The 55,402-nt window shown below is 72.4% G+C and carries 55 protein-coding genes (2 of these 55 only partly in view); 28 read left to right on the top strand and 27 right to left on the bottom strand.

The annotated features are described in order from the left end of the window. The 5 genes in view from ABEB12_RS26635 to ABEB12_RS26615 are tightly spaced (at most 39 nt apart) and all read right to left on the bottom strand, a layout consistent with a single transcriptional unit that may run on beyond the window. On the bottom strand, positions 1-714 hold the 5' portion of the coding sequence (locus ABEB12_RS26635) for a substrate-binding domain-containing protein (RefSeq protein WP_185062499.1). Its footprint begins 240 nt before the window's first position; only the first 714 of its 954 coding nucleotides appear in the window; it begins with the start codon at positions 712-714; its stop codon lies beyond the left edge, outside the window. A 39-nt stretch (positions 715-753) separates the two neighbouring features. After that, positions 754-1,707 (bottom strand): ABC transporter permease subunit, encoded by a 954-nt coding sequence (locus tag ABEB12_RS26630; protein ID WP_185062498.1) that lies wholly within the window; start codon positions 1,705-1,707, stop codon positions 754-756. Next, positions 1,704-3,341, bottom strand: coding sequence for a sugar ABC transporter ATP-binding protein (locus ABEB12_RS26625; RefSeq protein ID WP_345703164.1), 1,638 nt, complete (start codon positions 3,339-3,341; stop codon positions 1,704-1,706). The genes ABEB12_RS26630 and ABEB12_RS26625 overlap by 4 nt, the downstream gene beginning before the upstream one ends. After that, the gene (locus ABEB12_RS26620; protein WP_185062497.1) at positions 3,338-4,177 is read right to left on the bottom strand and encodes an amidohydrolase family protein; all 840 of its coding nucleotides are present in this window, start codon (positions 4,175-4,177) and stop codon (positions 3,338-3,340) included. The genes ABEB12_RS26625 and ABEB12_RS26620 overlap by 4 nt, the downstream gene beginning before the upstream one ends. Next, positions 4,174-5,127 carry an aldo/keto reductase gene (locus ABEB12_RS26615; protein WP_345703163.1) on the bottom strand — a complete coding sequence of 318 codons (954 nt, stop codon included), beginning with the start codon at positions 5,125-5,127 and terminating at the stop codon, positions 4,174-4,176. Before ABEB12_RS26615 ends, ABEB12_RS26620 begins: the two co-directional genes overlap by 4 nt. 130 nt (positions 5,128-5,257) lie before the next feature. Here ABEB12_RS26615 and ABEB12_RS26610 point away from each other — a divergent pair, with 130 nt between their 5' ends. Next, entirely contained in the window at positions 5,258-6,016 is a 759-nt protein-coding gene (locus tag ABEB12_RS26610; RefSeq protein ID WP_185062496.1) for an SDR family oxidoreductase, read from the top strand. Positions 6,017-6,020: 4 nt separating this feature from the next. On the opposite strand, the gene ABEB12_RS26605 is transcribed toward ABEB12_RS26610, so the two are convergent. Genes ABEB12_RS26605 through ABEB12_RS26590 form a run of 4 tightly spaced genes read right to left on the bottom strand, consistent with a single transcriptional unit; the run spans position 6,021 to position 9,924 of the window. Next, entirely contained in the window at positions 6,021-7,010 is a 990-nt protein-coding gene (locus ABEB12_RS26605; RefSeq protein WP_185062495.1) for a patatin-like phospholipase family protein, read from the bottom strand. A gap of 16 nt (positions 7,011-7,026) precedes the next feature. Beyond that, positions 7,027-7,797 carry a hypothetical protein gene (locus ABEB12_RS26600; protein WP_185062494.1) on the bottom strand — a complete coding sequence of 257 codons (771 nt, stop codon included), beginning with the start codon at positions 7,795-7,797 and terminating at the stop codon, positions 7,027-7,029. Beyond that, positions 7,794-8,855 (bottom strand): spirocyclase AveC family protein, encoded by a 1,062-nt coding sequence (locus ABEB12_RS26595; protein ID WP_185062493.1) that lies wholly within the window; start codon positions 8,853-8,855, stop codon positions 7,794-7,796. The genes ABEB12_RS26600 and ABEB12_RS26595 overlap by 4 nt, the downstream gene beginning before the upstream one ends. 28 nt (positions 8,856-8,883) lie before the next feature. Next, positions 8,884-9,924, bottom strand: a complete 1,041-nt coding sequence (locus ABEB12_RS26590) for a spirocyclase AveC family protein (RefSeq protein WP_185062492.1) — start codon at positions 9,922-9,924, stop codon at positions 8,884-8,886. A 112-nt stretch (positions 9,925-10,036) separates the two neighbouring features. Between ABEB12_RS26590 and ABEB12_RS26585 the strand changes: the two genes are divergently transcribed. Genes ABEB12_RS26585 through ABEB12_RS26575 form a run of 3 tightly spaced genes read left to right on the top strand, consistent with a single transcriptional unit; the run spans position 10,037 to position 13,241 of the window. Further along, positions 10,037-10,771 (top strand): TetR family transcriptional regulator, encoded by a 735-nt coding sequence (locus ABEB12_RS26585; protein ID WP_185062491.1) that lies wholly within the window; start codon positions 10,037-10,039, stop codon positions 10,769-10,771. Beyond that, positions 10,771-11,577 (top strand): AAA family ATPase, encoded by an 807-nt coding sequence (locus ABEB12_RS26580; protein ID WP_185062490.1) that lies wholly within the window; start codon positions 10,771-10,773, stop codon positions 11,575-11,577. The genes ABEB12_RS26585 and ABEB12_RS26580 overlap by 1 nt, the downstream gene beginning before the upstream one ends. A 2-nt stretch (positions 11,578-11,579) precedes the next feature. Then, the gene (locus ABEB12_RS26575; protein WP_185062489.1) at positions 11,580-13,241 is read left to right on the top strand and encodes a VWA domain-containing protein; all 1,662 of its coding nucleotides are present in this window, start codon (positions 11,580-11,582) and stop codon (positions 13,239-13,241) included. 27 nt (positions 13,242-13,268) lie between these two features. Here ABEB12_RS26575 and ABEB12_RS26570 read toward each other — a convergent pair whose 3' ends face one another. Then, positions 13,269-13,631, bottom strand: coding sequence for a nuclear transport factor 2 family protein (locus ABEB12_RS26570; RefSeq protein WP_185062488.1), 363 nt, complete (start codon positions 13,629-13,631; stop codon positions 13,269-13,271). A gap of 120 nt (positions 13,632-13,751) precedes the next feature. On the opposite strand from ABEB12_RS26570, the gene ABEB12_RS26565 reads away from it, so the two are divergent. The 4 genes from ABEB12_RS26565 to ABEB12_RS26550 all read left to right on the top strand — a co-directional run bounded on the left by ABEB12_RS26565 (position 13,752) and on the right by ABEB12_RS26550 (position 17,158). Further along, complete coding sequence (locus ABEB12_RS26565; RefSeq protein WP_185062487.1) at positions 13,752-14,564, top strand: MerR family transcriptional regulator; 813 nt, start codon at positions 13,752-13,754, stop codon at positions 14,562-14,564. 145 nt (positions 14,565-14,709) lie between these two features. After that, complete coding sequence (locus ABEB12_RS26560; RefSeq protein WP_345703162.1) at positions 14,710-14,844, top strand: hypothetical protein; 135 nt, start codon at positions 14,710-14,712, stop codon at positions 14,842-14,844. Positions 14,845-14,891: 47 nt separating this feature from the next. Continuing rightward, the gene (locus ABEB12_RS26555; protein ID WP_345703180.1) at positions 14,892-15,896 is read left to right on the top strand and encodes a terpene synthase family protein; all 1,005 of its coding nucleotides are present in this window, start codon (positions 14,892-14,894) and stop codon (positions 15,894-15,896) included. Beyond that, positions 15,893-17,158, top strand: coding sequence for a cytochrome P450 (locus ABEB12_RS26550; protein ID WP_185062485.1), 1,266 nt, complete (start codon positions 15,893-15,895; stop codon positions 17,156-17,158). Before ABEB12_RS26555 ends, ABEB12_RS26550 begins: the two co-directional genes overlap by 4 nt. A 14-nt stretch (positions 17,159-17,172) precedes the next feature. Here the strand turns inward: ABEB12_RS26550 and ABEB12_RS26545 are convergent, their stop codons facing one another. Together ABEB12_RS26545 and ABEB12_RS26540 are read right to left on the bottom strand one after the other, a co-directional pair. Beyond that, positions 17,173-17,985 carry an MOSC domain-containing protein gene (locus ABEB12_RS26545; protein WP_345703161.1) on the bottom strand — a complete coding sequence of 271 codons (813 nt, stop codon included), beginning with the start codon at positions 17,983-17,985 and terminating at the stop codon, positions 17,173-17,175. A 31-nt stretch (positions 17,986-18,016) separates the two neighbouring features. After that, a complete protein-coding gene (locus ABEB12_RS26540) occupies positions 18,017-20,257 on the bottom strand; it encodes an ATP-binding cassette domain-containing protein (protein WP_185062484.1) in 2,241 nt (746 codons plus the stop codon). A 62-nt stretch (positions 20,258-20,319) separates the two neighbouring features. Here ABEB12_RS26540 and ABEB12_RS26535 point away from each other — a divergent pair, with 62 nt between their 5' ends. From ABEB12_RS26535 to ABEB12_RS26515, 5 genes are all read left to right on the top strand, one after another. Then, entirely contained in the window at positions 20,320-21,342 is a 1,023-nt protein-coding gene (locus ABEB12_RS26535; protein WP_185062483.1) for a WYL domain-containing protein, read from the top strand. A 141-nt stretch (positions 21,343-21,483) separates the two neighbouring features. Further along, positions 21,484-27,036 carry an ATP-binding protein gene (locus ABEB12_RS26530; protein WP_185062482.1) on the top strand — a complete coding sequence of 1,851 codons (5,553 nt, stop codon included), beginning with the start codon at positions 21,484-21,486 and terminating at the stop codon, positions 27,034-27,036. Between the two features lie 439 nt (positions 27,037-27,475). Next, entirely contained in the window at positions 27,476-28,888 is a 1,413-nt protein-coding gene (locus ABEB12_RS26525; protein ID WP_185062481.1) for a fatty acid desaturase, read from the top strand. A 5-nt stretch (positions 28,889-28,893) separates the two neighbouring features. Next, the gene (locus ABEB12_RS26520) at positions 28,894-29,085 is read left to right on the top strand and encodes a ferredoxin (RefSeq protein WP_185063085.1); all 192 of its coding nucleotides are present in this window, start codon (positions 28,894-28,896) and stop codon (positions 29,083-29,085) included. 85 nt (positions 29,086-29,170) lie between these two features. Then, positions 29,171-30,424, top strand: a complete 1,254-nt coding sequence (locus ABEB12_RS26515; RefSeq protein WP_185062480.1) for a helix-turn-helix domain-containing protein — start codon at positions 29,171-29,173, stop codon at positions 30,422-30,424. A 1-nt stretch (position 30,425) separates the two neighbouring features. Here the strand turns inward: ABEB12_RS26515 and ABEB12_RS26510 are convergent, their stop codons facing one another. Then, complete coding sequence (locus ABEB12_RS26510) at positions 30,426-31,214, bottom strand: IclR family transcriptional regulator domain-containing protein (RefSeq protein WP_185062479.1); 789 nt, start codon at positions 31,212-31,214, stop codon at positions 30,426-30,428. Positions 31,215-31,321: 107 nt separating this feature from the next. Between ABEB12_RS26510 and ABEB12_RS26505 the strand changes: the two genes are divergently transcribed. Beyond that, positions 31,322-32,755, top strand: coding sequence for a Rieske 2Fe-2S domain-containing protein (locus ABEB12_RS26505; protein ID WP_185062478.1), 1,434 nt, complete (start codon positions 31,322-31,324; stop codon positions 32,753-32,755). A 10-nt stretch (positions 32,756-32,765) separates the two neighbouring features. Further along, positions 32,766-34,208, top strand: coding sequence for a type I glutamate--ammonia ligase (locus tag ABEB12_RS26500; protein ID WP_185062477.1), 1,443 nt, complete (start codon positions 32,766-32,768; stop codon positions 34,206-34,208). Between the two features lie 13 nt (positions 34,209-34,221). Here the strand turns inward: ABEB12_RS26500 and ABEB12_RS26495 are convergent, their stop codons facing one another. Further along, positions 34,222-34,878 carry a nitroreductase family protein gene (locus ABEB12_RS26495; protein ID WP_185062476.1) on the bottom strand — a complete coding sequence of 219 codons (657 nt, stop codon included), beginning with the start codon at positions 34,876-34,878 and terminating at the stop codon, positions 34,222-34,224. A 44-nt stretch (positions 34,879-34,922) separates the two neighbouring features. Beyond that, entirely contained in the window at positions 34,923-35,546 is a 624-nt protein-coding gene (locus ABEB12_RS26490) for a TetR family transcriptional regulator (protein WP_185062475.1), read from the bottom strand. A 72-nt stretch (positions 35,547-35,618) separates the two neighbouring features. Here ABEB12_RS26490 and ABEB12_RS26485 point away from each other — a divergent pair, with 72 nt between their 5' ends. Together ABEB12_RS26485 and ABEB12_RS26480 are read left to right on the top strand one after the other, a co-directional pair. After that, positions 35,619-36,128 carry a 4-hydroxylaminobenzoate lyase gene (locus tag ABEB12_RS26485; protein ID WP_185062474.1) on the top strand — a complete coding sequence of 170 codons (510 nt, stop codon included), beginning with the start codon at positions 35,619-35,621 and terminating at the stop codon, positions 36,126-36,128. After that, positions 36,125-36,823, top strand: a complete 699-nt coding sequence (locus ABEB12_RS26480; RefSeq protein WP_185062473.1) for a nitroreductase family protein — start codon at positions 36,125-36,127, stop codon at positions 36,821-36,823. The genes ABEB12_RS26485 and ABEB12_RS26480 overlap by 4 nt, the downstream gene beginning before the upstream one ends. A gap of 19 nt (positions 36,824-36,842) precedes the next feature. Here the strand turns inward: ABEB12_RS26480 and ABEB12_RS26475 are convergent, their stop codons facing one another. Further along, complete coding sequence (locus ABEB12_RS26475) at positions 36,843-37,193, bottom strand: EthD domain-containing protein (protein WP_185062472.1); 351 nt, start codon at positions 37,191-37,193, stop codon at positions 36,843-36,845. A gap of 90 nt (positions 37,194-37,283) precedes the next feature. Here ABEB12_RS26475 and ABEB12_RS26470 point away from each other — a divergent pair, with 90 nt between their 5' ends. Then, positions 37,284-37,895, top strand: a complete 612-nt coding sequence (locus ABEB12_RS26470) for an SbtR family transcriptional regulator (protein WP_185062471.1) — start codon at positions 37,284-37,286, stop codon at positions 37,893-37,895. On the opposite strand, the gene ABEB12_RS26465 is transcribed toward ABEB12_RS26470, so the two are convergent. Genes ABEB12_RS26465 through ABEB12_RS26450 form a run of 4 tightly spaced genes read right to left on the bottom strand, consistent with a single transcriptional unit; the run spans position 37,886 to position 40,832 of the window. Continuing rightward, on the bottom strand, positions 37,886-39,124 hold the full coding sequence (locus tag ABEB12_RS26465) for a cytochrome P450 (protein WP_185062470.1): 1,239 nt from the start codon (positions 39,122-39,124) through the stop codon (positions 37,886-37,888). The genes ABEB12_RS26470 and ABEB12_RS26465 overlap by 10 nt on opposite strands. Next, entirely contained in the window at positions 39,124-39,546 is a 423-nt protein-coding gene (locus tag ABEB12_RS26460) for a TIGR03618 family F420-dependent PPOX class oxidoreductase (protein ID WP_185062469.1), read from the bottom strand. The genes ABEB12_RS26465 and ABEB12_RS26460 overlap by 1 nt, the downstream gene beginning before the upstream one ends. A 28-nt stretch (positions 39,547-39,574) precedes the next feature. Then, complete coding sequence (locus ABEB12_RS26455; protein ID WP_185062468.1) at positions 39,575-40,234, bottom strand: FCD domain-containing protein; 660 nt, start codon at positions 40,232-40,234, stop codon at positions 39,575-39,577. Between the two features lie 37 nt (positions 40,235-40,271). Further along, positions 40,272-40,832 carry a carboxymuconolactone decarboxylase family protein gene (locus tag ABEB12_RS26450; RefSeq protein ID WP_185062467.1) on the bottom strand — a complete coding sequence of 187 codons (561 nt, stop codon included), beginning with the start codon at positions 40,830-40,832 and terminating at the stop codon, positions 40,272-40,274. Between the two features lie 91 nt (positions 40,833-40,923). Here ABEB12_RS26450 and ABEB12_RS26445 point away from each other — a divergent pair, with 91 nt between their 5' ends. Together ABEB12_RS26445 and ABEB12_RS26440 are read left to right on the top strand one after the other, a co-directional pair. Beyond that, positions 40,924-41,298 (top strand): winged helix-turn-helix transcriptional regulator, encoded by a 375-nt coding sequence (locus ABEB12_RS26445; protein ID WP_185062466.1) that lies wholly within the window; start codon positions 40,924-40,926, stop codon positions 41,296-41,298. Positions 41,299-41,355: 57 nt separating this feature from the next. Beyond that, a complete protein-coding gene (locus ABEB12_RS26440) occupies positions 41,356-42,012 on the top strand; it encodes a TetR family transcriptional regulator (protein ID WP_221498202.1) in 657 nt (218 codons plus the stop codon). A 712-nt stretch (positions 42,013-42,724) separates the two neighbouring features. Here ABEB12_RS26440 and ABEB12_RS26435 read toward each other — a convergent pair. Next, positions 42,725-43,606 (bottom strand): LysR substrate-binding domain-containing protein, encoded by an 882-nt coding sequence (locus ABEB12_RS26435; protein ID WP_185062465.1) that lies wholly within the window; start codon positions 43,604-43,606, stop codon positions 42,725-42,727. Between the two features lie 69 nt (positions 43,607-43,675). Between ABEB12_RS26435 and ABEB12_RS26430 the strand changes: the two genes are divergently transcribed. From ABEB12_RS26430 to ABEB12_RS26420, 3 genes are read left to right on the top strand one after another with little or no spacing between them, the layout of a single operon-like run. Beyond that, entirely contained in the window at positions 43,676-44,362 is a 687-nt protein-coding gene (locus ABEB12_RS26430; protein WP_185062464.1) for a 3-oxoacid CoA-transferase subunit A, read from the top strand. Continuing rightward, positions 44,359-45,006 carry a 3-oxoacid CoA-transferase subunit B gene (locus ABEB12_RS26425; protein ID WP_185062463.1) on the top strand — a complete coding sequence of 216 codons (648 nt, stop codon included), beginning with the start codon at positions 44,359-44,361 and terminating at the stop codon, positions 45,004-45,006. The genes ABEB12_RS26430 and ABEB12_RS26425 overlap by 4 nt, the downstream gene beginning before the upstream one ends. 15 nt (positions 45,007-45,021) lie before the next feature. Beyond that, entirely contained in the window at positions 45,022-45,495 is a 474-nt protein-coding gene (locus ABEB12_RS26420) for an MEKHLA domain-containing protein (RefSeq protein WP_185062462.1), read from the top strand. Here ABEB12_RS26420 and ABEB12_RS26415 read toward each other — a convergent pair. The 3 genes from ABEB12_RS26415 to ABEB12_RS26405 are packed head-to-tail and all read right to left on the bottom strand — an operon-like array spanning position 45,482 to position 48,785. Next, entirely contained in the window at positions 45,482-47,152 is a 1,671-nt protein-coding gene (locus tag ABEB12_RS26415) for an AMP-binding protein (protein ID WP_185062461.1), read from the bottom strand. The genes ABEB12_RS26420 and ABEB12_RS26415 overlap by 14 nt on opposite strands. Further along, positions 47,149-47,952: an alpha/beta fold hydrolase gene (locus ABEB12_RS26410; RefSeq protein WP_185062460.1), complete on the bottom strand. Its 804-nt coding sequence runs from the start codon at positions 47,950-47,952 to the stop codon at positions 47,149-47,151. The genes ABEB12_RS26415 and ABEB12_RS26410 overlap by 4 nt, the downstream gene beginning before the upstream one ends. After that, the gene (locus tag ABEB12_RS26405) at positions 47,949-48,785 is read right to left on the bottom strand and encodes a hotdog family protein (protein WP_185062459.1); all 837 of its coding nucleotides are present in this window, start codon (positions 48,783-48,785) and stop codon (positions 47,949-47,951) included. Before ABEB12_RS26405 ends, ABEB12_RS26410 begins: the two co-directional genes overlap by 4 nt. A gap of 107 nt (positions 48,786-48,892) precedes the next feature. Between ABEB12_RS26405 and ABEB12_RS26400 the strand changes: the two genes are divergently transcribed. From ABEB12_RS26400 to ABEB12_RS26390, 3 genes are all read left to right on the top strand, one after another. After that, positions 48,893-49,516: a TetR family transcriptional regulator gene (locus tag ABEB12_RS26400; RefSeq protein ID WP_185062458.1), complete on the top strand. Its 624-nt coding sequence runs from the start codon at positions 48,893-48,895 to the stop codon at positions 49,514-49,516. A 95-nt stretch (positions 49,517-49,611) separates the two neighbouring features. Continuing rightward, the gene (locus tag ABEB12_RS26395; RefSeq protein WP_185062457.1) at positions 49,612-50,979 is read left to right on the top strand and encodes an MFS transporter; all 1,368 of its coding nucleotides are present in this window, start codon (positions 49,612-49,614) and stop codon (positions 50,977-50,979) included. 238 nt (positions 50,980-51,217) lie between these two features. Beyond that, positions 51,218-52,030: an SAM-dependent methyltransferase gene (locus ABEB12_RS26390; protein WP_221498201.1), complete on the top strand. Its 813-nt coding sequence runs from the start codon at positions 51,218-51,220 to the stop codon at positions 52,028-52,030. Between the two features lie 25 nt (positions 52,031-52,055). On the opposite strand, the gene ABEB12_RS26385 is transcribed toward ABEB12_RS26390, so the two are convergent. Further along, positions 52,056-52,430, bottom strand: coding sequence for an HNH endonuclease (locus ABEB12_RS26385; RefSeq protein ID WP_185062456.1), 375 nt, complete (start codon positions 52,428-52,430; stop codon positions 52,056-52,058). A 6-nt stretch (positions 52,431-52,436) separates the two neighbouring features. Next, entirely contained in the window at positions 52,437-53,819 is a 1,383-nt protein-coding gene (locus tag ABEB12_RS26380) for a 13E12 repeat family protein (protein WP_185062455.1), read from the bottom strand. Between the two features lie 66 nt (positions 53,820-53,885). On the opposite strand from ABEB12_RS26380, the gene ABEB12_RS26375 reads away from it, so the two are divergent. Both ABEB12_RS26375 and ABEB12_RS26370 read left to right on the top strand, forming a co-directional pair. Then, a complete protein-coding gene (locus ABEB12_RS26375; RefSeq protein WP_185062454.1) occupies positions 53,886-54,449 on the top strand; it encodes an HD family phosphohydrolase in 564 nt (187 codons plus the stop codon). Then, complete coding sequence (locus ABEB12_RS26370; RefSeq protein WP_185062453.1) at positions 54,446-55,084, top strand: helix-turn-helix transcriptional regulator; 639 nt, start codon at positions 54,446-54,448, stop codon at positions 55,082-55,084. Before ABEB12_RS26375 ends, ABEB12_RS26370 begins: the two co-directional genes overlap by 4 nt. Before the next feature lie 157 nt (positions 55,085-55,241). Here the strand turns inward: ABEB12_RS26370 and ABEB12_RS26365 are convergent, their stop codons facing one another. Next, positions 55,242-55,402, bottom strand: the end of a protein-coding gene (locus ABEB12_RS26365; protein WP_185062452.1) for an oxidoreductase. 1,771 nt of this gene lie beyond the right edge of the window; 161 of the gene's 1,932 nt are visible here — the last part of the coding sequence; its start codon lies beyond the right edge, outside the window; its stop codon occupies positions 55,242-55,244.

The following is a 55,402-nucleotide window of genomic DNA, read 5'->3' as shown; positions in this document are numbered from 1 at the left end:
GCCGCTCTCCTGGACGCCCTTCAGCACGCCGATCGCGGAGCCCTCGTTGGCGCCGTAGATGCCCTTGATGTCCGGGTTCGCCGCGATCATCGCCTTGGTGATGTCCGCCGACTTGGCCTGGTCGCCGCCGCCGTACTGCGGTTGCAGCAGCTGGATGCCGGGGGCGTTGGTGCGCATCCACTCGACGAAGCCGTCGCGGCGGTCGGTACCGGACTTGCTGGTCTGGTCGTGCACCACCAGCCCGACCTTGCCGGTGCCGCCGAGCGACTCGGCCAGGTGCTTGGCCGCCTCGGCGGCCGCCGCCTTGTTGTTGGTGGAGGCGGTGGTGACCGGGATGTCACTGTCCACCCCGGAGTCGAACGCGACCACCGGGATCTTGTTGGTCTGCGCCTGGCGCAGGATCGGGGCGACCGCGCGGGAGTCCAGTGCGGCGATGGCGATCGCGGTGGGGCTCTTGCCGATCGCGTTGGTCAGCATGGTGACCTGGGCTTCCACGTCGGCCTCGGTGGCCGGGCCCTCGAAGCTGATCCGCACGCCCTGCTTGGCCGCCTCCTGCTCCGCGCCGCGTTTCACCGCCTGCCAGAACTGGTGCTGGAAGCCCTTGGACACGATGGCGATGTACGGCTGGCCGTTGTTTCCGCCGCCGGAGCCGCAGCCGGCGAGTACCAGGGTCAGCGCCGCCGCCGCGGCGGCGAGGACGTGTCGGGTGCGCAAGGTGACCTCCGTTGGTCTTCGGACGCGGGTGGGTTTGGGTCAAGCTGTGCGCTTGCGCGCCTGGTCGGCGTACACGGCCAGCAGAATTACCACACCGAGGATGACGTTCTGCCACTCCTGCGGGATGGACATGATCTGCAGGCCGTTGTTCAGCACCGAGATGATCAGCGCGCCGATCAGGGTGCCGATGATGGAGCCCTTGCCGCCGGACAGGGAGGTTCCCCCGATCACCACCGCCGCGATGGCCTGCAGCTCGTAGCCCAGCCCGGTGGCCGGCTGGGCGGAACCCAGCCGGGCGGAGATCATCACGCCGGCCAGCCCGGTGAACAGCCCACCGATCACGTAGATGACGATCTTCCACCGGCGCACGGCGATGCCGGAAAGCGCGGTGGCATCCTCGTTGCTGCCGATCGCGTAGGTGTAGCGGCCGAGCACCGTGGTGTTCAGCAGCACCCCGGCCACCACCGCGACCAGGGCCAGCACCAGCACCGCGTTGGGGAAGCCGGAGCCGGGGATCAGGCTGCCGATGGAGATGTCCGAGTAGCCGGGGTGGTCGCTGAAGTAGATCGGCGCGCTGTGCGAGAGCACCAGGGCGAGGCCCTGGGCCACCATCATCATGGCCAGCGTGGCGATGAACGGCGGCAGCTTCAGCACGGCCACGTTTAACCCGTTGACCAGACCGATCAGCCCGCCGAACAGGATCGCGCCGAGCACGCCCAGCGGCACCGGCAGCCCGCTGTTCACGATCAGCACGCCGGAGACCACCGCGCACAGCGCCATCCCGGTGCCGATGGACAGGTCGATGCCGCCGGCGATGATCACTGCGGTGGTGCCCAGCGCGAGGGTGCCGATGACCACCGTGGAGAACAGGATGTTGGTGACGTTGCCGTAGTTGAGGAAGTTCGAGTCGGCGATCGCGAAGAACGCGAAGATCACCACGAGCCCGGCGCTGGCGAGCAGCTGCTGCAACCGGCCGCGCACTGTGGGCGTCATGGGCTACCTGCTTCCGGGGAGCGTCGAAGAGTGGCCAGATGCATGATCGATTCCTGGGTGGCGTCCTCCGCCTCGAGCCGGCCGGTCACCCGGCCCTCGCTCATCACCACCACGCGGTGGGACAGCCGCAGCACCTCGGGCAGCTCGGAGGAGATCACGATGATCGCCTTGCCTCGGGCGGCCAGCTCGCGGACCAGGCGGTAGATCTCCTCCTTGGCGCCCACGTCGATGCCCCGGGTCGGCTCGTCGAAGATGAGGACCTCGCAGTCCCGGACCAGCCACTTGGCGATGACCACCTTCTGCTGGTTGCCGCCGGACAGGTTGCGCACCAGCGCGCCCAGCGACGGCGTCTTGATCCGCAGGTCCTGGATGGCGGAGGCGGCGCGGGACGCGATGCTCCGGCGCCGGACGAACCCGGCGGTCTGGAACGAGCGGGCCAGGGAGCTGAGCGCGATGTTCTCCGCGACCGTCTGCTCCACGATCAGCCCCAGCTGCTTGCGGTCCTCGGACAGGTAGCCGATGCCCAGCCGGGCCGCCGTGGCCGGATCGGGGATGCGCACCGTCCGCCCGTGCAGCTCGATCGTGCCGGAGGTGGTGGGGTCGGCGCCCACGACCGCCCGCGCGACCTCGGTCCGGCCGGCGCCCATCAGCCCGGCGAAGCCGAGGATCTCGCCCTCGTGCAGGTCGAAGCCGACGTCCCGGAGCAGCGCCTTGGTGGAAAGGCCGCGCACCGAGAGCACCGGCCGGCCGGTGGCCGGGACCTCGGGCGTTGCCGCCGCGCCGGCTGGCGGCAGCTCACGGCCGACCATGCGGGTGATCACATCGGCCAGGCTCGCCTCGGCGGTGGTCAGCGTGTCCACGAACCGGCCGTCCCGGATCACCGTGATCCGGTCGCTGATCGCCTTCAGCTCCTCCAGCCGGTGGGAGATGTAGATGACGCCGGTGCCAGAGTCGGTGTTTCCGTCGGGCGCTGAACTGGGTGCCCGACCCAGCGCGCCGGCTCCGCCGGCGGTGTTTCCGTCGGGCGCTGAACTGGGCGCCCGACCTAGCGCGCCGGCTCCGCCGGCGCGGAACCGGCGGATCAGCCCGTGCAGCACCTCCACCTCGGCGTCGTTCAGCGCCGCCGTCGGCTCGTCCATGATCAGCACCCGGGCGTCCTGGGACAGCGCCTTGACGATCTCCACCATCTGCTGCTGGGCCACGGTGAGCCGGCCGACCTGCGCGTTCGGGTCCAGCGGCAGGTGCAGGCGGTCCAGCAGCTCGCGGGTCATGGCGACCAGTGCGCCGTGGTCCAGGAACAGGCCCGCGCGCCGGGGCTCCCGCCCGACGAAGACGTTCTGCGCCACGGTCAGGTCGGGGATCAGGTTGAACTCCTGATGGATGATGCTGATGCCCAGCTCCAGCGCGTGCTTGGGGTCCCCGACCCGGACCTCCTCGCCGTCGATCCGCACTTCGCCCGCGTCCGGCTGGTAGATGCCGCTGAGGATCTTCATCAGGGTGGACTTGCCGGCGCCGTTCTCCCCGACCACGGCCAGCACCTCGCCGGCGTTCAGGTCCAGGTGCATCTCGTCCAGCGCCACCACGCCGGGGAACTCCTTGCGCACGCCGCGCACCTCGAGCAGCGGAGGGGTCACCCGCGCACCTCCTCGAGGCGGTAGATCCGCCCGGCCGTGCCGCCCAGCACCGCCGCCCGCTCGTCGCCGGTCAGCTCGTCGACCAGCGGCATGGTCACGGCGAGCGTGCCGGGGTAGCCGTCCCCGCCCAGCGTCATGGGCCAGTCGCTGCCCCAGGCCAGCCGGTCCGGCCCGAACAGCTCCAGCGCGGCGTCCCACACCGGGCGCAGCGAGCCGGCCGGCAGGTGCTGCAGGCCGGAAACCTTGGCCACCGTGTTCGGCCGGGCGGCGATCGCGGCGAACCTCCGCCGCCACTCGGGAAGGTCGGCGGGGTCGGCCGGGGGCTTGCCGAGATGGTCGAGCACCACGGTCAGTTCGGGCAGGTCGGCGGCCAGGCCGGCCACGTCGGCCAGGTGCCGGGGCCAGGCGTCCGGCACGTCGAAGGCCAGTCCGCGCTCGGCGAGCAGGCGCAACGAGGTGCGCACCTCCGGCAGCCGCAGGAAGTCGTCGCGCGGGTCGTCGTGCACCAGGTGGCGGATGCCGCGCAGCGCCGGCTCGCCGGCCAGCTCGTCCAGCCGGGTTCTGGCGGCGTCCGGGGCGTCCAGTTGGACCCAGCCGACCACGCCGGCCACCCACGGTTCGCGGTGCGCGACCTCCAGCAGGAAGTCGGTGTCCGCGTCGGTGTCGTCGGCCTGTACCAGCACCGCCTTCGCCACCCCGGCCCGTTGCAGCTCGGCGGCCGTGCGGCCGGGTCCGATGGTGGTGTGGAGGGGTCCGTGCGCCGGGGTGATCCAGGCGTACGGGCTCCGGTCCAGGTCCCACAGGTGCACGTGGGTGTCGACCAGCGGGGCGGTCACCGGGCGCTCGCCAGGCGGGCCCAGAGCCCCTCCGGAACCGGCTGCGTCAACCGGGCGAGGTTCGAGCGGACCTGCTCAGGACTCGACGCTCCGAGCACCACGCTGCGCACCCGCTCGTCGCGGAACGGGAACTGGAGCGCCGCCGTGGGCAGCTCGACGCCGTGCGCGGTGCAGGTGTCGGCCAGCTCGCGCGCCCTATTCAGCACTTCCGGCGGCGTCGCGCCGTACTCGTAGTGCGCGTCCGCCGGCGGGTAGGGCCGGGCGAGCAGGCCGGAGTTGTACACCCCGGCGACCACGATCCCGGTGCCGTGCCGGGCGCACTCCTTGACCAGCCCGTCGTCCCACTCCAGCAGGGTGAGCCGGCCGGCCACCATGAGCAGGTCGTACACCCCGGTGTCGGCGGCCGCGCGCAGCGTCTCGGCCGACTTGGAGCCGACCCCGACCGCACGGACCGTGCCCTCCTCGCGCAGCTTCACCAGCGCCTCGGTGGCGGAGCGCAGCCCGCCGGCCGGGTCCTCGGACTCGTCGGGGTCGTGCAGGTAGAGCACGTCCACCCGGTCGATGCCCAGGCGCTCCAGCGACTCGTCCAGGCTGCGCCGCACGCCGTCCAGGCTGAAGTCCCAGACCCGCGTGAGGTCGGCCGGTACGGCGAACCCGTTGTCCTCGTCGGAACGGTGCGCGGTGTCGGAGGAGGGGCGCAGCAGCCGGCCGACCTTGGTGGAGACGACCACCTGGTCCCGGGGGCGGTCCCGCAGGAACGCGCCGAGCCGCCGTTCGGACAGGCCAAGGCCGTAGTGCGGCGCGGTGTCGAAGTACCGGATGCCGCCTTCCCAGGCAGCGGCGAGAATGTCGGCGGCGCACTGGTCGGACATGGGGGCGTACAGGTTGCCGAGGTTGGCGCCGCCCATCCCCAGCGGCCCGAGCGCCGGCGCCTCCGCCCCATCAGTCACAGGGACCTTCCCCTTTCCGCGACACTGCTGAGCCGTACGGTAGAGATCTGATGTATCTGCGTCAACACTGGACTTTCACCGGCGTGCTGGTCACGATGACCCGAACAAACGTCAGATCTCTGGAGGCTTTGTGAGTGGGGACTTCGCCGGACTGGTCGCGGTGGTGACCGGCGGCGCCTCCGGGCTGGGCGCGGCCATCGCGCGGCGGCTGGTGGAGGATGGCGCCCGGTGCGCGGTGCTCGACCTGGCGGTGGACGACGTGCCGGAGGGCACGGTGGGGATTCGCGCCGACGTCACCGACGACGCCTCGGTGACCACCGCCGTCGCCGACGTGCTCGACCGCTGGGGGAGGCTGGACGTACTGGTGAACAACGCCGGCATCGGCGCACAGGGCACCGTCGCGGACAACTCGGACGCCGAGTGGCACCGGGTGCTGGACGTCAACCTGCTGGGCATGGTGCGGGCCACCCGGGCCGCGCTCCCCGCGCTGCGCGAGTCGCCCTCGGCGGCGATCGTGAACACCGCCTCCATCGCGGCCACCGCCGGGCTGCCTCAGCGCGCGCTGTACAGCGCCAGCAAGGGCGCCGTACTCGCGCTCACCCGGGCGATGGCCGCCGACCACCTTCCCGAGGGCATCCGGGTCAACGCGGTGTGCCCGGGCACGGCCGACACCCCGTGGATCGACCGGCTGCTCTCGGTGGCCGACGACCCGGCGGCCGAGCGGGCCGCGCTGGAGGCCCGCCAGCCCCACGGCCGGCTGGTCAGCGCGGACGAGGTGGCCGGTGCGGTCGCCTACCTGGCCAGCCCTCGCTCGGGCTCCACCACCGGGACCGCGGTCGCGGTCGACGGCGGCATGCAGGACCTGCGGCCGCGCCCCCGGCGGGGGTAAGCCCTCAGGCGGCGTCGACGGTCTCCGCCTCGGCGGCCCGTCGGGCGGAGGTGCGCAGCGAGGTCTCCAGCACGCGAAGCCGCCGGCGGGGGTTCATCACGTTGAACCCGAACGCGGCCAGGTCCTCCGGGCCGGGCGTGATCACCTTTACCTCGACGCCGGTCTCCCGGAGCGCGCGGACCTCCCGGTCCACCTGGCCGGTGAGCAGCACCCGCACCCCGCGCTCGATCCGGGTGAACGGGGCGAACGGGCGGTCGTAGTCGTGGCTGGCCAGTGGCGCCAGCACGTACACCTGGTCCAGCTCGAGGCCCCGCCGGACGTCCCGGGCCAGCAGGTCGACCGAGGTCACCGAGGCCACCCCGCCGTCCACGTAGCGCCGCCCGCCGATCACCTGCGGGGCCATCCAGCCGGGGATCGCGCAGGACGCCTGGACCGCCTCGGCCAGGGTGGACGGCGGCGCCCCGGCGCGGCCGAACACCACCCGGCGGCCGGTGTCGTAGTCGACGGTGGGGATCCACACCGGCGGCCCGGGCACCCAGCGGTCCTCGGTGATCCCGATCCGGCGCTGCACGCTGCCCAGGAAGTGCACCAGCGAGGGCATCCGGGCCCGGCCGACCGGGAACACCGAGGTCGCGGCCACCAGCGGGCGGACCTTCCACGGCGAGGTCGCGGTGCGGGCCAGCAGCCGGGGCGAGCCGATCCAGGGGTACGGCAGCGGGGGCAGCCCGTCACCGGTCTCCCGTTCCAGCCGGCGGGGCTCCGGGACGCCGTCGACGGGCTCACCGCGCTGGTGGGCGACCAGCTCGTCCACGGTCATGCCGCAGCGCAGCGCGGCGGCGAGCACGCTGCCCGCGCTGGTGCCGACCAGCAGCTCCAGGTCGCCGAGGGGCCGGCCGATCCGCTCGGCCAGCGACGGCAGTGCACCGATCATCCAGGCCGAGCCGAGCAAGCCGCCCGCGCCCAGTACCAACCCGACACGGGACGAAGCAGCCACGGCGAACCCCCTCTGGTTACCTGACGGTAGCAAACGGGGTGGCCAGGCGCGTGGTGTGCGCGGAGAGCAGGCGCAGCAGCAGCCCGGCGACCGCGAACGTGAGCAGCCCGGCCAGCTGGCGGGCCGGGTCGCCCAGGCCGGAGTTGACCGCGGTCCAGGACGGCCAGCCGGCCATCGTGTTGACCGATGCGGTCACCGCCATGGCCAGAGGGATGATCAGTAGCTGTCGCACCCCGGCCAGCGCGGCCTCGTAGCGGATGATCAGGGCCGCCACCGCCACGTCCACCAGCGAGTTCACCGGCGCCCACCACAGCGGGAAGTTCCACAGCACCAGTGGCTGGTCGCCGTAGTAGACGTAGGTGTCCCAGTGCAGCAACGTCACCTCGAGCACCAGGTCGCCGGCCATACCGGCGGCGAACAGTGTCCACATGGCGCGCGGGGTGTTCCGCCGACGCAGCGCCAGCCAGGTCAGCCCGGCGCCGATGCCGAAGTAGACGAAGTAGGCCAGGCACAGCCACAGCGGCATCGGCCGGCCCCACAGCTCGAAGCCGCGGGTGGCGTTGGCCGGGTGCCAACAGCCGCCCACGGTGTCCACGAACGGCTCGAGCAGCATCATCGCGCCGCCGGCCGCGAACAGCACCAGGAAGGTGGGCCGGCCGGTGCGGCGCCAGTGGTACAGCGAGAACAGCAGGGCGACGGCGGCGAGCGTGGCCATCACGGTGGTGACGTTGCGGTCGACGGCGTGGCTGATGACCGCGTCGACGGGCGGTTGGGGGACCAGGTTCATCGGTCGATCCGGTTCGTCGGGCTGCCGATCCGGGCGATCGGCAGGTTCGGGGCCGGGCAGTCGTAGGCGGTCTTCGGCCCGCACACGCCGGCGGTGCGCCACTCCCGGGCCACGAAGGGCTCGGCCATCACGGCGTGCATGCCCCAGTAGGCGTACGGGATGTTGTAGGTGAACAGCATCCCGGCCTGGCAGGCGCCCATGATCGCCAGGAACTGGGCGAACGTGCGCAGCCGGCCACTGGTGATGCGCAGCTTGTCGATGCCGCGTTCGGGCAGCGAGCGCCCCCGGTCGTCCCGGAAGAAGTGCAGGCTGGCCAGCACGGTGTAGGTGCCGGCCCAGCTGATCGTCTCGTAGATCGGGAACTGGTGGTCGGTGCCGGCCCACAGGGTCAACGCCGGCACGGTGCTGCCGTAGCTGAACAGCTGGGTCCGGGTTATGAAGCTCTCCAGCAGCACGTCGAAAACGCAGAACGCCAGGTACGTGTAGCCGACCAGGCGCAGGTTGGACAGGCCCGCGTTGCGCGTGCGCAGCCGTCGCATGAACCGGGAGCCGGCGTAGGCGGGGATGCCGACCAGCCAGAAGTAGGCGGACAGCGCCCACAGCGACAGCGGCACCAACTCGCTGTTAGGGCTGGTCCAACCCGGGATGTGCGCGGTCCAGCTGCCGAAGTTGATCGACGTCGTGCTGTACAGGAACTGCGGGGCGGTCCAGTTGATCCACGGTTCCTGGAAGCACAGCGCCATGCAACCGAGGAAGAACAGCGCGTCGAAGCCGAACCGGCCGGTGCGCAGCTTCGGCCGGACCACGAACCACCAGAGGATCACCAACGACACCACCAGGGCGAACACCTCCCAGCCCCGGATCAGCGCCACGTACCAGTCCGGTTCCGAGCCGCGCCCGGTGGTGTTCGTGCGGAAGTCCCCGCTGACCACCCAGGCGGTCCAGACGTAGATCATCAGGGCCAGCCAGGCGGCGCCGTGCAGGATCCAGAGCTTCGCGTGGTCGGCGGCGTTCGGCCGGGGTTGGTTCCGCATCGGAACCGGCTGGGGCATGGTCATCTGCGCTCCCTACGCGGGTGGGTGGCTCTCAGGGCCGGGGGAAGGGCACGCCGGGTGCCGGGCAGGGCGGCAGGTCCGGCTGGTCGCCCCGGTAGTCGCACATGTCGTTGATCAGGTAGGACGGGTAGCCGGCCGGGAACGCGTCGCCGTGGGTGGCCAGCCACTGGCTGGGCACGAAGTACAGGACGGCGAACGCGGTGTGCACGGCGCCGAAGACGGCCAGGAACCGGACCCACCGGCGGCCGGCCCGGCCCATGCGCAGCGTGTTGGCGCCCAGCTCGGCCACCGTCTGGCCCCGGTCGTTGCGGAAGTAGCTGAGCGCGGCGATGGTGCCCAGGCCGCAGCCGGCGAAGAAGATGGGTTCGGTCATCGGCAGCTGGTAGGTCTCGCCGGCGTACAGGGACAGCCAGCGGATGCCGTGCGGGTAGGCGTAGATGCCGATGCGCAGCAGGATGGACTCGATGATCGTGTCGATCACGACCAGGCCCACCACCATGATCGCCACGGCCTGGGCCGGGGGCAGCGCCGGCCGCCGGGCCTTGATCTTGCGCATGATCCAGAGGATCAGCATGACCTGGGAGAACACCAGGCTGGTGTAGCCGGGCTGGCAGATGAAGATCGGTTCGGGCAGGCGGTTCCCGTTCGGGCTGATCCAGCTGGGCCAGGCCCCGTTCGCCCAGGCGCCGAAGTTGACGAAGTGCGAGTTGTAGAGCAGGGCCGTCGCCGAGTAGTTGAGGCTCATGTCCCAGAAGAACAGCATCGCGCCGGCCAGCACCAGCATCCCGTCGGTGGTCAGCTCGCCGGTGCGCCGCCACGGCCGGATCACCCAGAACCACATGGCGACCGCCGCCCCCAGCGGGATGGCCACCTGGAGCACCAGGAAGAACGCCCGGGTGGCCGGGCTGATCTCGTCCGGCCCGGGGTCGGTCGGGGTGAAGTTGGCGCTGGTCACCCAGCGGGCCAGCACGAACACCTGGAAGCCGAGCACGGCCGCGCCGACGGTGGCCCAGGCGAGCACCGGCCGGAACCGGGTCGGAGTGCTCACCGCGTACTGGTTCGGCAGAGCCATGCCGGTACCTCCGTCCGCACGGGACGCTCTTACCAAACAACGTTAAGTGAAGTGAGTGTATGCTCACAAGAGGTGAGTGAACATTCTCTTCGGGTTTCGATGGTGGAGCGTGATGACGGTTGTGGGTGAGCCCCGCGCGCGGCTGACCGGAGCGCAGCGGCGGGGGCAGATCATCGCCGCCGCGCAGGAGGTGTTCGCCACCAGCGGCCTGGGCGGCGCGCGCACCTCGCAGATCGCCGAGGCGGCCGGCGTGGCGGAGAGCATGCTGTACAAGCACTTCGCGTCCAAGCGGGACCTGTTCGAGGCCGCCGTCACCCAGCCCGTGGCCGAGTTCGTGCAGGGCGTCGCCGACGGCGCGGACGGCCTGCTGGACCGCGACGGCCCGGGCAGCGAGCGGTTCTACCGGTCCTTCCTGGCAACCATGACCGAGGTGCTGCCGCTGCTCGGGGTGGCGTTGTTCTCCGACTCGGAGCAGGGCCGGCGCTTCTACAACACCAGCATCGTGCCGCTGTTCGACCGGTACGAGGACAAGCTGCGCCGGTCCCTGGCCGCCGTGCCCGGCGCCCGGGTGGACGCCGGCTTCCTGGCCCGGGCGGTCATCGGGATCATGTTCATCCTGGCGCTGGACGCCAGTTACCGGTCGGAGCCGGCGCCGGGGGAGGTGACCGCCGACGAGGTCCGGTCCTTCGTGGCCGGCGCGCTGACCGGTACCGGTGCCTGGGCGGCGCGGCGGAAAAGGGAGGCCGACGGCGACGCGCGGGTCGCCGAGCTCGAGCGGGAGAACGCGGTGCTACGACGTATCGTGGCTGATCAGGCCATCGAGTTGCGTCTGCTCAAGGAGCAGTGATGGACGGTCCGTTCTACCTGGCCAGCGGGAACGAGGAGCGGGTGTTTCTCGCGGCGGCCGCCCAACGGCTGCCAGTGATGATCAAAGGCCCCACCGGCTGCGGGAAGACCAGGTTCGTCGAGGCGATGGCCCACCGGCTGGGCCGGCCGCTGGTCACCGTGGCCTGCCACGACGACCTCACCGCCGCCGACCTGGTCGGCCGGCACCTGCTCAAGGGGGGCGAGACGGTCTGGGTGGACGGCCCGCTGACCCGGGCGGTGCGGGACGGGGCGATCTGCTACCTGGACGAGGTGGTGGAGGCCCGCCAGGACACCACCGTGGTGCTGCACCCGCTGGCCGACCACCGGCGCGAGCTGTTCATCGAGCGGCTCGGGCTGTCACTGCTCGCCGCCGACGGGTTCCAGCTGGTGGTCTCCTACAACCCCGGCTACCAGTCGGTGCTCAAGGACCTGAAGGACTCCACCCGGCAGCGCATGGTCGGCATCGACCTGAGCTACCTGCCGGCCCCGGTGGAGGAGCGGGTGATCTCCCACGAGAGCGGGGTTCCGGGGGCGGTGGCGCAGGCCCTGGTGGCGCTGGGGGCCGCCGTCCGGCGGCTGGACACCGACACCGTGCGCGAGGTGGCGTCCACCCGGACGCTGGTCTCGGCGGGCAAGCTCGTCGCCGCCGGGGTGCCGCCCAGGGAGGCGGCGCGGGCCGCGGTGGCGGTGCCGCTCTCGGACGACCTGTCCACCGTCGCCGGCCTGGGTGAGCTGATCGACGCCCTGCTCCCGGAGAGCGCGCTGTCCGAGCCGCTGATGAGCTGACGGTGTCTCCGTCTCGGTACTCGGTCCTGGCCACCGCCCTCGGCGGCCGCCCGCTCACCGTCGCCCCGGCGCCGGGCGGCGAGGTGGCGTACACCGACGGCCAGACGATCTTTGTGCGCCCCGGCGGGCCGGTGCGGGCACAGGTGGTCGTGCACGCGCTGCTGGTCGGCAACGGCAGCCTGAACCGGCGGGTGCTGGGCGAGCTGCGCGGACGGCCCGAGCGGGCCGGCCGGTACCTGCTGCTGGAGATGTCCCGGCTGTGTCACCCCGGCGGGCCGTGGCCCCAACTGGCGCCGCTGATCGGGCTGCCGCGAGACGTGCCGGTGCCGGCCGGCCCCTCGGAGTCGCTGCGGCTGGCCGGCGGAGGGTTGCCGCCGGTGCCGGCGGACTGGGGGCGGATCCGGCCGGCCCGGCTGCTGCGCCGGCCCGCCGAGGAACTCGACCCGGCGGCGCCGTCGCGGGCCCGGACCGCCGGTGCGCCGCCGGAGCTGGATGACGACGACGCCGAGGAACCCGGGCGGATCCTGCGCGCGCTGGCCTCGCCGCTGGGCAGCTCGGCGCTCGGCCGGATGCTGCGTGACCTGCTGGGCATGGGCCGCTCGCGGGGCAAGCGCTCCGGCAGCGCCGACGCCGAGCTGGCCGAGAGCGGCACCGACCGGCCGGGTGCCGGGGCGCGACCGGTGCCCGGAACGAGCTGGCGGGCGGCCGGCGGGCCGGCACTGGCCGGGCCCGTCGCGCTCGGCTACCGGTATCCCGAGTGGGACGGTGCCGCGGGCCGCTACCGGCCGGGCTGGTGCACCGTGGTCGAGCGTCAACCCGAGCCGCCGGACGACGACGAACCCCGGGCCGAGGTGCAGGGCCGGGACATCGCCATGCGCCGGCGGCTGGCCCGGATCGGGCTGAGCCCCCAGGCGTTGCCGCGCCAGCCGGTCGGCGACGAGCTGGACACTGACGCCATGGTCCGGGCGAGGGTGGCGCTGGCGGCCGGGTCCAGCGCCGAGGAGAACGTGTACCTCGACGCCCGGCCGCGCCGCCGCGAGCTGTCCGTGCTGGTGCTGGTGGACGTGTCCGGCTCGACCAAGGACCCCAGCCCGGCTGGCGGCAGCGTGTTCGACCGGCAACGCGAGGCCGCCGCCTGCCTGGTCGACAGCCTCACCGCGCTGGGCGCGCGCACTGCCGGCTACGGCTTCTACTCACAGGGCCGGCACGCCGTGCACCTGCTGAGGGTGAAGACCTTCGACGAGCCGTGGAGCGGGTCCGCGCACGAGCGCCTGGCCAGGCTCCGCCCGGGCGGCTACACCCGCCTGGGCGCGGCTGTCCGGCACGGCACGATGCTGCTCACCCGGGAGACCTCCACGGCCCGGCGGCGGCTCCTGGTGGTGCTCTCCGACGGGTTCCCCTACGACACCGAGTACCAGGACGCCTACGCGGAGCGGGACTGCGTGCGCGCACTGGCCGAAGCCCGCCACCGGGCGATCGGCTGCCTGTGCGTCTCCATCGGCGCCCCTACCGACGACGAGGCCCTGACCAGGGTGTTCGGCAGCGCGGCGCACGCCGGGGTGCCCGACCTGGACAGCCTGCGCGCGGTCGCGCCGGTGCTCTTCCGGCACGGCCTGCGCACCAGCGACCCCCGCCGCCGCTCCACCCAACTACCCGCCCTCTGAACTCGCCCGCGGCATCCGCCGCGGTGATCAGGGCTCGATGACCAGTGCGCCGATGGCGCCGTCGCGGAGGGCAAACTTGAACTGGAGGTCGGCGACACCACCGGGGAAGTCGCCCTCCAGGTGGTGCACGACCACGTGGTGGTCGGGGTCGATGGTGCGGGCGCCGACCGCCTCGATGGTGTAGGTGTACTCGGTCCCGGCGGTGGCCAGCCAGGCCCGGATCTCCTCGCGGCCGTGGTGGGTCCGGCCCTCGTCGGTGGCGGTGGCGTCAGGGGCGAACGCGGCGACGGCGGTGTCGATGTCCCGGGCGAGGTGCGCGGCGAGGTAGGTGTTGATCCGTGCGGGCAGCTCCGCCCGGTCGACCGGCGTGCCCTGGTCCCAGTTGGTCATGGTGCGCTCCTTCGGTGTCCGGCCCGTTCAGGTCGGGCTCGGGGCGCACGCTCCACCCTCTCCCCGGGAGAGGGTCAAGCCGGCTGACCCTCTCCCGGGGAGAGGGTGCAGAGTGCCGGGATGCCCCGGGGCCTGACCATCGGCGAGTTCGCCCAGCTCACCCATCTGAGCGTGCGCACCCTGCGCCGCTACCACGAGTCGGGGCTACTGGCGCCGGCGGCGGTCGACCCGGCGAGCGGCTACCGGTACTACTCCAGCGCGCAGATACCCACCGCGCAGGTGATCCACCAGCTGCGCCGGCTCGACGTGCCGTTGGCCGAGGTGGGGGAGATCCTCCAGGCCGAGGACCCCGGGGAGCGGGCGGACCTGATCACCGGTCACCTGCGCAACCTGGAGGCCCAGCTGGACCGCACCCGCGCCGCCGTCACCTCGCTGCGCCGGCTGCTCCGCCCGGACCCCGGTGAGCTGCCGGTGCGGCGGCGCACCGATCCCGCCCGGACCGTGGCCGCCGTCGCCGACACGGTCGGTATCGACGACGTCATGGCCTGGTACGCGGACGCGATGGCCGCGATCGACGCCGCCGTCGCCGGCCACCGGCCGCTGGGACCGCCGGGCGGGCTGTACGAGAACGAGCTGTTCACCGGGGGACGCGGGCATCTCGTGGTGTTCCGGCCGGTCGAGGACCCGCCCGAGCGGGGTCGGGTCAGGCCCACCGAGCTGCCCGCCGCCGAGCTGGTGACCACCGTTCACCACGGTCCGCACGACGACCTGGCGATCACCTACGGCAGACTGGGCGAGTGGGTGGTCGGGCACGCGCTGGCCGTCGCGGGGCCGGTCCGTGAGACCTACCTCGTCGGGCCCCGGGACGATCCGGACCAGGGAAGATGGCGCACCGAGATCGGCTGGCCGGTGTTCGCCGTCGGGGCCGTCTAAACCGTCCCGACCGTGGCGACCGGCATCACGATGAGTCATCGAATCGTCACGGCATGTGCCTGATGTGATGGTTGGGGTGGCTGAGTCGGGTATCTGACGTCCGTCGCGCTAGCCACGCGGGGGCTGGCGGGTCCAAGATCCCCTCGTGATATTGGATCCACTGCGCTCCGTCGTACAGACGATCTTCCCCGAAGACGTGGAAGCGTTGATCCGCGACGAGGTCCTCAGCTTGTATGCGCAGCTCGAGGACGAGGAAGAGGACGACGAAACCCCCGTCTGACCGGCGCAGCGCCGATCGTCCCCGCGCGTCCGGAGGGCATCGTGCCGATGATCGACAGCTCGGCCCTGGTCGAGGGCTTCTACCCGGACCCGCCGCCGGCCAATCCGCAGGCCCGCCGCGCCGAGGAAGCTGTGATCACCTGGCTCTGGCGGATCGGCTTTCTCACCACACCCGAGCAGGAAGCCCACCTGCGGTCGTTCGAGTTCGGCACCTACCACGGGCTGGCCACACCGGACGCCGGCCTGGATGCCCTGGTGCTCGGCCTGAAGTGGTTCTGCTGGGGCTCGCTGGCCGATGACCAGTACGACAACTACGACTGGGGCGAACGGGAGCACCGGCTGGCCCGGATGATCGACGACGTCCGCGCGGCGGTGGCCGGTCGGCCGGTCGCTGTGTCGAACCCGGTGCTCGCCGGGTTCGTCGAGTACTGGCCCGACCTGACCAAGGGCCTGGCCGAGGCTTCGCTGCGCCGGATCACCGGGCACTTCGTGGACTACCTGCAGGCGATCCTGCTGCAGAACCGCTACCACGCGCGCGGCGAGGTGCCGGACGCGGCGACCTTCCTGATGCTGCGGCGCAACACCATCGCGATGGTCTTCCAGGCGGACGTGCTGGAGATCATCGGCGAGCGGCGGGTGCCCGAGCCGCTGTGGGAGAGCCTGCCGTTGCGCGAGCTGGTGTGGTGCTTCGCGGACATCACGGCGTGGCACAACGACGTCTACGGCCTGGAGAAGGACCTCGCGGACCGGCAGACCTGCAACGCGGTGCGGGTGGTCGCGGCGGGCGAGGAATGCGACCTGGACACCGCCGTCGCCCGGGTGCTGGAGCGCGCGCGGCACCGGCAGCGGCTGATGCTCGAGCTGGAACGGGGCCTGCCCGAGCTCACCCGGAGGCTGGGGCTCCCGGCGAGCGCGGCCGCGCGGGCGGCCCGGCTGGTCGAGGACTTGCGCGCGTATGTCCACGCCAACCTGGTGTGGATCGGCCAAACCGCGCGCTACGACCTGAACCGGCCCCGGATCCGGGGCACCTTCGACGACGTGCTCAGCCGTTGAGCGGTCCGCCGGTGGCGCCCGGCCGCGTTCCGGTGCTGGGGCATCTGCCGGCGCTGGCGGCGCGGCCGATGCGCTTCCTGGAACGGCTGCGGCCGGCCGGCGGCCTGGCCCGGGTGGACCTCGGGCGGCGCCCGATGGTGTTCCTGACCGCGCCGGCCCTGGTGCACGAGCTGCTCACCGAGCACTCCGACAGGTGCGAACGCGGGCTGATCTACGACCGGGCGCGCACCGTGTTCGGCAATGGGCTGGCCACCTCCGACGGGGCCTTCCACCGCGCGCAGCGGCGGGTCGTGCAGCCGGCGTTCGGCCGCCAACGCGTGGCCGGGTACACCGAGGTCATGCGCCGCCGGACGTCGGCGCTGGTGGAGTCGTGGCGGCCGGGCCAGGTCGTCGCGCTGGACGTCGCGCTGGACCGGCTGACCCTGGACATCGCCGCCGACGCGCTGTTCGACCGGGAGCTCTCGCCCGAGGCCGCCGATCAGGTCCGCCGGCTGATTCCGGTGATCGTGCACGGGCTGCTGTGGCGGATGCTGGTTCCCGCCCGACTGGACGGCCGGCTGCCGCCGCCGGCGGTCCGCCGGTTCGACACCGCCGCCGCGCGGCTGCGTGCGGTCCTGGACCGGGCCATCGGCGCCCGGCGGGACGCGCCGGGAACCGACCTGCTCGGCGTGCTGCTCGCCGGCATGTCCGAGGAGGCGGCGCGAGACGAGGTCGTGTCCCTGCTGATGGCCGGGACCGAGACCCTGGCCAGCACCCTGACCTGGATGTTCTACGAGATCGCCGGCCGCCCGGAGATCGAGCGGCGGCTGCGGGAGGAGCCCGGCGGGGACTACGCCCGGCGGGTGGTCGACGAGACGCTGAGGCTGCATGCCCCGCTGCTGTTCACCCGCCGGCTGCGCGAACCCGTGACGCTCGCCGGCGTCCGACTGCCCGAGGGCACGGAGCTGGCCTACAGCCCACATGCCCTGCACCGGGATCCGTCGGTGTTCGACCGGGCGGGCGAGTTCGACCCGGACCGGTGGCTGTCCGCCCCGGCCGACTCGCTGCCCCGAGGCGCGTTCACGCCGTTCAGCGTGGGGGTCCACCGGTGCATCGGTGAGTCGTACGCGCGCGCCGCCCTGGCCACCATAACGGCCGCCATCACCGCGCGCTGGCGCTTCCACCCCGTGCCCGGTTACCGCCCCCGGATCGTCCCCGCCGAAATCCCCCGCTTGCGTTCCCTCCCGGTGATCCTCCGCGAGTCGGCACCCTCAGCGCACTGAGTTCGCCGAGACGATCACGCCACCACCATCGCCGGCTGGCCGACGTGGATGGTGCCCGGGCGCAACACCTCCAGGTAGACCCCGGCGCACGGCAGCTGGCCGAACCCGGGCACGTCGACGCGGTTCTCCCGCATCGGCACCCGCACCGCGTGCGGGGCCCGGGGCAGCTCGCCGTGCTCCAGGGTCGGCACCGAACACCTCGGAGTCGGCAGCGTGGCCCGCAGCCGAACCTCGCCGATCACCAGCTCGCGGCCCAGCCAGGAGTTCTCCAGCCACGCCCGGTCCGCCGGTTCGGTGGCCAGCACCAGATTCGGCCGATACCGGAGCGCCTCGGCGCCGATGTGCTCGAGGGTGGCCGTGGTGATCCCGTGCAGCGGCGAGTGGTCGACGAACGTGGTGCCCGGCGTGCCCTGGGAGATCTCCAGGGTGGCGTACTCGACCTCCGCCGTCACGCCGTGCTCCAGCACGTCCTCCGGGGCGGGCCGCTCGACCTGCGCTCCGGCGACCCGCTCGTCGGACAGGTGCACCGGCCGGCCGAGCAGCTCGGACAGGCGTTCGTCGACGGCCGGGTCGTCGGCGGCGATGTCGGCACCGTCGGCCAGCCGGATGCGCACCCGGCCGGGGGCTCCGGTGGCGGACAGGGTGAGCAGGCGGCGCCACAACCGGGGGTGCTTGGCCGTGGCCACCCGCCCGGTCTCGAGGTCGACCAGGGCCAGCCGGCGGTCGCCCTCGGCGCCCTGGGCGTCCACGGTGAGGCTGGGCACGGCCTCGCCGAGCATCGACTTCACCGGGTACCGGCGCAGTGACTGCACCAACATGTCGGTCATTGCTCCAATATCGGGAACCACGGTGACCGGGTCAACAAGGGTCGTCGCGGAGCGCGCGGGAGGTCGGGGTCGCCCGGTGCATGTAGTCGGCGACCGGTCCCTGGTAGAGCAGTGACCCGCCGTGCCGCCCGGGGCCCGGGCCGAGGTCGAGCAGCCAGTCGGCGCGCCGGATGACGTCCAGGTTGTGCTCGATGACGACCACGGTGTGGCCCTGCTCGACCAGGCCGTCCAGCACCCGCAACAGCGTGTCGATGTCACTTCGGTGCAGGCCGGTTGTCGGCTCGTCGAGCAGGTAGGTCGTGGGCTCCTCGGCGGTGTGCAGCTGGCGGGCGATCTTGACCCGTTGGCACTCGCCGCCGGACAGCGTGCTCAGCGGCTGGCCCAGGTGCAGGTAGCCCAGGCCGACCTCGGCCAGCTGGGCCAGCGCCCCGGAGATGGCGGCGCTGGGCAGCCGCTCGATCGCCTCGTCCACCGACAGCTCGTCGATGTCGGCGATGGACAGGCCGCCGACGGTGTGGCCGAGTACCTCCGGGGTGAAGCGCCGGCCGTGGCAGGTCTCGCACACGGTCTCCTGGCCGTCCAGGAAGGCCAGGTCGGTGTAGATCACGCCCAGGCCCTTGCAGTCCGGGCAGGCGCCCTTGGAGTTCGCGCTGAACAGTGCGGCCGGCACGCCGTTGTGGCGGGCGAACAGCTTGCGGATGGCCGGCGCGATACCGGTGTAGGTGATCGGGCTGGACCGGCGGTTGGTGCTCACCGGCCTCTGGTCGATCACCGTGGCCGCGTGCTGCGCGACCAGCTCGGTGGCCAGGCTGGACTTGCCGGAGCCGGCCACGCCGGTGAACACGGTGAGCACCCCGGTGGGGATGTCCACGGTGAGGTTGCGCAGGTTGTTGCGGGTGGCGCCGGTGACCGTGAGCCGGCCGGTGGCGGGGCGCGGGGTGTCCTTCACCGGCCGTTGCCCGGCCAGCGCCCGGCCGGTGGGCGTGTCTGCCCGGCGCAGCTCGGCGTAGCTGCCCTGGAAGACCAGCCGGCCACCGCCCGCACCGGCGGCCGGGCCGATCTCGATCACCTGGTCGGCCCGCGCCATCACGTCGGGGTCGTGCTCCACCACCAGGATGCTGTTCCCGGCGTCGCGCAGCTGGGTGAGCAGCCGGGTCACCGAGGCGACGTCGGTGGGGTGCAGCCCCACGGTGGGCTCGTCGACCACGTAGAGCATCTCGGTGAGGCTGGACCCGAGGTGTTTCACCGTCTTGATCCGCTGCGACTCCCCGCCGGACAGCGTGGTGGTCGCCCGGGAGAGGCTCAGGTAGCCCAGCCCGATAGTGATCATCGCCTCCAGCCGGTCGGTGAGCGCCGTGACGACCGGAGCCACCCGGGGCGCCTCGATCCCGCGCACGACCTCGGCCAGCTCGGTGATCTCCATGCGGGCCAGCCGGCCGATGGTGTGGCCGGCGACCGTGGTCTGCCGGGCGGCCTGGTTCAGCCGCTCGCCGTCGCAGTCGGGGCAGGTCTGGGCCCGGGTGAACCGGCGGATGGTCTCCTGCTTGCGCTCGGACAGGTGGTCGGAGGTGTGCAGGTAGATCCGCTCGAAGCGTTGCACCACGCCCTCGTAGCCCTTGGGCGGGCGGTTCCTCAGCTCCGCGGTGGCGGCCCCGCCGTACAGCAGCGCCTCCCGTTCCCCGGGGCTCCAGTCGCGCAGCGGGGTGTCCGCGTCGAACGAGCCGATGTCCGCGTACTGCCCGTACCAGTACTGCCCGTTGCCGAACCCGGGCAGCCGGATCGCGCCGCCGGCCAGTGACCTGTCCAGGTCCAGGAACCGGTCGACCGCGCTCACCACCACCTCGCCCAGGCCGGAGCAGCGCGGGCACATGCCGGCCGGGTCGTTGAACGAGAAGTGGTTCGACTCGCCGACGAACGGCTCGCCCAGCCGGGAGAACAGCAGCCGCAGGTACGTCCACGCGTCGGTCACCGTGCCGACCGTGGACCGGGCGTTGCCGCCGATCCGGCGCTGGTCGATCACCACCACCGGGGACAGGCCCCCGATGTGCGCCACCTCGGGGCGGGTCCACCGGGGCAGCCGGTTGCGCAGGAACGGGGGGAACGTCTCGTTCAGCTGGTGACCCGCCTCGGCGGCGATGGTGTCGAACACCAGTGACGACTTGCCCGAGCCGGAAACGCCGGCCAGTACCACCAGCTGGTTGCGCGGGATGTCCAGGTCCAGCCCGGCCAGGTTGTGCGTGCGGGCTCCTCGGATGGTGATGCAGCGGTTCATGCGCTCGACGTTATGAGTAGATGTGGCCGGATCCTGACCGCGATTTGCCGCATGATGGCGGTGTGGCCGATGTAACCGAGCGGATGTTGAACCTGCTGTCCAACCTGCAGACCGGGCGCGCCTTCGCCGGCGAGGAGCTGGCCGGGCGACTCGGGGTCAGCCCGCGCACCCTGCGCCGGGACGTCGAGCGGCTGCGCGGCTACGGCTACCCGGTGAACACCCAGCCCGGCCCCGGCGGCTACTACCGGCTGGCCGCCGGCCGCACCATGCCGCCACTGGTGCTGGACGACGACGAGGCGCTGGCCGCGCTGCTCGGGCTGGCCGCGTTGGCGGCTTCCGGCGGAGCCGGCTGGGGGCGGGCGCCCAGTTCGGCGCCCGACGGAGGCGCGAGCCCGGCCGCCGAGGGTGGCCTGGACGAGGCCGCGACCCGGGCCTACGGCAAGCTGGACCTGTTCCTGCCGGTGCGCCTGCGACCCAGGGCGACGGCCATCCGTGCCGGCCTGGAGACCGGCCGGCAGGCCGCTCCCCGGGTCGCCACCGACCACCTGGCCACCCTGGCCGACGCCATCGCGGCCCGGGACGTCGTGACTTTCGACTACGCCGACGCGCGCGGGAAGTCCAGCCGGCGGCGGGTGGAGCCGTACCGGCAGATCCACCAGATGCTGCGCTGGTACCTGCTGGCCTGGGACACCGACCGCGCCGACTGGCGGGTGTTCCGGGTGGACCGGCTCACCGGGCCCCGCCGGACCGGCCGGCGCTTCGACCCCCGGCCGCTGCCGGCGGGCTCCGCCGTCGAGTACCTGCGGCGCGGCATGAACCTCGGCAAGCAGCGCGTGGAGCTGGAGATACGGGCGGCCGTCGGCCCGGTGGTGGATGCGCTGAAGCACCAGGAGGCCGAGATCACAGCGGTGGACGACCGGCTCACCCGGGTCGTGCTGTGGCTCGACTCGTGGGAGTGGCTGGTGCTCAACCTGGCTTTCCTGGACGCGGACTTCGCCCTGGTGGGGCCGCCCGAGTTCATCCGGTCCTGCCGCGCGTTCGCCGAGCGGGTTCTCACCGCGACGGCCGAGATGCCCCTATCGTGAGGCGTGACCGGGGTCATCTTTTGGCCGGTTCCCACAAGATCCGGCGCCCGGCGCGGTTGGTTGCGGCATTTCACTTACCGGCCGGTACACGGAATTGTTGGGTCGGTCCACAAGACGTAGCTAGCGCAGGAGGCTCGCTCGGTGTTCAGTCGTGTCGCCATCGTCAACCGCGGAGAGGCCGCGATGCGGCTCATCCACGCCGTTCGGGAGCTCGCCGCCGAGACCGGTACGCGGATCGAGACCGTCGCGTTCTTCACCGACGCCGACCGGTCGGCCACGTTCGTGCGCGAGGCCGACCTGAGCCACTACCTCGGCCCGGCGTCCGCGCGGCCGTACCTGGACCACGCGGTGCTGGAGCGCGCGCTGCGCGAGTCGGGCGCGGACGCGGCCTGGGTGGGCTGGGGGTTCGTCGCGGAGGACCCGGCCTTCGCCGAGCTGTGTGAACGGGTCGGCGTGACGTTCGTCGGCCCGACCCCCGAGGCGATGCGCAAGCTGGGCGACAAGATCGGTTCCAAGCTGATCGCCGAGGAGGTCGGCGTACCGGTCGCCCCGTGGAGCCGGGGCGCGGTCGACGACCTGGAGGCGGCGGCCCGGGTGGCCGGCGAGATCGGCTACCCACTGATGCTCAAGGCCACGGCGGGCGGCGGCGGCCGGGGCATCCGCGTGATCACCAACGAGGCCGAGCTGACCGACGCCTACGACCGCACCCGGATGGAGGCCGAGCGGGCCTTCGGCAGCGGCGTGGTTTTCCTGGAGCGCCTGGTCACCGGGGCGAGGCACGTCGAGGTGCAGGTGATTGCCGACGGCCAGGGCACGGCGTGGGCGCTGGGCGTGCGGGACTGCTCGGTGCAGCGGCGCAACCAGAAGGTGATCGAGGAGTCCGCTTCGCCGGTGCTCAGCGCCGAGCAGAGCACCGAGCTCAAGGCGTCGGCCGAACGGCTGGCCCTGGCGGTCGGCTACCGGGGCGCGGGCACGGTGGAGTTCCTCTACCACCCCGGCGAGCGCCGGTTCGCCTTCCTCGAGGTGAACACCCGCCTGCAGGTCGAGCACCCGATCACCGAGCTCACCACCGGGATCGACCTGGTGAAGGCCCAGCTGCGGGTCGCGGCGGGGGAGAAGCTGACCGGCCGCCCGCCGGCCGAGATCGGGCACGCCATCGAGGCCCGGCTGAACGCCGAGGACCCGGACCGCGACTTCGCCCCTTCGCCGGGCCGCATCGTCCGGCTGAGCCTGCCCGCCGGCCCCGGGATCCGGGTGGACACCGGGGTCAGCGAGGGCGACACCATCCCGGCCGACTTCGACTCGATGATCGCCAAGATCATCGCGCACGGCCGGGACCGGGACGAGGCGCTGGGCCGGCTCCGCCGCGCGATGGCGGAGACCACGGTGATCATCGCCGGCGGCGCCACCAACAAGAGCTTCGTGCTGGACCTGCTGGACCAGCCCGAGGTGATCGACGCCAGCGCGGACACCGGCTGGATCGACCGGGTGCGGGGCGAGGGCCGGCTGGAGTCCCGGCGGGGCGCCGCCGTGGCGCTGGCGGCCGCCGCGGTCGAGGCCTACGAGGACGCGGAGGAGGTGGCCAAGCAGCGGCTGCTGGCCACCGCGCACGGCGGCCGCCCCCAGGTGCAGTTGGACACCGACCGGCCGGTGGAGCTGAAGCTGCGCGGGGTCGGCTACCGGGTGCACGTCGGCCGGGTCGGCCCGCCGGCGCAGCCGGCAGGGGCCGGGCGGCCAGTTGGGCGCCCGGCGGGGACACAGTCCCGGTTCCGGGTGGCCATCGCGGCGGGCAGCAACGGCAACTCCCGCTCGGCGGACGTCCAGCTCGAGCGGTTCGACCGGCAGACCGGCCAGATCACGGTCAACGGCACCCGGTTCCGGCTGGTCACCAACGCGCACGGGCCGACCCACCTGGTCGAGGTGGACGGCGTCGCGCACCGGATCAGCCACGACGAGGGCGGCGTGGTGCGAGCGCCCGCGCCGGCACTGGTGGTGGCCACGCCGCTGAAGGTGGGCGCCGAGGTGGAGGCCGGCGCTCCGGTGCTGGTGCTGGAGTCGATGAAGATGGAGACGGTGCTGCGCGCGCCGTTCCGCGCGCGGTTGCGAGAGTGCCCGGTGACGGTGGGCAGCCAGGTGGAGACCGGGGCGCCGCTGCTGCGGCTGGAGCCGCTCGGCGACGGCGACGGTGATGCCGAGGGCGCCGGTCCGGACCCGGGCGACCAGGTGGAGATCGACCTGCCGGCCGAGACCACCGGCCTCTCCGCCGCGGGGCGGGTCGCCGCCGGCCTGGAGGACCTGCGCGGCCTGGTGCTGGGCTTCGACGCCGGCCCGGGCAACGGGCGCAGGGCACTGGCCGCCTACGCCGCCGCGCGGGCCGACCTGGCGCGGGAGAACGAGCGGCCGCTGGCCGGGGAGATCGAGCTGCTGGAGGCGTTCGCCGACCTTTCCGAGCTGACCCGCAACCGGCACATCAGCGCGGACGTCAAGGCGGACACCCGGGTGCACAGCCCGCGCGAGTACTTCCACACCTACCTGCAGAGCCTGGACGTGGAACGGGCCGGGCTGCCCGAGAGCTTCCAGCGCCGGCTGGGCAAGGTGCTGGAGCACTACGGGGTGACCGACCTGGAGCGCACGCCGGAACTGGAGGACGCGGTCTTCCGGATCTTCCTGGCCCAGCGCCGGGGAGCCGGCGACACCCCGGTGGTGACTACCCTGCTGCGCCAGTGGCTGACCGAGCCGCAACCGCCCGAGCCGCTGCGCGAGACCGCCGGCCTCACCCTGGAGCACCTGATCGCGGCCACCCAGCTGCGCGACCCCGCCGTGGCCGACCTGGCCCGTTCGGTGGTGTTCCGCTGGTTCGCCCAGCCGATCCTGCGCCGCAACCGGGCCCGGGTCTACGCCGGCGTCCGCGCGGACCTGCGTTACCTGGACGCCAACCCGGGCGCACCGGACCGGGCGGACCGGATCGCCGCCATGGTGGCCAGCTCGGAGCCGCTGGTGCGGCTGCTCGGGCAGCGAATCGGCCGCCGGGGTGCCGGGCTGGCGCCGATGCTGGAGGTGCTGACCCGCCGCTACTACGGCAACAAGTCCCTGCGTGACCTGCACGCCACCGATGTCGCCGGCTGCTGCTTCGTCGTCGCCGAGCACAATGACCAGGCCGGCCGGTCCACCGTGCTGACCACGGCGGTGGACTTCCCGGCGCTGCCGGAGGCGGTGCGGGCCATCGACGAGCTCGCGCCCAGCGACGACGTGGTCGTGGACATCTACCTCACCTGGGCGGACCAGCCGGACGATCCGGACGTGATGGCGGCGGCGCTGCGCAAGGTGCTGGCCACGCGGCCGCTGCCCGGGCAGGTCCGCCGGGTCACCACCACGGTGGCCGGCGGCGACGGCGCGGCGATGCACCACCACTTCACCTTCCGGCCGTCCTCCACCGGCATCACCGAGGAGCGCCTGATCCGCGGCCTGCACCCGCTGATCGCCCAGCGCATGCAGCTGGAACGGTGGCGCAACTTCGACCTCACCCGGCTGCCCTCGACGGACGAGGAGGTGTACCTGTTCAGCTGCGTGGCGCCGGAGAACCCGTCCGACGAGCGGCTGGTGGCGATGGCCCAGGTGCGCGACCTCACCCCGCTGCGGGACAGCGAGGGCCGGCTGGTCGCGCTGCCGGCCGCCGAGGACACCCTGGCGGCCTGCCTGGACGCGATCCGCAAGGTGCGCTCCAGCCGCCCGGCCAACCGCCGGCCGGACACCAACCGGGTGCTGGCTTACGTCTGGCCGCCGAGCGAGGTGAGCGGCGAGGAGCTGCGCACGATCGTGGCGCGGGTCTCGCCCACCATGGCCGGCGCCGGGCTGGAGGAGGTCGTCTTCCTGGCCCGGCAGCGGGACCGGGAGAGCCGTGAGCTGCGGGACATCGCGGTGAGCATGGACTACGACGTGAAGTCCGGGGTCCGCCTGGAGATCGGCGAGCGGCCCAGCGGGCTGATCGAGCCGCTGGACGACTACCAGCGCAACGTGCTGCGGGCCAGCCGGCGGGGCGCCGTCTACCCGTACGAGCTGACCGGGATGCTCACCGGTGACACGGGCCGCTTCGTCGAGCACGACATGGACGACGAGGGGAACCTGGTCCCGGTGGACCGGCCGCGCGGTCAGAACACCGCCGCGCTGGTGGCCGGCGTGATCAGCACGCCCACCGCGCGGCACCCGGAGGGGATGTCCCGGGTGGTACTGCTCGGCGACCCGACCAAGTCGCTGGGGGCGCTGTCCGAGCCGGAGTGCTCGCGGGTGATTGCCGCGCTGGACCTGGCCGAGCGGATGGGCGTGCCGGTGGAGTGGTACGCGCTCTCCGCCGGCGCGCGGATCTCCATGGAGTCCGGCACGGAGAACATGGACTGGGTGGCCGCCGCGCTCAAGCGCATCGTCACCTTCACCCAGGACGGCGGCGAGATCAACATCGTGGTGGCCGGGATCAACGTGGGCGCCCAGCCGTACTGGAACGCCGAGGCCACGATGCTCATGCACACCAAGGGCATCCTGGTGATGACGCCGGACTCGGCGATGGTGCTCACCGGCAAGGACACGCTGGATTTTTCCGGCAGCGTCTCGGCCGAGGACAACTTCGGCATCGGCGGCTACGACCGGGTGATGGGGCCGAACGGCCAGGCCCAGTACTGGGCGCCCACCCTGGCCGGCGCCCGCGACGTGCTGATGGCCCACTACGACCACACCTACGTGGCACCGGGCGAGGCGGGTCCCCGGCCGGCCGCAACCACCGACCCGCACGACCGGGACGTCTCGAGCTACCCGCACGTGCTGGCCGGCAGCGACTTCGGCACCGTCGGCGAGATCTTCTCCGCGACCGCCAACCCGGACCGGAAGAAGGCGTTCGACATCCGCACCGTGATGCGCGCGGTGTCCGACCAGGACCACCCGGTGCTGGAACGGTGGGCCGGCATGGCGGACGCGGACACCTCCGTGGTGCAGGACGCGCACCTCGGCGGCCGGCCGGTCTGCCTGATCGGGATCGAGTCCAAGGCGGTGCAGCGGCGGGGCTTCCCGCCCACCGACGGGCCGGACACCTATACGGCGGGCACGCTGTTCCCGCGCTCCTCGAAGAAGGTGGCCAGGGCGATCAACGCGGCCAGCGGCAACCGCCCGCTGGTCGTGCTGGCCAACCTGTCCGGCTTCGACGGGTCGCCGGAGTCGATGCGCAAGCTGCAGCTGGAGTACGGCGCGGAGATCGGCCGGGCGGTGGTCAACTTCCGGGGGCCGATCGCGTTCTGCGTGATCTCCCGGTACCACGGCGGCGCGTTCGTGGTGTTCTCCAAGGCGCTGAACCCGGGCATGACCGTGCTCGCCGTGGAGGGCTCGTTCGCCTCGGTGATCGGCGGCGCGCCCGCCGCGGCCGTGGTGTTCAGCGCCGAGGTGAACCGGCGCACCGCGACCGACCCCCGGGTGGTGGAGCTGGACGCGCGCCTCGCCGAGGCCGCCGCCGGCGCGGAACGGGCCGAGCTGGGCGCACGGCTGGCCGAGGTGCGGGCCTCGGTGCGCTCGGAGAAACTGGCCGACGTGGCGACCGAGTTCGACCGGGTGCACAGCGCGCACCGGGCGGTCGAGGTCGGCTCGGTGGACGCCGTGATCAGCGCCGCCGAGCTGCGCCCCCGCATCATCCAGGCCATAAACAGCGATCACTGACAGCCGTTGCGGGCACCTCGCACACGCACCGTGACATCGAAGGATCCGTGGTAACACGGTTCTCGGACCGAGATACGGCGAGGTCGACACCAGTCTGGTTTCGCCGAAATCAAACCAGATTCAGGTCGATCTCGCGAGCGAACCTTGCTCGAGTCCAGGGCCTGCCAGTCACGCAACGTGACAGATCCGGCTGGTAACCCGCATCGTGTCGCCAGACGCCGCCCGCGGTGGCGAACGCCGCCTGCCCCCGCGCGATCAGGCTCCTCAATGTTGCGTATCTCCACGCAGAGCAAGCACGCAGAGCAAGAGGGGGGCGCGTTGTGGGGTGAGCACAAACGGGGCGGGCGGATTCGGTTCGAAGCCCGATGGGGCGGACGCGGCGGATTCGTAGCGTAGGTACTCGTCAAGAGTGGAACCGCAGCGGTCGAGGAGGATCGCCATGAAGACCTACGCACTGTCGGCGCCGGTGAACGGCCAGGACACCTGGCGGGACGGCAAACGGTACCTGTGGATCCTCGGGCTGGTGGTCCCGCTGCTGCCGTTCGTGGCCATGGGGCTGTACCGGCTCACCGGCCTGGAGGCGACGCTGTGGCTCGGCCCGGTGGTGCTGCTGGTGATCGTCCCGCTGATCGACCTGGTCGCCGGGTTCGACCCGACCAACCCGCCGGACGAGGTCATGGAGGCGCTGGAGGAGGACCGCTACTACCGCTGGGTCACCTACGCCTACCTGCCGGTCCAGTACGCCGGGTTCGTCGCGTCGATGTGGTTCATCGCCACCCAGGACACCGGCATCCTGGGCGGCATCGGCCTGGCGATCACTGCCGGCACGGTGTCCGGCGTGGCCATCAACACCGCACACGAGCTCGGGCACAAGCGGGAGGACGCGGAACGCTGGCTGGCCAAGATCGCGCTGGCGCCGTGTTTCTACGGGCACTTCTACATCGAGCACAACCGGGGCCACCATGTGCGGGTGGCCACCCCGGAGGACCCGGCGTCCAGCCGGATGGGGGAGAGCTTCTACCGGTTCTGGCCGCGCACCGTGGCCGGCTCGCTGCGCAGCGCCTGGCACCTGGAGGCCAAGCGGATCGGCCGGCGCAAGCAGCACCCGTTCCGCCCGGGCAACGACGTGCTGAACGCCTGGGTCATGTCGGTGGTGCTGTGGGGCGGGCTGCTGGCCTGGCTGGGCTGGGGGATCCTGCCCTACCTGGTGCTGCAGGCGGTGTTCGGCTTCTCCCTGCTGGAGATCGTGAACTACATGGAGCACTACGGCATGCTGCGGCAGAAGGTCGGCGCTCCCGACCGCCGGCGCTACGAGCGGGTCACCCCGGAGCACTCGTGGAACTCCAACAACATCGCCACCAACGTGCTGCTCTACCACCTGCAGCGGCACAGTGACCACCACGCCAACCCCACCCGCCGGTTCCAGACCCTGCGCGACTTCCCGGAGAGCCCGGTGCTGCCCACCGGCTACAGCGGGATGATGGTGATGGCGATGTTCCCGCCGCTGTTCCGCCGGCTGATGGATCCCCGGGTGGTGGCCCACTACGGCGGCGACCTGCGGCTGGCCAACGTGGCGCCGTCGAAGCGGGAGCGGCTGCTGGCCAGGTACCCCGTGCCGGTGAGTGACACCGAGACCGAGCGCACGGACACCTCGGCCCGGACCGCGGGGGACGACGCCCCCGGCGCCCGCTGCCCCGGCTGCGGCTACACCTACCGGGTGGCCGAGGGTAACGAGCTGGAGGGCTTCGCCGCCGGCACCGCCTGGTCGGACATCCCGAGCGACTGGACCTGCCCCGACTGCGGGGTCCGGGAGAAGGTCGACTTCGTCCCGCTGACCCACGAGGCGGTGTGACGACCATGGAGATCATCGCGGACAGGCGCACCTGTGAGGGCCTGGGCATGTGCGAGGCCATGGCCCACGAGTTCTTCGAGGTCGGTGAGGACGGCCTGGTCCAGGTCCTCGAGGAGTTCCCCACCGACGAACACCGCGACCTGGTCGACGCCGCTGTGCAGGCCTGCCCGGTCGCCGCCCTCCGTTTGCGGGGCTGACCCCGCCGAAAAGGCCGCCCGGTTTCTCCGAACACGGAAACCGGGCGGCCTTTGTTGTGCTCCGATACGGGATACAGTCCGCGCCGTGGCGAGGTCAGTGTCGGTCAAGCTGTCCCGGGTTGCCGAGGAGCTGCTCGGCGACGTCGATGCGCTGGTCGCGCACGTACTGGAGGAGATCGTCAGCGCGCTCCCCGACCTGGCCAGGGACCCCAGGGGCCGGGAGCTGCTGGCCAGCACCGTGCGGGACACCATCGCCGCCGGGCTCACCGTGGTCAGCCGGGGGGAGCCGGCCACCGAGGTGGCGCCGCCCCAGGCCGGGCTGGAGATGGCCCGCCGGCTGGCCCAGCAGAACTTCCCGATCACCGCCATGCTGCGCGCCTACCGGCTGGGCCAGGCCGCCTTCCAGCAGGAGCTGATCACCAGGGTGGTGGCCAGCCGGGCCGACGCCGGGGAGATCGCGTCGGCCGCCATGGCGCTGACCGCCGTGGCGTTCAACATCGTCGACCTGATCTCGGAACAGGTCGTCGCGGCCTACCAGGCCGAGCGGGACGACTGGATGCGGCAGCGCAACGCGGTCCGCCTGGCCCGGATCAACGCCCTGCTGGCCTCGCGGGCACCGGATGCCGGCGACTCCGAGCCGGCGCTGGGCTACGGCTTGGACGGGCACCACCTCGCGGTGGTGTTCTGGTGCGGCCCGGACGTGGACGAGTCGCACCGGCTGAACACCCTGGAACGGCTGGTGCCCAGGGTGGCCGCCGCGATCGGGAACCCGAGGCCGGCGCTGATGGTCGCGCCGGACGCGGCCACGCTCTGGGCCTGGTTCCCCACGTCCGCGCCGTCGGTGCCGGCCATCACCGAGGTGCTGGCGCCGGTGCCCGAGGTGTTCGCGGCGGTCGGCGACCCCGCGCCGGGCCTGGCCGGGTTCCGGCTCAGCCACCAGCGCGCCCGGCAGGCGCAGACCATCGCCCTGGCCGCCGACCCGGAGCACCGCCTCCAGGTCACCGCCGGGTCGGTGCTCGGGCCGCTCACCCTGCTGGCCTTGGCACCCGAGTCGGCGGCGGAGTGGGTGCAGTCGGTGCTGGGCGAGCTGGCCGAGGACGACGAGGCCCACGCTCGCACCCGGGAGACGCTCTGGGCCTACCTGTCCAGCGGGGGCAGCCTGGCCACCGCCGCCGCCGAGCTTCACCTGCACAAGAACACCATCCAGTACCGGATTCGCAAGGCCGAGGAGGCCCGGGGCCGGTCGCTGCAGGAGGGCCGGCTGGAGGTGGAGGTGGCGCTGCTGGCCTGCCGCCTGCTCGGCCGCACCGTCCTGCGCCGCCCGAGGGACGCCGAGTAGCTCAGACCAGCTGGGGCTGGAGCTTGTCGGCGGTCTCGCGGAGCACCGGGAGCACCCGTTCCCGCATGTCCCGCTCGGTCATTCGCTCCACCCGGGTGCCCGCGTTGAGCGCCGCGATCGGGGTGCCGTCCCAGCGGCGCAGCGGGACCGCGACGGAGTGGAAGCCGGCCTCCACCTCGTGCGCCACGTAGGCGTGGCCCGACGCCGCCACCTCGGCGATCTTCTCCGGTAGGCCGGCTTCCCGCAGTTCGGCGTGGCCGGCCAGGTGCCCGCGCAGCCGTTCCGCGTCCAGGCCGCTCAGCAGCACCAGGCCCAGCGCGGACCGCGCGGCGGGCACCTGGAACCCGAGGCCCTGGCCGATGGGCAGGATGTGCCGGGGCAGCGCCCGCGCGACCATCACCGCCGAAGCGCCGTCCAGCACGGCGGCGGTGCAGGAGGCCTGCAGCTCCTCGGCCAGGCCGTCGCACACCGGCTGCAGCACCTGGCTGACCGGGTTCGTGGTCAGGTAGGCCGACGCCAGGGTGAGCACCTTGGGGGCCAGCCGGTATGCCTTGTCGTCCGGCACCACGTAGCCGAGGTGGGCCAGGGTGAGCAGGGCCCGGCGCACGGTCGCCCTCGGCAGCTCCAGCTTCCGGGCCAGCTGGGCCTGGGTGAGACGCTCCTGGGTGTGCTCGAAGGCGGTGAGGACGAGCAGCCCGCGTTCCAGGGCCTCCGAGTAGTCGGCCGGGTTGGTGCCCGCCACCTCGCGGGCTGCCCGCCGGGCCTCGTCCCGCTCGTTGAGCTTGGCCACCGCGCCTCCGTCCGATTAACGAACACTTTGTGCGAAATGTAGCAGCAAGGCTAGAGTGCTCACATAGGCACGGCAAGTTCGTTAATCGAACAGAGGAGAAGTCGGCCATGCGCGCGGAGGACAACCGGAAGATCACCGAGACCGGCCCGGGCACTCCGGGCGGCGCGTGGATGCGCCGGTACTGGCAGCCGGTGGCGCTGGCCGAGGAGCTGGACACCGACCGGCCAGTGGTGCCGCCGCGGGTGCTCGGCGAGGACCTGGTGCTGTTCCGCAACGAGGACGGCACGCTCGGCCTGGTCGACCGCCGCTGCGCGCACCGGGGCGCCGACCTCGCGCTCGGCCGGCTGGAGGACGGCGGGCTGCGGTGCTACTTCCACGGCTGGCTGTACGGCCCAGGTGGCGACTGCCTGGACACCCCGGCGGAGCCGGAGGACAGCAGGCTCCGGTCGAAGGTGCGGATCCGCTCCTACCCGGTGCGCGAGCGCAACGGGATCGTCTGGGGCTTCCTCGGTGACCTCGGCGAGGGCGTGGCGCCGCCGGAGCTGCCCTCGCTGGACTGCTTCGCCGCGCCGGAGGAGTACACCTTCGCGTTCAAGGGCTACCTGGACTGCAACTGGTTGCAGGCCCTGGAGGTCGGCATCGACCCGGCGCACGCCTCCTACCTGCACCGGTTCGAGCGGGACGAGGACACCGGGGACAGCTACGGCAAGCAGTTCCGCAACGCCTCCCTGGGCACCGACCTGCCGATGACCAAGATCCTCCGGGAGTACGGCCGGCCGGAGATCCTCAACGCGCGCACCGAGTACGGCCAGCGGATCGTGGCGCTGCGCCGGCTGGACAAGGACGGGATGGACGGCTCGTCCACCCACGTCCGGATCACCCACCAGGTGTTCCCGCACGGCATCACCATCCCGCTCAGCGCGACGATGGCGATCACCCAGTGGCACGTGCCGATCGACGACCTGTCCTGCTACTGGTACGCGATGTTCACCAGCCTGGACGAGCCGGTCGACCGGGCGACCATGCGGGCGCAGCGGTTGGACGGCATCACCCTGCCGGACTACAAGCCCGTCCGGAACCGGGCCAACAACTACCGGTTCGACCCGCACGAGCAGCGCACGCAGACCTACACCGGGCTCGGGCCGGACATCAACGTGCACGACCAGATGGCCGTGGAGGGCCAGGGCTACATCTACGACCGGACCCGGGAGAAGCTCAGCCGTTCCGACCGGGCGATCGTCACCTACCGGCGGATGGCGCTGCGGGCCATCGACACCGTCGCCGAGGGCGGCAGCCCCGACGAGCTGCTGCGGGACACCGCCGACGTGGAGAGCCGGGGTCCCATCCCGCTGGACGGGATCGGCCCGACCGGTGAATGGGAGCGGTACTGGGCGAGTTCCGTCGCCGACCTGCGCAAGGCCAGCCCATGGGCGTCCGGGCTGCGCGCGGCCCTGGCCACGGGACCGGCCGGCGTGCCGGGGTCGGATGTCGAACCCGACCGGTCCGAGTCGACCGACGCCTACGCCAGCTCGGAAAGTTGAGGCGAGCGGCATGGGCTTCATCGAGAAGTTCGACCTGTGGACCGAGCGGCAGCGCGACGCCGCGCGCGCCGTGCTCGCCCGGGTGGAGGAGGACGGCCTCCGGTCCGTGCGGGTGTCGTTCGTGGACCAGCACGGGCTGCTGCGCGGCAAGACCATCCCGACCGGCGGACTGGCCGCCGCGTTCCGGAGCGGGCTGACCTGCGTGTCCACCCTGCTCTCCAAGGACACCTCGGGGACCACCGTGTTCGCCGCGTTCAACGCGGACGGCGGTCTCGGCGTGGCCGAGATGGCCGGGGCGGCGGACGTGGTGATGGTGCCGGACCCGACCACCTTCCACCCGCTGCCGTGGGCCGACGGCACCGCCCGGGTGCTCTGCGACCTGCGGTTCCAGAACGGCGAACCGGTGCCGTTCTGCAGCCGGGGCGTGTTCCGGGCCGCGCTGGACCGGGCGGCCACCGCCGGCTACGACTACCTGACCGGCCTGGAGATCGAGTTCCACCTCTACCGCCGGGCCGAGCACCTGCCGAACGCGGACGGCATCGGCCGCTGCACCCACCCGACACCGGTGGAGCCGATCAACCAGGGCAACCAGCTGCTCTCCGAGGACCGCGCCGACGAGATGGAGCCGGTGACCCGGCGGTTCCGCGAGGCGCTGGACCGGATGGGCATCGGGCCGCGCAGCATCGAGACGGAGTACGGCGCCAACCAGCTCGAGCTCACCCTGGACCCGGCGGTCGGGCTGGCCTCCGCCGACGCCATGGTGCTGCTGCGCAGCGCGATCAAGCAGCTGGCCCGGCGGCACGGCTACCACGCCACCTTCATGTGCCGGCCGGGCATCCCGGACAGCAAGGCCAGCGGCTGGCACCTGCACCAGAGCCTGCTCAGCATCGGCGCGGGCGGCGGAGGCAACGTGTTCGTGCCGGGCGACGGGGAGGGGCCGCTGTCCCCGGCCGGCCGGCGGTTCGTCGCCGGCCAGCTCGCGCACGCGCGGGGGGCGTGCGTGTTCGCCAACCCGACGGTCAACGGGTACAAGCGGTTCCAGTCGTACTCGATGGCCCCCGACCGGGTCGGCTGGGGACGGGACAACCGGGGCGCGATGATCCGGCTGGTCGGGGCGGCCGAGGACGGCAGCACCCACGTGGAGAACCGGGTGGGCGAGTCGGCGGCCAACCCGTACCTGTACATGGCCGCCCAGCTGCACTCCGGCCTGATCGGGCTGGACGAGGAGCTGGAGCTGCCGCCCTCGGTGGACGACCCGTACACCGCCGCCGCGCCCCGGCTGCCGGCCAACCTGAGCGAGGCGGTGGACGCGCTGGCCGCCGACGCCGGCCTGGCCCGGGCGCTGGGGGAGCGGTTCGTCGCGTACTACGTGGCGATCAAGCGCGCGGAGATCGCCCGGTTCGAGCGGACCGTCACCGACTGGGAACAGCGCGAGTACTTCGACCTGTTCTGACACCCGCCGTGGATCAGCCAGGCCAGAGGGGAGCGGGAACGGTGATGCCGAAGTCGCGGCCCCACCGGTTGCGGCTGCTCACCTCGTGCACGGGGCGGCGGTTCGCGGCCACGCCCCACCGGCCCAGCGGATAGCCGAGGGCGAGCATCGCGGTCATCTCCCAGCCCTGCCCGGTCGGTACCCCGAGCAGTTCCAGCACCCGGTCCGCCTCGTAGCGCAGCGCGGTGGTGAGCACGCCGCCGATGCCTTCGGCGCGCGCGGCGAGCAGCGCGCTCCAGATGGCGGGATAGATGTTCGCGCCACCGTGGTCGTCGATCGCGAAGACGAACAGCAGCAGCGGGATCTCCGCGAAGTGCTCGGTGAAGTGGTCGGCGGAGACCTTGATCAGGCGCATCGTCTCGGCGTGCGCCTCCGGGTCGTGCAGTGCGGTGGCCAGCTTGCCGGTGTCGAAGTCGGCGTACTCGCGGTCCCGGCAGCGGCGGTAGATGGCGGCCAGCTCGGTCTTGGTGTCCGGGTCGTCCACCGCGAGGAAGTGCCAGCGCTGGGTGTTCCCGCCGTTGGGCGCCCGGATCGCGGCGTCCAGGATCCGGGCCTGGATCTCCGGCGGGATCGGGTCGGCGCGCATCCGGCGCATCATTCGCGTGGTGTAAAGCGCCTCGTGGACGTCCATTGCAATTACGTTACAGCGACTAGTTGAAACGCAACAGGTGGCCCTCAGCGGGCGATCGCCGGCCACAGCACGGCGACGACCGCCTCCGGGATGTCCGCCCGGCTCTCGCCGCGGTAGAACGCGGAGAAGTAGCCGCCGAAGCACATGGCGGCGATGGTGCGCCGGTCGATCCCCTCGCGCACGGCGCCGCGTTCCTGCAGCTCGGCGAGCACGTTCTCCATCAGCGCGGTGCGCGGCTCGACCGCGTGCCGGCGCAGGACCTCGAGCAGCTCCGGGGTGCGGATCGCCTCGCCGGCGAAGTTGCCCATCAGCACCATCGCATCCGGGTTGAAGTACGCGGGGTCCAGCCGGCGGACCGCCTCGACCAGCGCTTCCCTCGGTTCCAGCCGGCTCAGGTCGACCGCGTACATGTCCCGCTGCTTGCGGAACCCGTAGTCCAGCGCGTCGACGACCAGCTCGAGCTTCGTGCTCCACCGGCGGTACAGCGTGGGGCGGCTGACCCCGGCGTCGGACGCGATGTCGCCGATGGTCATGCGCGAGTAGCCGTCCCGGACCAGGCGGTCGCGGGTGGCCAGGATGATCGCCTCGTCCAGCGCGGCGTCCCGGGGGCGGCCGCCCGGGCGCGGGCCGTCCGCCTGCTCGGGTGTCGCTTCGCGTGCTCGGGCCATACCGGCGGATCCTATCGAACCAGTTACGTTACAAGACTTGACTGTAATGTAAGTCCGGATTAGCGTCGACGCATGACCACGGCCCAGGAGTTGATCGATCGCAGCATTCCCTTCCTCGGCGAGGTGAAGAACCGGACCGCCGGCGGAAAGCTGGAGACCTGGCTGAACGACACCCACGGTCCCGGTTCCGCGCTGTACGACGACCTGGCGCGCATGATCGCGGACGGCGTGCGCGACGGCTGGGCGGCGAACATCGAGGTGGACGGCCGCCGGTACCGGCGCAGCCGCATCGCCGAGCCGAGCGACGCGCTGAACTACTTCAGCATCACCGCCGTCTACATGGACAGCATCGAGCCGTACCGGGGGCAGTACCACCAGCACCCCTACGGCGAGCTCAACCTGGTCGTACCGGTGGACCCGGGCGCCCGGCTGATGGGGCCGCGCGGCTGGTGTGGGCCGGGCTGGACGGCCCCGGGTCCCGGCAGTCACCACTACCCGGAGGTGAAGGGCGGCGCGCTGATCGCGCTGTTCTACCTGCCCGCCGGCCGGATCTCCTACGACATCACGCCGCCGGCCGAGTGACCACCGTCGAGGATGCGCTGCTCACCCGGCGCAGCTGCCGCGCCTTCCTGCCGACGCCGGTGCCGAGGGCCGAGGTGGAGCGGCTGCTCGCGCTGGCCGCCCGCTCGGCCAGCAACTCCAACTGCCAGCCGTGGCAGGTGCACGTGCTGACCGGTGCCGCGAAGCGGGCGCTGGCCGAGGACCTGCTACGTGCGCACGACGCGGGCCGGCGGGAGGCCGGCGAGTTCGACTACCAGCCGTGCACGGACCGGTGGCCGGAGCCGTTCCGCTCGCGCCGTCGCGGGTTCGGAGAGGGGCTGTACCGGGACGCCCTGGGCATCCCGGCCGGGGACAGCGCGCGGCGGCTCGAGCACCACCGGCGCAACTACGACTTCTTCGGCGCACCGGTGGGGATGATCCTCACGGTCAGCCGGAAGCCGCTGCTCGGCGCCCTGGTCGACGCCGGCCTGTTCCTGCAGGCGCTGATGCTGGCCGCGCGCGGGGCCGGGCTGCACACCTGCGCCCAGGCCTCCCTGATCGACTTCCACCCGGTGCTGCGCCGGCACGTGTCGGTGCCGGACGACCAGGTGATCGTGTGCGGCGTCGCGCTCGGACTCGCCGACGACGGCCACCGCCTCGGTGCCCACCGCACCGCCCGCGAGCCGGTCTCGTCCTTCGCCAGCTTCTACGGCTCCGAGGTGGGCGCGCTGACCTGACCGCTGGGCACGGGGGCTTTCAGCCGCTGGTGACGCGGTCCTCGATCACGCAGGAGCGGGTGCGCGAGCGGTCCAGGAAGCGGGCCTCGTCCTTCGCCACCCGCTCGCCGGCGTCGCCCGTGGTGACGGCGGTGATCCAGGCCAGGAACGCGGTCCGGTCGGGGAAGCCGAGCTCGGTGATGGCGTCGAAGTCGAGCGAGGCGGGCTGGAAGTTGAGCTCGTCGGCGTGCTTCAGGTAGTGGCGCTTGTAGGTGGGCGGGGCCGGCGCGAGGCTCAGGATCAGCGGTACGTGCCGGTTCTCGTAGTGGTCGATGAAGTCCTGGGTGCTGACGTCGTCGCGCTTGTTCAGGTAGCCGAACACGGTGAACATCGGTGCTCCTCTCGGATAAACGGGGAGTCCCCCGTTTCGGCTCGAACCTTAACCGGGGAACTCCCCGCTTCGCAAGGTAGACTCCTCGCCATGGAGGCGGATGCCGGTCGCGGGTACCTGCGCGGGCTGGTCCGGCAGCCCAGCCGGGCCGATGCCCGGCGCAACTACGCGGCGCTGCTCGCGGCGGCCGGTGAGGTGTTCGGGCGGGACGGCCCGGACGCGTCGCTGGACGAGATCGCCCGCCGCGCCGGGGTCGGCAACGCCACCCTCTACCGGCACTTTCCCACCCGGCGGGATCTGCTGGTCGCCGCGTGCGTCGAGGAGGTGGAGACGCTCTGCCGCCTCGCCGAGGAGCTGGGCGGCGGCGGCGACCGGCCGGGTCGTGCGCTGTCCGCCTGGCTGCGCGGGTACCTGGAGCACGTGAGCCGCAACCGTGGCCTGGGCGCGGCGATGATGACCGGCACGGCCGAGGACTCGACGGTGATCGCCGCCTGTCAGCGGGCGGTCGAGCGGGCCGGTGCGGCGCTGCTGGAACCGGCCAGGCGGGCCGGCGAGGTGCGGTCCGACCTCGCCCTGGCGGACCTACTGCTGCTGGCCAACGCGGTGGCTTCGGCGGCCGAAGCCGGCGACCCCGCCGAGCCCGGCCAGGTGGACCGGCTGCTTGACCTGGTGCTGCACGGCATCGTCCGAGGTCAGGCCTGACGTCCCCGCATCGGCAGCGCGGCGATGCCGGGCAGCACCGTGTTCGACCGGTATCGGGGCGGCGACCCCGGCACGGTCTCCAGGCCGGGCATCCGCCGCAGCAACGCGCCGACCGCCGTCTCGGTCGACAGCCGGGCCAGCGGCGCGCCGAGGCAGTAGTGGATGCCCGCGCCGAACGCCACCGAGGCCGAGGTGTCCCGGTCCAGGTCGAACCGGTCCGGGTCGCCGAACACCTCCGGGTCCCGGTTGGCCGAGGCGACGAACGCGATCACCGGTTCGCCGGCCCTGATCAGCTTGTCGCCGATCCGCACGTCCTCGACCGGTTTGCGGGCGGCGGCGGAGTGCACCGAGCCGGTGCGGCGCAGGCTCTCCGCCACCGCATTGGCGATGAGCCCCGGGTCGGAAAGCACGCGGGCCAGCTCGTCACGGTGCTCCACCAGGTTGAGTACCGTGGCGCCGATCTGCTGGACCGTCGTCTCGTGGCCGGCGAAAACCAGCTGGATGACCATCGCCAGCAGCTCGTCCTCGCTCAGCCGGTCGTCCTGGTCGCGGGCGGTGAGCAGTGCGCTGACCAGGTCGTCGCGGGGCGCCCGGCGGCGCTGGGCCAGCTGCTCGCCGAAGTAGCCGAGCAGCTCGGCGGTGGCCCCGGCGGCGGCGGTCATGGTGTCCGTCCGCTTGCGCAGGTCCAGCCCGTCGCTGAACCGGGTTATCCACTCGCGCAGGTCCGGGCCGAGCTCGGCCGGCGCACCGAGCACCGCGCAGATCACCGCGCCGGACAGGGGCGCGGCGAACGACTCGACCAGGTCGAACTCGGCCGTCCGGGGCAGCGCACCGACCAGTTCCTCGGCGGTGCGGTGCACCATCGGCCGGTACTCCTCCACCGCCCGTTGCGCGAAGGCCTTGCTCACCAGGGTGCGCAGCCGGCGGTGGGCCGGCGGGTCGGTGGAGAGCAGCAGCCGGTCCAGCACCTCCAGGTACGGCCGCTGCTCCGGCGGCGCGACGCGGATCCGTTCCTCGGTCCGCTCCGGCGACCACTTGCGCCGGAACCGCCGGTCCCGCAGGAACTCCACCACGTGGTCGTGCCGGAACAGGTACCAGCACCCGTCCGCGCCCGGGGCGTACGGCTCGCCCCAGTGCACCGGGTCGTGCCGGCGGTAGTGCTCGTAGACCGCGTAGGGCTCGCGCAGCACCCGCTCCTGGTGCGGGTCGAACCGCGCGATCCCCGGCATCAGTTGATCTTTTCTCCGTACACGTGGTCGACCGCCATCTTCATGAGCACCCTACGGTCGGCGACCATCACCGACCGGTACTCCTCCCAGTCCGGGTGTTCCCCGGCGGCGGCGCGGTAGTAGTCCACCAGGGCGTCCACCTCCGGGCCGTGCGGGTCGGTGCCCGGCCCGGTGAGGGTCACGCCGCCCTCGGCGGTGGCCCAGGAGAAGCCGTCGGGGCCGGTGACCTCGAGCGCCGCCCTCGGGTCCCGGCGCAGGTTGGTCGTCTTGGCCCGCCCCTCGGTCATCGACACGTAGAGCACCTCGGCCGACCGGTCGTAGTAGGGCATGACGGGGGAGAGCTGGGGCCGGCCGTCGGACTTGAGCGTGGCGAGCACCCCGAGCCGGCTCTCCGCGAGCAGCGCGTGCGGGTCGAATGTCATATCCGGGGCAAGGCGCGGCGCCGGCCGGTTATTCCGGCTCGGTGAGCACGTCGAACGCGATCCGGCGGTGGTCGGCGAACAGCCGCAGCGCGGTGTCGGTGTCCCGGGCGCGGAGCGCCTCGACCAACTCCTGGTGCTCGTGCGAGACCTCGGCCAGGTAGCCGTGCGAGCGGACGCGCACCCGGGTGAGCAGGAACAGGTGCACCTGGCTGCGGATGGCCCGCCAGGCCTCGGCCAGCCGCCGGTGTTCGGTGGCCAGGTAGACGGCGTCGTGGAACTCGATGTCCCGGCGCACCATCTCGTACTCGTCCCTGGCCCGGCTCATCCGGGTTGCCGCGGTGGCGATGGCGTCCAGGCGCGTCTCGGACGCCTGGCTCACCACCAGCCGCACGGCCAGGTGTTCGAGCGCGCCGCGCAGGCTGTCCAGCTCGACCACGTCGGCCCGGGTGAGGGCGGTGACCGTGGCGCCGCGGTGCCAGGCGCTGCGCACCAGCCCCTCCACCTCCAGGCGCAGCAGGGCCTCCCGCACCGGCCCCCGGCTCACGTCCAGCGCCTCGGCCAGCTCGACCTCGCGCAGTTGGGCACCCGGCGGGTACGCGCCGGCGAAGATCGCGTCCCGGATCCGGTCGGCGACCTCGTCGGCCAGGCCCCGCCGCCGGGCCGGCTCAACCCTCGCCTGGTCGTTCACCCGTCCATGGTGGCATCCCGTCCGGAGACGCTCGGACTCAGCGCGCGTCGGCCAGCCGGGGTGCCCAGTCCTCGGGGGTGACCCGGGCGGCGTTGGCCGCGTAGCTGATCGCGTGGTACCAGCCGCTGAGCAGGCACAGGTCGAGCAACTGGGCCTCGCTGAGCTCGGCGGACAGGCGTGACCACAGCGGGTCCCCGATGGTCGCCGTGTCGTGCAGCGCGTCCACCGCCTCGAGCACCAGTGCGTCGTGGCCGGTCCAGCACGGATCGGCGGGGGTGCCGTGCGCGACGGACCGCACCTGTTCCTCGGTGAGGCCCGCCCGCTCGCCGAAGACCGCGATGTGCACGCCCCACTCGTAGTCGCAGCCGCACCGCGCGGTGACCCGGTCGATGACCAGCTCCCGGTCGCGCAGGCTCAGGGAGAGCTGGCGGCTGAGGTAGTACCGCCCCCAGGCGTTCAGCCCGGCGGCCATCGGCAGGTTGCGCGCGAAGGTGCGGAACAGCCGGATCGGTTCGGTGCCGGGCGCGCTGAGCGCGGCCAGCCGCTCGGCCACCTCCGGGTCGTACGGGGGTTGCAGCGGTTCGATTCGGGGCGTCACGGGCGGTGCCTCCTCGCTCGAGTGTTTCTTTTTCAGAAACGGACGACCCGATGCTAACGTTTCTTTTTCCGCAACACAAAGGAGTTCGCCGATGCCGCGGATCCCGGGCCGGCCGGTGCGCGGTTCGACCACCGGCCGGCCGATCATGGCCGCGCTGGACCTGCTCGGCCGGCGCTGGACGCTGCGGCTGCTCTGGGAGCTGCGGGACGGGCCACTGGGCCCGCGCGCGATGCTGGGGGCCTGCCCCGGGCTGTCCTCCTCGGTGCTCTACCGGCGGATCGGCGAGCTGGTCGACGCCGGCCTGGTCGAGCGCCAACCGGACGGCAGCTACACACTGACCGAGCTGGGCGGGGACCTTGGCGAGGCGATCTCCCCGCTCAACCGCTGGTCGGAGCGGTGGGCCGGTTCACTCGAGGCGGCACCCTCGGCACCAGGTCGGGCAGTACAGCGGCACCGGCCTCGGTGATCCCCACGTCGCCTTGCGCAGGCCGGGGCTGGTTACCGGCGCGTATACACTCTGCGGGTGGTGAGCGTCGACGAGGCCTGCGCGGAGACCGGGACAGCCGGTCGGCCCGACCGCCGGGCGCTGCTCGTCGAGGCCGCGCGGGAGCTGTTCACCGAGCGGGCCTACGACGAGGTCACCACCAGCGAAATCGCCAAGCGGGCCGGCGTCGCCTACGGCTTGATCGCGCACCACTTCACCAACAAGCGCGGCCTCTACCTGGCCACGGTGAACACCGCCGCGGACCGCCTCCGCGCGGTGCACGAAGCACCGCCCACCGGGGACACTCCGGCGGCGATGCTGCGCGAGGGCATCCTGCGGCACATCGCGTTCGTCGAGGAGAACGTGGAGGGGTACTTCGCGCTCATGCACGGGGGCAGCGGTTCGGACCCCGAGGTGCGCGCGATCATCGAGGACTTCCGCTGGACCGCCGCGACCCGGCTGATGCGCATGCTGGGTGTCCAGGAGCCGTTCCGCCCGGTGCTGCGCACCGCGATGCACGGCTGGTCCGGGTTCATGACCGAGTCCCTGATCGACTACCTGCGGAACTCGGACCTGCCCCGCGAGGACCTGGCGACCCTGGTGGTGCGCGCGCTGATCGCCACGCTCCGCGCGGCGCACGCGATCGATGCCGGGATCGGGATCTCTCCGCGCCTCATCGACGAACTGGCCTCGTAGCTCGCTCCCCGACGGGGTCCGGGATGAGCCGCCGTCCAGCGTCGGGGGAGGACCGGCCGGCGGCTCATCCGGCGTGACGACGCTACAGGTCCGAGCGTCGAAGTTGGTGGAACATGTTCTCGCGTGTCGCACCGGAAACGGCCGTTGCCGGTCCAGGCACACCCGCGGACCCCGCCTGTGCAGCAACGAAACTGCTTTCCGGTCGTTGAACGTGGCGCGGCTCACATCGGGTATCGGCGAGCCGAGTCGGGGGAGGAGTCGCTGTCCGGAGCGGGGAGCACGCGGCCGGGCAGCAGCTTCCCTTGGCCCTCTGGCCTGCGGCGTCGGTGTGGGTGCCGGGCCGGCAAAATGCGTTTTCACCCATCCGGCGCGGCAATTGGTCGAAACCGGGGGATCGGATCCCTACTGAATTTATTCCGTTTCCGTGTCCGGTCGCGCCACGCGCTCGGCGCTCGGGTGTCCGTCCGGGTCCGCTGGCCCGAGGTTTACCGGATCGGGCGGTTTAAGCCACCAGATCGGCGTTTTTTTACCGTTCGGTGATCTAACGAATGTTAAATGCCCGGACGGCCGCCGCCGGGGACGCGGCGGTGCGGAGGGCAGGTCGTCGCCCGGGTTAGGGGGAGTCTCCCGGGCGACGACCCTGTGTCGCCGCGACGAATCGCGACGAGGCAGCGGATCCTACTCCGGGTAGGTCGCTCGTTGACGGCGGGTCTCACATGTGCGCGCCGATGCCGGCGAGGAAGTTGGCCAGCGGCTCGGAGTCGTGATCACGACGCCACGCGGCGGCCAGTTCCACCCGGTGGTGGGCGTCCCGGATGGGGCGCAGCGCGACGCCCCGGCGCCGTACCGCCTCGACCGACTCGGGCACCACGGCGCGCCCGACCCCGGCGGCCACCAGCCCGAGCACCGTCTGTACCAGCCACACCCCGCGCTGCGCGGCCCTCGGCGCGATGCCCGCGTCGGTGAACGTCGCCGCCACGGCCGCGTGGATTCCCGGTATGTCGTGCTGCTCGGGGAGCACGAACGGCTCGTCGCGGACCTCCGTCAACGACACCTCGCCGCCGGCCGCCAACGGGTGTCCCTCGGGCAGCGCCAGCAGCAGCCGCTCGCTGGACAGCCGGTGTTCGGCCAGCTCGGGCTCGCTGAACGGGCGGTAGAGCAGGCCGACGTCGACCCGCCGCTCACGGACCGCGCGCAGCAGTGGGTCCGGGGCCAGCTCGCGCAGCACCAGCTCGACCTCCGGGTAACCCTCGCGGAACGCGAGTAGAAGTTCCGGGAGATCGCCGTTGATGGCGGTGGGCACGAACCCCACGGTCAGCCGGCCGACCGCCCCGGCGCCGACCCGGCGCACCATCCGGGCGGCGTCGTCCAGCTCGGCGAGCAGGCGGCGGGCCTCGGGCAGCAGCGCCGCGCCGGCCGAGGTGAGGCGGATGGTCCGGCGGGTCCGGTCCACCAGCGTCACGCCGAGGTCCTTCTCCAGCAGCGCGATCTGCTGGCTGAGCGGCGGCTGGGCCATGTGCAGGCGTTCGGCGGCGCGGGTGAAGCTGAGCTCCTCGGCGACCGCGACGAAGTACTGGAGCCGGCGGAATCTCATATCTAGAAGATATGGGACTGCGTTGAACAGATGTTGGACATCTGGAAGTTTCGGTGGTGTCGTTACGGTATGGCTTCCCCCACCACCGCGCCCTCACCGCCGTCGCTGGTGCGCGACGTGGCCGGGGCACTCTCCGGCGTGCGCGCCGGGGCCGTTCTGATGGTCGGCGGCTTCGGCCTGGTCGGCGCTCCGCTGACCCTGATCGAGGGCCTGCTCGCGCGGCCCGAGGCGACCGACCTCACTGTGATCAGCAACAACCTGGGGGAGCCGGGCCGCGGCCTCGGCCGGCTGCTGCTGGAGGGTCGGGTGCGTAAGGCCGTCGGCTCGTACTTCACCAGCAACCCGGACGTGGTGGCCGCGCACGCGGCGGGCCGGCTGGAGATCGACCTGTTGCCCCAGGGCACGCTGGCCGAGGCGATCCGGGCCGGCGGCGCGGGCATCGGCGGGTTCTACACGCGCACCGGCTGGGGCACGGCGCTGGGGGAGGGCCGCGAGGAGCGGGTGATCCGGGGCGAGCCGCACATCTACCAGGAGAGCCTGCGCGCCGACGTGGCCCTGGTCAGGGCGCGCGCGGCGGACGAGCTCGGCAACCTGGTCTACGCGAAGACCGCGCGCAACTTCAACCCCGACATGGCGACCGCCGCCGACCTGGTGATCGCCGAGGTCGACGAGGTCGTCCCGGCCGGCGCGCTGGACCCGGAGGAGATCGTCACCCCGCACCTGTTCGTGGACGTACTGGTGAGGAGGACCCGATGAGCGACATTCAGCGGCGGATCGCGGCGCGCGTGGTCCCGCACATCCCGGCCCGATCGGTGGTCAACCTGGGCATCGGCATCCCCACCATGGTCGCCGACCACCTGCCCGACCACGCCGCCTACCTGCACACGGAGAACGGCCTGCTCGGTGTCGGCCCCACCCCGGCCCCGGACCGGGTCGACCCGGACCTGGTGCACGCCGGCAAGCAGCCGGTCACCGCGCGGCCGGGCGCCGCGTACTTCGCCAGCTCGCAGTCGTTCGGGATGATCCGGGGCGGGCACGTCGAGGTGGCGGTGCTCGGCGCGCTGCAGATCGACGCGGCCGGCCACATCGCCAACTGGGCCATCCCGGGCAAGCCGGTGCTCGGCGTCGGCGGGGCGATGGACCTGCTCGTCGGCGCGCGGACCGTGGTGGTGGCCACCACGCACACCGCCAAGGACGGCTCGCCCAAGATCGTGGCGGAGTGCGCCTTCCCGTTGACCGCGCGGCGGCCGGTGGACGTGGTGGTGACCGAGGCGGCCACCTTTCGGGTGATCGACGGCGGGCTGGTGCTCACCGAGGTGGCCGACGGGTTCACCCTGGAATGGGTGCGCGGGCACACCTCGGCCGACTACCGGGTGGCGGTCGAGCCGGCACGGGTCTGAGAGGTGGACGGCGGGATGGGTGACGGCTGGGAGCCGGTGGATGCCGAGGACCCCGAGTTCGCCGCGCTGCTGGTGGACAGCCACCTGCGTGTGGTCGGGCGCCCCCTGGTCCCCGGGCCGCCGCCCGGCCCGGAACTGGCCCGCTGGCTGTACCGCGAGACGCCGGTGGCGCTGCTGGCCCACCGTCCGGGCGCGGACCCCCGGTTCTGCTACGCCAACCGGGCGGCCCAGCGGCACTTCGGCTACGACTGGGCCGAGTTCGTCGGGCTGCCGTCCCGGCTCTCGGCGGCGGACGTGGACCGGGCGGAACGCGCCCGGCTGCTGAGCGACGTGGCCCGCGACGGGTTCAGCGACGACTACCGGGGGCTGCGGGTGGCCAAGTCCGGCAGCCAGTTCTGGATCGAGAACGCCACCGTGTGGAACCTGGTGGACGCCGAGGGCCGCCTGCACGGCCAGGCGGCCGCGATCCGCTCGGTCAGCCCGGCCTGAGCCGGCAGCCGGCCGCCAGCTCGCGCAGCGCGGCCGCCCGGATCTTGGTGCCGTTGGTGCCGGAGGTGGTGGGCATCTCCTCGATCACCCGCACGACCGAGGGCACCTTGAACGGCGCCAGGCCACGGGCGCACCAGTCCCGCAACGCCGCCGGGTCGGGTGCGGTGCCCGGCTCCGGGACCACGAAGCCGACGGCCACCGTGCCGCCGTCCTCACCGGGGATGCCGACCACCTTCGCGGTGTGCACCTCCGGATGCGCGGCCAGGCGCAGCTCGATCTCCGCCGGGTCGACCAGGAAGCCGCGCAGCCGCAGCGCGTCGCCCATCCGGCAGACGTAGCCGAACACCCCGTCGTCGACCATGGTGCCCAGGTCGCCGGAGTGGAACCAGCCGTCCTCGGTGAACGCGTCCGGCACCTCGGCACCCAGGTAGGCGTCGACCACGTTGGGGCCGCGGAACTGTAGCTCGCCCTCCTCGCCCGGGCCGAGCACCCGCCCGGTGGCGGGGTCGCACACCCGGACCCGGATGCCCTCGTGCACCACCCGGCCGCCGCCGGACCAGCGGCCCGGCTCCGGTTCGGCGTGCGGCCAGAGTGACGTCAGCGCGAACAGCTCGGAGGAGCCGTAGACTCCGGAGGTCAGCGTGCCGAAGCTGTCCCCGGCCCAGGCGGCCAGCTCGCGGGAACGCCCCTGGAAGTCGGCGGCGCCCCACCAGCGCCACGCGGAGAGGTCACGCGGGCGCTCCCGCCAGGCCTCGGCCAGCCGGAGCACCAGGTCGTCCCCGCCGACCACGTGGGTCACCCGGTGCTCCGCCATGTCGTCCAGCACCTGGTCGGCGGCGAACACCGGGGCGAACACGCACACCCCGCCGGCGGCCAGCGCGGCCATCGCGGTGTTGTATCCGAACACCCCGGAGAGCGGCAGGGCGCACAGCACGCGGTCGCCCTCCGCAATGCCCAGCGCCGCCGCGTCCGCGACGGCATGCGCAAGGACACCCGCCCCGGCGTGCGCCGCCAGCTTGGGCCGGCCGGTCGAGCCGGAGGTGGTGAACGCGACCACGAGGTCCGCCGGGTCCGACGCCGTGACGCCGCCGTCGGTCCCGCCCGGCACCCAGGCACCGCCGCCGACGTCCGCTCCGCCGGGGTCGGGCGCCGTGCGGCCCGGCCCGGCGATCACCGCGACCGGCGGGCCGGCCGTGTCGCCGACCGCCGCCTTGAGCCGCCCGACGAGGTCCAGGCCGTGGAAGTCGTGCGCCAGCGCCACCAGCACCGGGCGGGCCCGGTCCAACACGTGCCGGACTTCCTCGACGTTGTACCGGGTGTTGATCCCGATCACGTGCGCCCCGCGCGCGGCGGCGGCGAACTGCCAGGCCAGGGCGTCGGTCCAGTTGGGCAGCCAGACCGCGACACAGTCTCCGGCACCGACACCCCGCTCGCGCAGCTCCTCGGCCAGCGCGCCGGTGCGCCGCCACAGCTCGCCCCGGGTGACCGGGATGGTCTCCCCGGCGGGTCCCTTGTCCAGCGCGACGACCGCATCCGGGTCGCGCTCGGCGAGCCGGCCGAGCAGGTCCGGCAGATCACTGGGCAGCGGTCCGGGAGTGGGGTGCGCCGGGACCGGGTGCGGCGGGACGGCGGGCTCGCGCTCGGCCGGGTCGGTCATGCCGCCACCCCGTTCTCCAGCTCCACCAGCCAGCCGGCCAGCACCTCGTCGAAGCCCTCGATCTCTTCCATCGGATAGTGCCCGATGCCGTCCAGCACGGTGTACCGCGCGCCCGCGATGCGGTCGGCCGCCCACCGCACCCTGGCCGGTTCCAGCCACAGGTCGTCCGTGCCGACCACCAGGTGGGTGGGGCAGCTGATCCGGCGCAGCCGGGTGCGCAGGTCGTGGGTGGTCCAGCCGATCAGGTCGGACGTCGAGACGGTGGGGTCCTCCCGGCGGTGCATGGTGGCGATCAGCTCGGCGCGGGCCTGCGGCACCGAGCGCCCGACCACGGCCAGCGTGCCCAGGTGGGTGCGGTCGGTCCGGCTCGGCGCGGCCACGTCGGAGAGCTCGCGGCGCAGTCCCCGCTCGCTCGGCGACCCGCCGGCCCAGGCATCGGCGGCCATCGCGACCACCCCGGCCAGCCGGTCCGGCGCCCGGCAGGCCAGATCCAGGGCGATCTTGCCGCCGATCGAGCAGCCCACCACGTGGCAGTGGCGGAGCCCGAGCACGTCGAGCAGCTCGAGACACCACTCGGCGTAGTCGCCGAGATCGGTGACCGGGCCACCGAGGGCCGGCTCGGAGCGGCCGTGGCCGGGCAGGTCGGGCACCACCACGCGGAAGCCGCGCGCGGCGAGGCCGCCGGCGACGTGTCGCCACTGCGCCCCGCTCTGCCCGGCGGTGTGCAGGCAGAGCACCGGGATGCCGGTCCCGTGCTCCTCGACGAAGCAGGTCGTGCCGGCGACGCGCAGGTATCTCATGCTGGCTCCTCGGCGGCGGTTCGGGCGGCGTCCGCCAGCAGGTGCAGCGGGCGGGTCAGACGCAGGTACTCGTAGCCGTTGCCGCGCACGGTGAACCGGCCGGCCATGGCGAACCGGGTGAACTCGTTGGCCGGCGCGGTGACCAGCTCGGTCCAGGTCAGCTCGTCGGCCTCGACGGTGAAGGTGGGGCCGAGGGCGGGCCGCCCGGCGACCTCGATCACCCGGCCCCGGTACACCCGCAGACCCACCTCGTGCTCGCCCGCGCGCAGGCCGATCGCGCCGTCCCAGCCGGCCAGGGCGTCGGCGAAGCCCGCCGGGAGGTTCGCGGTGAGCGTCTCGCCCCAGGCCACCGTGCCGAACGCCCGCCCGGCCGGGTCGGGGCCGGAGCCGCTGGCCTCGAACAGTGCCGAGGTGGTGCCCTCCTGCACGGTGCCGCCGCGGTCGTCGACCAGGCGCATGTGCCGGGTGACCACGCCCCGCCCGCCGTCGGTGGTCCGCCGGCAGCGCACCACCGTCATCCGCAGCCGCACCGTGTCACCGACCCGCAGCGGCCGCCGGTAGTCCCAGTGCGTGTTGAGCAACCCGAGCACCGCCGGCCCGTGCAGGCCGAGCCCGTGCAGCAGGCCCATCGCCACGGCGATGCCGAACGGGCCGTGCAGCGGGCCGTCCGGGCCGGCGTGCAGCGGGTGGTCGTCGCCGGACAGCTGGGTGAAGGCGGCCAGGTCGTGCGCGGTGATCGTGCGCGGCCGGCTGGTGAAGGTCTCGCCGACGGTGAAGTCCTCGAACCAGCGGCCCTGCGTGGTTCGCGGTTTCGGCGCCTGTTCGGTTTGCATGCGCTCCCTTCGCCGGCCGGGGCTATGAACGAACGTTCTTACACAATCGAGCCAATCACGGCGTCTCGCGGCCCGTCAAGGTGATGAGATGTACTAGCCTGAGCGCTATGAACAGTCGTTCACCTGGGTCTCAGCTGGCCGATACCGGGCGGGGGAACGAGGCCGCGATCCTGAACGCCGCCCTGGCCGCGTTCGGGGCGCAGGGGTTCAACGGCGCCTCCATGCGAGAGGTGGCCAAGGGGGCGGGCACCAGCCTGTCCAACCTGTACAACTACTTCCCCTCCAAGTCCCACCTGCTGGCCGAGGTGCTCCGGCACGTGAACGCCGAGCTGGAGGCCCGGCTGCGCCGCGCGGTCGGCGAGGCGGGCGACGATGCCGCCTCCCGCCTGCGCGAGGCGGTGCGGGCGTACGTGGGGTTCGTCGTGGACGAGCAGCTGGCCATGCTGGTGAGCACCGCTGAGGTCCGCTACCTGCGAGGGGAGGACCGGGAGCGGTTGGTCGCGGCGCGGGACCGGACGCAGTCGATCTTCACCGAGATCGTGGAGCAGGGAGCGGCCAGCGGCGAGTTCCGCACCCCGTACCCGCTGGACGCGGCCCGGGCGATCCTGACCATGATCAGCTCGGTGGCCACCTGGTACCGGCCGGACGGGCGGCTGTCCCGGGGTCAGCTGTCCGAGCAGCACGCGCGCTACGCACTGGCCCTTCTGGAGGGGCCGCTGCCGCACCGCTGAACCCGCCCGGTTGCTCGATGGCGGTCGACGTGTCTATCGTAAGAACGAGCGTTCGTACCGACGCGAGCGACGTGGCCCCGGCCGGAGGTTTCCCGATGCCCGCTGAACACGTATCCGGCGAGGGCCCGCTCGACACGCGGCCGGGGGAGCGCCCGGGGAACCCCCGGATGGGCCGGCTGGCCGCCGCCGCGGTCTTCGCCACCACCCTGGAGTGGTTCGACTTCCTGATCTACGCCACGGCTGCCGCGCTGGTGCTGGGACCCCAGTTCTTCCCGTCCGCGAACCCGGTGGCCGGCACCCTCGCCTCGTTCGCCACCTTCGCGGTCGGGTTCGTGGCCCGGCCGCTAGGCGGGATCATCGCCGGCAACGTCGGCGACCGGTTCGGCCGCAAGCCCCCTCTGGTGGCCGCCATGTTGGTGATGGGCGTGGCCACCTTCACCATCGGCGTGCTGCCCGGTTACGCGACCATCGGCGTCTGGGCGCCGATCCTGCTGGTGGTGGCCCGCCTGGTGCAGGGCCTCGGCGTGGGCGCGCAGTGGGGCGGCGCGGCGTTGCTGCTCACCGAGCACGCCCCGGTCGAGCGGCGGGGTTACTACGGCAGCCTGGTGCAGACCGGCGCGATCTTCGGTGCGGTCGCGGGAAACATGTTCTTCCTGGTCCTGACCACCGTGCTGACCGACGAGCAGTTCACCAGCTGGGGCTGGCGGGTGCCGTTCCTGACCGGCCTGCTGCTGGTGCTGATCGGGATCTATGTGCAGCTCAAGATCGAGGACACCCCGGTGTTCCACGAGCTTCGCCAGCGCGCCGCCGACTCCCGGCAGGAGGCCGGGTTGCGCAAGGCGCCGCTGGTCGAGGCGGTACGCCGGTACTGGCGGGAGATCCTGCAGGCCGCCGGCGCGTTCTTCGTGGTCAACGCGACCTTCTACATCCTGATCAGCGGCATGCTGGACTACGCGACCAAGACCGTCGGCATGTCCAGGGGACAGATCCTGCTGTGTGTGATGGCCGCCGGCCTCACCCAGGTGGTGACGATGCCGTTCTTCGGCGCGCTGAGCGACCGGATGGGCAGCCGCAAGAAGCTCTACCTCACCGGAACGGTGCTCATGGCCGCGTTCGCCTTCCCACTGTTCTGGCTGGTGAACACCGGTTCGGTGGTGCTGGTCTTCCTGGGGTTGCTGATCGGCTTCACCATCCACGCGACCATGTACGGGCCGCAGGCCACGCTGTGCGCGGAGATGTTCCCGGCCGACGTGCGCTATTCCGGTGCGTCGCTGGGCTACCAGTTCGCCTCGGTGTTCGCCGGCGGCCTGGCCCCGTTCATCATGACCGCACTGCTCGCCGCCACCGGTTCCTCGTGGTCGCTGTCCCTCTACATCATCGCGGCCGCGGTGGTGACCTTCGTAGCGGTGGCCACCATCAAGGAACGGTTCCGCCGGGACCTCTACGAGACCTCGTCGGGCTGATCGTCGTAATCCGCGAGCGCCCTCGCGGTCATCCGCCGCACGCCGGCTGACAATGGCACCGGCACCTCCAAGATCGCTGCGCCGCTACTCCGCTCCATAGCGGAGCGGGTGAACGCGTCGACGCGCGCTGGCCGGAACAGAGATCCGGGCCACATCGGGCGTTACACTCGGTCGGCAGTCGGGCTCCGTGGCGTGGCCGGCTTCGGGTTCAGCGTGGTGCCTGGGAGGTCGGTGTTCGGTGGTCGATTCGCCGTCCGATGAGTGGTCGGCCGCCCGCGTCGGCATCCAGTTCGACGTGCCCCGGATGTGGCGCCTGTGGAACTACTGGCTGGGTGGCAAGGACAACTACCCGGTGGACCGCGCGCTCGGCGACGCGGTGACCGAGGTCTATCCGGAGATGCGAGTGGCCGCCCGCGAGTACCAGGCCTTCCTGGGCCGCGTGGTCAGCTTCCTGGCCGGGGAGGCGGGGATCACCCAGTTCCTGGTGATCGGTACCGGATTCCCTGACGCGGAGAACGTGCACGACGTGGCACAGCGCATCAACCCGGCCGCCCGCGTGGTTTACGTGGACGACGACCCGTCGGTGTTGGCCCACGGCCGCGCCCTGCTCACCAGCACCACCCCGGCCGGGGTGACCATCTGCCTCGACGCGAACGTGCGCGACCCGGTCATCTTCCTGGCCGAGGCGCAGGAGGCGTTGAACTTCAACAAGCCGGTCGCCGCCATCTTCCTGAGCATGCTGGGCAACGTGGCGGCGTACGACGAGGCCCGGGCAATCGTGGCCAAAGTGGCGGCTGGACTGCCGACGGGCAGCTACCTGGCGCTCGGCGACTTCGCTGACACCAGCGAGGGTGTCCGCGCGGCCAACGCGATCTACCAGGAGTACGGAAGCCAGCCGTACCGGCTGCGCACCACTGGGCAGCTGGCGGAACTGGTGGACGGCCTGTCCCTGGTCGAACCCGGTCTGGTCCCGGTCAATCGGTGGCGCCCGGGACTGGTGAGCCTCGCCGATCCGGTTGACATCTTCGGCGTGGTGGCCCGCACCGACTGACCAATTTGGGGCCGCGCCGCCGTTTCTAGAACGGTGGTGGGTCGGTGATGCGTTCTCCTCGGGTGTGGTAGCGGCGGCCGAGTGGGCTGGTCCAGATGAACCGGCCAGGCCGGGGTTGGGTAACGGTCCAGCCTCCTTCGTGTTTGAGCCGGTGGTCGTACTTGCAGCCCGGCCCCAGGTTGGTGCTGGTCGTGGCGCCGCCGTATTGGTGGTCGTGGATGTGGTCCTGTTCGGATTGGGTGGCCGGGCGCCGGCAGCCCGGGGCGGTGCAGGTGCGGTCGCGGATCTGTACATACCGGCGCAACCCAGGCCCGGGTAGTCGCCGCCCCGGCCGGCCGTCCAGGTTGGTGCTCGGCGTGGTGCGGGCGTATTGGTACTGGCTGGCGATGTCGGCGATCACCCTGGCTCAGGCTGGTGGCGGGTCTTTGGCGAGTCGGGCCAGCGCGGTCGCCGGAATCGCCAACTCCACGATCCCGCCTTCCGCACGATGCCCGGGTGAACCGGTGCCCGGTCTTCGCCTGGTCAGACCCTCCGCAAGCAGATAACCCTCGTGGTCGGTCACCACCCACCGCCACTGACCGTGGTGCTGGCGGGCGACCGCCCGCCGGGTGGTCTCGGCGAGGATCGGCCCCCAACCCGGCAGCTCTCCGGGTAACTCGTTCACCCTCGCGAGGCTGTCGAGCCGGGCCCGGACTTCGATCCCGGTCACGTGTCCGAGGGGTTCGCGCTCGCTGCTCGCCGGTCGAGGCGCGGGAGTCGGCGCGTGCTCCTGCGGGCTGTTCTCGCCTGGTCCGGCGTCGTCTGGCCCGGCACTGTCCGGACGGTCCTGCTCCGGCTCGGCGTTGCTTGCCTCGCTGTCCCGGGCACCGACGTTGTGCGGTTCGGGACACGGCGGGCCTTCGGCCGCCACCGCTTCGCCCGGTGAAATGTCGCCTGGCGAGACCTCGCGCGTTGGGGGTTCAGCCGGTGGGGCTTGCGTCCGCCCGGCCTCGTCCAGCAGAGCGGCGATCATTTCGGTACGGGTCAGGTGGTGGAAGCGGTCATCGAGCAGGCGTAGGTAAATGTCCGCGCGCAACTGGTCAACCCGGCCCGGATGCCCGGCTCGTTTCGCCGCGCGAGCCAGCCCCGCGATCCGCTCGGTCGCCGCGGCCGCCTCATCCGGCGGCAAACCCGACGCCGCGATCACCGCTGTACCGTCCGGGTTCAGATAGCCGACCACCGCACGCTCGGCCAACGCCCGCTCGTAAGCATCCCGCGCGTGGTCCGGATCAACGGTGATGATCAGCTTCAGGATCCGGGCCCGCAGCTGCCCCGTGGTCAAACCGGGCGCCTCCGTCAACACCGCGTCCAATACCTTGGCCACCAACTCGCCCGGTAGACCGGCGAGGTGCTGGGTGAACACCCACGCCCGGTCCCGGTCGATTCGCCCGGCCAACATCTCGGCATGCACCGCCGGCAGACCCCGGCACAGGGCGTAGGCAAACTCGGACTCACTCCACCCCTGCCGACGGTTCATCACCAACGCCGCCCGCACCTCATCCGGCGCGTAGCGCTCCGGCTCGGCCAACCGGGCCACCGAGTCCGGGCCGGCGGACGGGCCACGTTCCAGTACCGAGGCCACAGCCCCGAGGTACAACCCTTCCGCGTAGGCCCGCAGTCGCGCGGACGCTTGCAGGACATCGATCACCGAGCCATTCGGCACCGCCGCCACATCAACCGACGCCAACACGGCGGCCAGCTCCGGACCGACGGAGGTCCCCGCCAGCCGCTCACCGAAGCCGTCGTCCATGCGTTCGATTATATGTTCGAGCACCGACACTTGGCAAACTGCTCCCGCCGGGAGTAGTTTGGGTGCGTGGACCTGACCGTCACCGACACCGGCGTGGTGACCGACCTGCCGGTGCTCGACGAGTTGCTCGACCCGTACCGGGACGGGCTGGGCATCGGCTACCAGGGCTACCGTGCGCACTGCTATCGCATGGTCAACTGGGCGCGGTTCGTCACCCGGCCGCAGCCGTACCGCGAGGAAAAGCTGGCCGTCGTGACGGCGCTGCACGACCTGCCGTTCTTCCTCAGCGGGAACCTGGATTACCTCGGTCCGGCCTGCGACCTGGCCACGGCGCACCTAGAGGCGATCGGGCGCCTGGAGTGGACCGAAGAGCTGCACCTGATGATCAATAATCACCACAAGGTGCGCCCGTACACCGGCCCGCACGCGGAGCTGGTGGAGGCGTGCCGCAAGGCGGACTGGATGGACGTCACCTTCACCAAGCTGCGGTTCGGGATCCCGCGCCGGCTGGTGACCGAGGTGCGCGCCCGGTTCCCGATGAACGAGGCGTACAAGGCGGTCGCCATGCCGATGATCGGCCGGTACGCGGTGCGCCACCTGAGCCGCCCGCTGCCGAACATGCGCTGGTGAACGCCTCCGCGACCACCTACGCGCTGCTCGGTCTGCTGGCGTTGCGGCCGCACACCGGATACGAGCTGACCCAGCAGGTGCGCACCTCGGTGCGGCTGGTCTGGCCGTCCTCGGAGTCAAACCTGTACCGGGAGCAGCACCGGCTGGTCCGCCTGGGCTGGGCGAGGGTCGAGGCGGAGCCGGCCGGCCGGCGTACCCGCAAGCGGTACACGATCACCGAGCCGGGGCGGCGGGCACTGGCGGACTGGTTGGCCTCCCCGCCGGCGCCGCCGACGCTGGACGTGGAGGCGTTCGTCCGGCTCTGGCTGGCCGACCAGGGGAGTGTGCGGGACCTTGCGGCCGCGCTCACCGCCACGGCGGTCTCCGCCCGGTCCACCATCGCGGCGGCGGCCGAGCTGGCCGACCGCTACCTCGCCGGGCAGGGTGCCTTCGAGTCTCGCGCGCACCTCAACGCCCTCGCCGGGGAGCTGTTGGTGGACACCCTCGGTGCCCTGGCCGACCGGTGCGAGCGGGCGGCGGCGGAGATCGAACAGTGGCCGACCACCCGGGACCGGGGGCTGGACGAACAGGCGCGGGCCCGGCTGAGCCGCATCGTGGCGAAAGCGGGCGAGACGCCTGGGCCGGCTCCCCCGTAGCGGCCGGCCCAGGCGCGAGACCGGTCAGTCGACGGTTGCGTCCAGGATGACCTCGGCGAACGGCGCCGTGTAGGTGATCTTGGACATGGCCGCACGCTACGCGGACGCCCGGCACCCTCGCGCCCGTCGGATGACGCCATCGGTGTACGTCATTACGTCAGATCGCAACCCCGGCCTCGGCGCCTTCCTTGAATGCCTGGAACGCGGTGCGGTGCGCCATCGCGTCACCGACCAGCCGATACGGGATCCGCAGCTCGTCCAGGTCGGCGGCCAGCGTGTTCTCCGAGGCGAGCGAGGTGACCGCAACCACGGTGCCGG

The organism is Actinospineispora eucalypti (assembly GCF_039543365.1).
Classification (GTDB): Bacteria; Actinomycetota; Actinomycetes; order Mycobacteriales; family Pseudonocardiaceae; genus Pseudonocardia; species Pseudonocardia eucalypti.
Note: the sequence above shows the minus strand (reverse complement) of the source record. Positions and strands in the feature narration are given on the sequence as shown.

Excerpts from the sequence above, each read along its gene's own strand:
- ABEB12_RS26465 (WP_185062470.1), bottom strand. The coding sequence starts at position 39,124 with ATGCCGGGGATCGCGCGGTTCGACCCGCACCAGGAGCGGGTGCTGCGC.
- ABEB12_RS26585 (WP_185062491.1), top strand. The coding sequence starts at position 10,037 with ATGACGGTTGTGGGTGAGCCCCGCGCGCGGCTGACCGGAGCGCAGCGG.
- ABEB12_RS26630 (WP_185062498.1), bottom strand. The coding sequence starts at position 1,707 with ATGACGCCCACAGTGCGCGGCCGGTTGCAGCAGCTGCTCGCCAGCGCC.
- ABEB12_RS26460 (WP_185062469.1), bottom strand. The coding sequence starts at position 39,546 with ATGACATTCGACCCGCACGCGCTGCTCGCGGAGAGCCGGCTCGGGGTG.
- ABEB12_RS26445 (WP_185062466.1), top strand. The coding sequence starts at position 40,924 with ATGCCGCGGATCCCGGGCCGGCCGGTGCGCGGTTCGACCACCGGCCGG.
- ABEB12_RS26590 (WP_185062492.1), bottom strand. The coding sequence starts at position 9,924 with ATGGCTCTGCCGAACCAGTACGCGGTGAGCACTCCGACCCGGTTCCGG.
- ABEB12_RS26380 (WP_185062455.1), bottom strand. The coding sequence starts at position 53,819 with ATGGACGACGGCTTCGGTGAGCGGCTGGCGGGGACCTCCGTCGGTCCG.
- ABEB12_RS26545 (WP_345703161.1), bottom strand. The coding sequence starts at position 17,985 with ATGACCGACATGTTGGTGCAGTCACTGCGCCGGTACCCGGTGAAGTCG.
- ABEB12_RS26520 (WP_185063085.1), top strand. The coding sequence starts at position 28,894 with ATGGAGATCATCGCGGACAGGCGCACCTGTGAGGGCCTGGGCATGTGC.
- ABEB12_RS26505 (WP_185062478.1), top strand. The coding sequence starts at position 31,322 with ATGCGCGCGGAGGACAACCGGAAGATCACCGAGACCGGCCCGGGCACT.
- ABEB12_RS26570 (WP_185062488.1), bottom strand. The coding sequence starts at position 13,631 with ATGACCAACTGGGACCAGGGCACGCCGGTCGACCGGGCGGAGCTGCCC.
- ABEB12_RS26490 (WP_185062475.1), bottom strand. The coding sequence starts at position 35,546 with ATGGCCCGAGCACGCGAAGCGACACCCGAGCAGGCGGACGGCCCGCGC.
- ABEB12_RS26495 (WP_185062476.1), bottom strand. The coding sequence starts at position 34,878 with ATGGACGTCCACGAGGCGCTTTACACCACGCGAATGATGCGCCGGATG.
- ABEB12_RS26425 (WP_185062463.1), top strand. The coding sequence starts at position 44,359 with ATGAGCGACATTCAGCGGCGGATCGCGGCGCGCGTGGTCCCGCACATC.
- ABEB12_RS26415 (WP_185062461.1), bottom strand. The coding sequence starts at position 47,152 with ATGACCGACCCGGCCGAGCGCGAGCCCGCCGTCCCGCCGCACCCGGTC.
- ABEB12_RS26430 (WP_185062464.1), top strand. The coding sequence starts at position 43,676 with ATGGCTTCCCCCACCACCGCGCCCTCACCGCCGTCGCTGGTGCGCGAC.
- ABEB12_RS26400 (WP_185062458.1), top strand. The coding sequence starts at position 48,893 with ATGAACAGTCGTTCACCTGGGTCTCAGCTGGCCGATACCGGGCGGGGG.
- ABEB12_RS26500 (WP_185062477.1), top strand. The coding sequence starts at position 32,766 with ATGGGCTTCATCGAGAAGTTCGACCTGTGGACCGAGCGGCAGCGCGAC.
- ABEB12_RS26410 (WP_185062460.1), bottom strand. The coding sequence starts at position 47,952 with ATGAGATACCTGCGCGTCGCCGGCACGACCTGCTTCGTCGAGGAGCAC.
- ABEB12_RS26395 (WP_185062457.1), top strand. The coding sequence starts at position 49,612 with ATGCCCGCTGAACACGTATCCGGCGAGGGCCCGCTCGACACGCGGCCG.
- ABEB12_RS26600 (WP_185062494.1), bottom strand. The coding sequence starts at position 7,797 with ATGAACCTGGTCCCCCAACCGCCCGTCGACGCGGTCATCAGCCACGCC.
- ABEB12_RS26435 (WP_185062465.1), bottom strand. The coding sequence starts at position 43,606 with ATGAGATTCCGCCGGCTCCAGTACTTCGTCGCGGTCGCCGAGGAGCTC.
- ABEB12_RS26405 (WP_185062459.1), bottom strand. The coding sequence starts at position 48,785 with ATGCAAACCGAACAGGCGCCGAAACCGCGAACCACGCAGGGCCGCTGG.
- ABEB12_RS26525 (WP_185062481.1), top strand. The coding sequence starts at position 27,476 with ATGAAGACCTACGCACTGTCGGCGCCGGTGAACGGCCAGGACACCTGG.
- ABEB12_RS26595 (WP_185062493.1), bottom strand. The coding sequence starts at position 8,855 with ATGACCATGCCCCAGCCGGTTCCGATGCGGAACCAACCCCGGCCGAAC.
- ABEB12_RS26580 (WP_185062490.1), top strand. The coding sequence starts at position 10,771 with ATGGACGGTCCGTTCTACCTGGCCAGCGGGAACGAGGAGCGGGTGTTT.
- ABEB12_RS26555 (WP_345703180.1), top strand. The coding sequence starts at position 14,892 with ATGATCGACAGCTCGGCCCTGGTCGAGGGCTTCTACCCGGACCCGCCG.
- ABEB12_RS26470 (WP_185062471.1), top strand. The coding sequence starts at position 37,284 with ATGGAGGCGGATGCCGGTCGCGGGTACCTGCGCGGGCTGGTCCGGCAG.
- ABEB12_RS26475 (WP_185062472.1), bottom strand. The coding sequence starts at position 37,193 with ATGTTCACCGTGTTCGGCTACCTGAACAAGCGCGACGACGTCAGCACC.
- ABEB12_RS26485 (WP_185062474.1), top strand. The coding sequence starts at position 35,619 with ATGACCACGGCCCAGGAGTTGATCGATCGCAGCATTCCCTTCCTCGGC.
- ABEB12_RS26540 (WP_185062484.1), bottom strand. The coding sequence starts at position 20,257 with ATGAACCGCTGCATCACCATCCGAGGAGCCCGCACGCACAACCTGGCC.
- ABEB12_RS26565 (WP_185062487.1), top strand. The coding sequence starts at position 13,752 with ATGCCCCGGGGCCTGACCATCGGCGAGTTCGCCCAGCTCACCCATCTG.
- ABEB12_RS26420 (WP_185062462.1), top strand. The coding sequence starts at position 45,022 with ATGGGTGACGGCTGGGAGCCGGTGGATGCCGAGGACCCCGAGTTCGCC.